At 52.2% G+C, this 57,671-nt stretch carries 55 protein-coding genes and 1 pseudogene (1 of these 56 cut by a window edge); 40 read left to right on the top strand and 16 right to left on the bottom strand.

All coding sequences use genetic code 11. The features are described 5' to 3' along the window. Nucleotides 1-32: 32 nt before the first annotated feature. The 15 genes from C1A10_RS14680 to C1A10_RS14750 all read left to right on the top strand — a co-directional run bounded on the left by C1A10_RS14680 (nt 33) and on the right by C1A10_RS14750 (nt 15,933). Nucleotides 33-239, top strand: a complete 207-nt coding sequence (locus C1A10_RS14680; RefSeq protein WP_145997747.1) for a polysaccharide deacetylase family protein — start codon at nt 33-35, stop codon at nt 237-239. Between the two features lie 101 nt (nt 240-340). Continuing rightward, a complete protein-coding gene (locus tag C1A10_RS14685; protein ID WP_101910965.1) occupies nt 341-1,630 on the top strand; it encodes a serpin family protein in 1,290 nt (429 codons plus the stop codon). 456 nt (nt 1,631-2,086) lie between these two features. Next, nucleotides 2,087-3,316, top strand: coding sequence for an ABC transporter substrate-binding protein (locus C1A10_RS14690; protein WP_101910966.1), 1,230 nt, complete (start codon nt 2,087-2,089; stop codon nt 3,314-3,316). A gap of 80 nt (nt 3,317-3,396) precedes the next feature. Then, nucleotides 3,397-4,269: a branched-chain amino acid ABC transporter permease gene (locus C1A10_RS14695; RefSeq protein ID WP_101911688.1), complete on the top strand. Its 873-nt coding sequence runs from the start codon at nt 3,397-3,399 to the stop codon at nt 4,267-4,269. Between the two features lie 12 nt (nt 4,270-4,281). Further along, a complete protein-coding gene (locus tag C1A10_RS14700) occupies nt 4,282-5,160 on the top strand; it encodes a branched-chain amino acid ABC transporter permease (protein WP_101910967.1) in 879 nt (292 codons plus the stop codon). Beyond that, nucleotides 5,160-5,924: an ABC transporter ATP-binding protein gene (locus C1A10_RS14705; protein ID WP_101910968.1), complete on the top strand. Its 765-nt coding sequence runs from the start codon at nt 5,160-5,162 to the stop codon at nt 5,922-5,924. Before C1A10_RS14700 ends, C1A10_RS14705 begins: the two co-directional genes overlap by 1 nt. 9 nt (nt 5,925-5,933) lie before the next feature. Beyond that, the gene (locus C1A10_RS14710; RefSeq protein ID WP_341456940.1) at nt 5,934-6,632 is read left to right on the top strand and encodes an ABC transporter ATP-binding protein; all 699 of its coding nucleotides are present in this window, start codon (nt 5,934-5,936) and stop codon (nt 6,630-6,632) included. Nucleotides 6,633-6,636: 4 nt separating this feature from the next. Next, nucleotides 6,637-7,020, top strand: coding sequence for a khg/kdpg family aldolase/carbohydrate kinase (locus C1A10_RS14715; protein ID WP_101910970.1), 384 nt, complete (start codon nt 6,637-6,639; stop codon nt 7,018-7,020). Nucleotides 7,021-7,024: 4 nt separating this feature from the next. Continuing rightward, on the top strand, nt 7,025-8,686 hold the full coding sequence (gene ilvD, locus C1A10_RS14720; protein WP_101910971.1) for a dihydroxy-acid dehydratase: 1,662 nt from the start codon (nt 7,025-7,027) through the stop codon (nt 8,684-8,686). A 71-nt stretch (nt 8,687-8,757) separates the two neighbouring features. Further along, nucleotides 8,758-9,765, top strand: a complete 1,008-nt coding sequence (locus C1A10_RS14725; protein WP_101910972.1) for a LacI family DNA-binding transcriptional regulator — start codon at nt 8,758-8,760, stop codon at nt 9,763-9,765. A gap of 10 nt (nt 9,766-9,775) precedes the next feature. Then, nucleotides 9,776-10,612, top strand: coding sequence for a sugar phosphate isomerase/epimerase family protein (locus tag C1A10_RS14730; protein ID WP_101910973.1), 837 nt, complete (start codon nt 9,776-9,778; stop codon nt 10,610-10,612). 108 nt (nt 10,613-10,720) lie between these two features. Further along, nucleotides 10,721-12,097: an oxidoreductase gene (locus tag C1A10_RS14735; RefSeq protein ID WP_101910974.1), complete on the top strand. Its 1,377-nt coding sequence runs from the start codon at nt 10,721-10,723 to the stop codon at nt 12,095-12,097. Nucleotides 12,098-12,114: 17 nt separating this feature from the next. Continuing rightward, the gene (locus C1A10_RS14740; protein WP_101910975.1) at nt 12,115-13,143 is read left to right on the top strand and encodes a zinc-dependent alcohol dehydrogenase; all 1,029 of its coding nucleotides are present in this window, start codon (nt 12,115-12,117) and stop codon (nt 13,141-13,143) included. Nucleotides 13,144-13,183: 40 nt separating this feature from the next. Beyond that, on the top strand, nt 13,184-13,951 hold the full coding sequence (locus C1A10_RS14745) for a 3-ketoacyl-ACP reductase (protein ID WP_101910976.1): 768 nt from the start codon (nt 13,184-13,186) through the stop codon (nt 13,949-13,951). A 17-nt stretch (nt 13,952-13,968) separates the two neighbouring features. Continuing rightward, the gene (locus C1A10_RS14750) at nt 13,969-15,933 is read left to right on the top strand and encodes an FAD-binding protein (RefSeq protein WP_101910977.1); all 1,965 of its coding nucleotides are present in this window, start codon (nt 13,969-13,971) and stop codon (nt 15,931-15,933) included. Nucleotides 15,934-15,975: 42 nt separating this feature from the next. Here the strand turns inward: C1A10_RS14750 and C1A10_RS14755 are convergent, their stop codons facing one another. From C1A10_RS14755 to C1A10_RS14765, 3 genes are all read right to left on the bottom strand, one after another. Beyond that, nucleotides 15,976-16,824 (bottom strand): class II fructose-bisphosphate aldolase, encoded by an 849-nt coding sequence (locus tag C1A10_RS14755; protein WP_101910978.1) that lies wholly within the window; start codon nt 16,822-16,824, stop codon nt 15,976-15,978. A gap of 35 nt (nt 16,825-16,859) precedes the next feature. Next, the gene (locus tag C1A10_RS14760) at nt 16,860-18,359 is read right to left on the bottom strand and encodes an FGGY-family carbohydrate kinase (RefSeq protein ID WP_101910979.1); all 1,500 of its coding nucleotides are present in this window, start codon (nt 18,357-18,359) and stop codon (nt 16,860-16,862) included. A 268-nt stretch (nt 18,360-18,627) separates the two neighbouring features. Beyond that, complete coding sequence (locus C1A10_RS14765; RefSeq protein WP_101909072.1) at nt 18,628-19,866, bottom strand: IS110 family RNA-guided transposase; 1,239 nt, start codon at nt 19,864-19,866, stop codon at nt 18,628-18,630. A gap of 284 nt (nt 19,867-20,150) precedes the next feature. Between C1A10_RS14765 and C1A10_RS14770 the strand changes: the two genes are divergently transcribed. From C1A10_RS14770 to C1A10_RS14790, 5 genes are all read left to right on the top strand, one after another. Further along, on the top strand, nt 20,151-21,176 hold the full coding sequence (locus C1A10_RS14770) for a sugar ABC transporter substrate-binding protein (protein ID WP_101910980.1): 1,026 nt from the start codon (nt 20,151-20,153) through the stop codon (nt 21,174-21,176). A 162-nt stretch (nt 21,177-21,338) separates the two neighbouring features. Then, complete coding sequence (locus C1A10_RS14775) at nt 21,339-22,820, top strand: sugar ABC transporter ATP-binding protein (RefSeq protein WP_423241425.1); 1,482 nt, start codon at nt 21,339-21,341, stop codon at nt 22,818-22,820. A gap of 29 nt (nt 22,821-22,849) precedes the next feature. Further along, nucleotides 22,850-23,848 carry an ABC transporter permease gene (locus C1A10_RS14780; protein WP_101910982.1) on the top strand — a complete coding sequence of 333 codons (999 nt, stop codon included), beginning with the start codon at nt 22,850-22,852 and terminating at the stop codon, nt 23,846-23,848. Nucleotides 23,849-23,881: 33 nt separating this feature from the next. Next, a complete protein-coding gene (locus C1A10_RS14785) occupies nt 23,882-24,427 on the top strand; it encodes a D-lyxose/D-mannose family sugar isomerase (RefSeq protein WP_101910983.1) in 546 nt (181 codons plus the stop codon). 75 nt (nt 24,428-24,502) lie between these two features. Continuing rightward, a complete protein-coding gene (locus C1A10_RS14790; RefSeq protein WP_101910984.1) occupies nt 24,503-25,498 on the top strand; it encodes an SPL family radical SAM protein in 996 nt (331 codons plus the stop codon). Between the two features lie 156 nt (nt 25,499-25,654). Here C1A10_RS14790 and C1A10_RS14795 read toward each other — a convergent pair whose 3' ends face one another. From C1A10_RS14795 to C1A10_RS14820, 6 genes are all read right to left on the bottom strand, one after another. Next, a complete protein-coding gene (locus tag C1A10_RS14795; RefSeq protein WP_101910985.1) occupies nt 25,655-26,344 on the bottom strand; it encodes an aspartate/glutamate racemase family protein in 690 nt (229 codons plus the stop codon). A gap of 103 nt (nt 26,345-26,447) precedes the next feature. After that, nucleotides 26,448-26,960 (bottom strand): HD domain-containing protein, encoded by a 513-nt coding sequence (locus tag C1A10_RS14800; protein WP_101910986.1) that lies wholly within the window; start codon nt 26,958-26,960, stop codon nt 26,448-26,450. A gap of 36 nt (nt 26,961-26,996) precedes the next feature. Continuing rightward, on the bottom strand, nt 26,997-28,061 hold the full coding sequence (locus C1A10_RS14805) for a Gfo/Idh/MocA family protein (RefSeq protein ID WP_101910987.1): 1,065 nt from the start codon (nt 28,059-28,061) through the stop codon (nt 26,997-26,999). Nucleotides 28,062-28,200: 139 nt separating this feature from the next. Then, nucleotides 28,201-30,057 carry an ABC transporter ATP-binding protein gene (locus tag C1A10_RS14810; protein WP_101910988.1) on the bottom strand — a complete coding sequence of 619 codons (1,857 nt, stop codon included), beginning with the start codon at nt 30,055-30,057 and terminating at the stop codon, nt 28,201-28,203. Next, nucleotides 30,057-31,784, bottom strand: coding sequence for an ABC transporter ATP-binding protein (locus C1A10_RS14815; protein WP_101910989.1), 1,728 nt, complete (start codon nt 31,782-31,784; stop codon nt 30,057-30,059). Before C1A10_RS14815 ends, C1A10_RS14810 begins: the two co-directional genes overlap by 1 nt. Further along, the gene (locus C1A10_RS14820) at nt 31,781-32,242 is read right to left on the bottom strand and encodes a MarR family winged helix-turn-helix transcriptional regulator (RefSeq protein ID WP_101910990.1); all 462 of its coding nucleotides are present in this window, start codon (nt 32,240-32,242) and stop codon (nt 31,781-31,783) included. Before C1A10_RS14820 ends, C1A10_RS14815 begins: the two co-directional genes overlap by 4 nt. Before the next feature lie 246 nt (nt 32,243-32,488). Here C1A10_RS14820 and C1A10_RS14825 point away from each other — a divergent pair, with 246 nt between their 5' ends. From C1A10_RS14825 to C1A10_RS14835, 3 genes are read left to right on the top strand one after another with little or no spacing between them, the layout of a single operon-like run. Next, entirely contained in the window at nt 32,489-34,228 is a 1,740-nt protein-coding gene (locus C1A10_RS14825) for a bifunctional homocysteine S-methyltransferase/methylenetetrahydrofolate reductase (RefSeq protein WP_180951163.1), read from the top strand. Then, nucleotides 34,225-35,016 (top strand): dihydropteroate synthase, encoded by a 792-nt coding sequence (locus tag C1A10_RS14830; protein WP_101910992.1) that lies wholly within the window; start codon nt 34,225-34,227, stop codon nt 35,014-35,016. Before C1A10_RS14825 ends, C1A10_RS14830 begins: the two co-directional genes overlap by 4 nt. Nucleotides 35,017-35,027: 11 nt before the next feature. Then, nucleotides 35,028-35,393: a VOC family protein gene (locus tag C1A10_RS14835; protein ID WP_101910993.1), complete on the top strand. Its 366-nt coding sequence runs from the start codon at nt 35,028-35,030 to the stop codon at nt 35,391-35,393. 70 nt (nt 35,394-35,463) lie between these two features. Here the strand turns inward: C1A10_RS14835 and C1A10_RS14840 are convergent, their stop codons facing one another. After that, nucleotides 35,464-36,354: a CAP domain-containing protein gene (locus C1A10_RS14840; protein ID WP_101910994.1), complete on the bottom strand. Its 891-nt coding sequence runs from the start codon at nt 36,352-36,354 to the stop codon at nt 35,464-35,466. A gap of 181 nt (nt 36,355-36,535) precedes the next feature. Between C1A10_RS14840 and C1A10_RS14845 the strand changes: the two genes are divergently transcribed. Continuing rightward, nucleotides 36,536-36,772: a YdbC family protein gene (locus tag C1A10_RS14845; RefSeq protein ID WP_101910995.1), complete on the top strand. Its 237-nt coding sequence runs from the start codon at nt 36,536-36,538 to the stop codon at nt 36,770-36,772. Beyond that, complete coding sequence (locus tag C1A10_RS14850) at nt 36,772-37,776, top strand: asparaginase (RefSeq protein ID WP_101910996.1); 1,005 nt, start codon at nt 36,772-36,774, stop codon at nt 37,774-37,776. Before C1A10_RS14845 ends, C1A10_RS14850 begins: the two co-directional genes overlap by 1 nt. Before the next feature lie 49 nt (nt 37,777-37,825). Here the strand turns inward: C1A10_RS14850 and C1A10_RS14855 are convergent, their stop codons facing one another. Continuing rightward, nucleotides 37,826-38,479: a DUF4867 family protein gene (locus C1A10_RS14855; protein WP_101910997.1), complete on the bottom strand. Its 654-nt coding sequence runs from the start codon at nt 38,477-38,479 to the stop codon at nt 37,826-37,828. A 241-nt stretch (nt 38,480-38,720) separates the two neighbouring features. Here C1A10_RS14855 and mnmA point away from each other — a divergent pair, with 241 nt between their 5' ends. From mnmA to C1A10_RS14900, 9 genes and pseudogenes are all read left to right on the top strand, one after another. Continuing rightward, nucleotides 38,721-39,779 (top strand): tRNA 2-thiouridine(34) synthase MnmA, encoded by a 1,059-nt coding sequence (mnmA, locus tag C1A10_RS14860; RefSeq protein WP_242968945.1) that lies wholly within the window; start codon nt 38,721-38,723, stop codon nt 39,777-39,779. Nucleotides 39,780-40,058: 279 nt separating this feature from the next. Further along, complete coding sequence (locus C1A10_RS14865) at nt 40,059-41,108, top strand: AI-2E family transporter (RefSeq protein ID WP_242968946.1); 1,050 nt, start codon at nt 40,059-40,061, stop codon at nt 41,106-41,108. Between the two features lie 40 nt (nt 41,109-41,148). Then, a complete protein-coding gene (locus C1A10_RS14870; protein WP_180951164.1) occupies nt 41,149-41,958 on the top strand; it encodes an alpha/beta hydrolase in 810 nt (269 codons plus the stop codon). A gap of 77 nt (nt 41,959-42,035) precedes the next feature. Next, nucleotides 42,036-42,410, top strand: a complete 375-nt coding sequence (locus tag C1A10_RS18870; RefSeq protein WP_101911000.1) for a spore germination protein — start codon at nt 42,036-42,038, stop codon at nt 42,408-42,410. Beyond that, complete coding sequence (locus C1A10_RS14880) at nt 42,368-43,663, top strand: spore germination protein (RefSeq protein ID WP_101911001.1); 1,296 nt, start codon at nt 42,368-42,370, stop codon at nt 43,661-43,663. Before C1A10_RS18870 ends, C1A10_RS14880 begins: the two co-directional genes overlap by 43 nt. Beyond that, a complete protein-coding gene (locus C1A10_RS14885; protein ID WP_101911002.1) occupies nt 43,660-44,829 on the top strand; it encodes a Ger(x)C family spore germination protein in 1,170 nt (389 codons plus the stop codon). The genes C1A10_RS14880 and C1A10_RS14885 overlap by 4 nt, the downstream gene beginning before the upstream one ends. A gap of 5 nt (nt 44,830-44,834) precedes the next feature. After that, nucleotides 44,835-45,023, top strand: a complete 189-nt coding sequence (locus C1A10_RS14890; protein WP_101911003.1) for a hypothetical protein — start codon at nt 44,835-44,837, stop codon at nt 45,021-45,023. A 12-nt stretch (nt 45,024-45,035) separates the two neighbouring features. Next, nucleotides 45,036-45,944, top strand: a pseudogene (locus tag C1A10_RS14895) (GerAB/ArcD/ProY family transporter); the annotation flags it as partial. Then, the gene (locus C1A10_RS14900) at nt 45,941-46,159 is read left to right on the top strand and encodes a hypothetical protein (RefSeq protein ID WP_101911005.1); all 219 of its coding nucleotides are present in this window, start codon (nt 45,941-45,943) and stop codon (nt 46,157-46,159) included. The pseudogene C1A10_RS14895 and the gene C1A10_RS14900, both read left to right, overlap by 4 nt. A 68-nt stretch (nt 46,160-46,227) precedes the next feature. On the opposite strand, the gene C1A10_RS14905 is transcribed toward C1A10_RS14900, so the two are convergent. The 5 genes from C1A10_RS14905 to C1A10_RS14925 are packed head-to-tail and all read right to left on the bottom strand — an operon-like array spanning nt 46,228 to nt 50,937. Continuing rightward, complete coding sequence (locus C1A10_RS14905) at nt 46,228-47,196, bottom strand: hypothetical protein (RefSeq protein WP_101911006.1); 969 nt, start codon at nt 47,194-47,196, stop codon at nt 46,228-46,230. Continuing rightward, complete coding sequence (locus C1A10_RS14910; RefSeq protein WP_180951165.1) at nt 47,193-47,738, bottom strand: sigma-70 family RNA polymerase sigma factor; 546 nt, start codon at nt 47,736-47,738, stop codon at nt 47,193-47,195. Before C1A10_RS14910 ends, C1A10_RS14905 begins: the two co-directional genes overlap by 4 nt. Nucleotides 47,739-47,772: 34 nt before the next feature. Continuing rightward, nucleotides 47,773-48,810, bottom strand: coding sequence for an ABC transporter permease (locus C1A10_RS14915; RefSeq protein WP_242968947.1), 1,038 nt, complete (start codon nt 48,808-48,810; stop codon nt 47,773-47,775). Between the two features lies 1 nt (nt 48,811). After that, on the bottom strand, nt 48,812-49,750 hold the full coding sequence (locus tag C1A10_RS14920; protein ID WP_101911008.1) for an ABC transporter ATP-binding protein: 939 nt from the start codon (nt 49,748-49,750) through the stop codon (nt 48,812-48,814). Between the two features lie 2 nt (nt 49,751-49,752). Continuing rightward, the gene (locus C1A10_RS14925) at nt 49,753-50,937 is read right to left on the bottom strand and encodes a COG1470 family protein (RefSeq protein WP_180951166.1); all 1,185 of its coding nucleotides are present in this window, start codon (nt 50,935-50,937) and stop codon (nt 49,753-49,755) included. 355 nt (nt 50,938-51,292) lie between these two features. On the opposite strand from C1A10_RS14925, the gene C1A10_RS14930 reads away from it, so the two are divergent. The 6 genes from C1A10_RS14930 to C1A10_RS14955 all read left to right on the top strand — a co-directional run. After that, nucleotides 51,293-52,687, top strand: coding sequence for an undecaprenyl-phosphate glucose phosphotransferase (locus C1A10_RS14930; protein ID WP_101911010.1), 1,395 nt, complete (start codon nt 51,293-51,295; stop codon nt 52,685-52,687). 185 nt (nt 52,688-52,872) lie between these two features. After that, entirely contained in the window at nt 52,873-54,207 is a 1,335-nt protein-coding gene (locus C1A10_RS14935; RefSeq protein ID WP_101911011.1) for an LCP family protein, read from the top strand. Nucleotides 54,208-54,365: 158 nt separating this feature from the next. Beyond that, the gene (locus C1A10_RS14940) at nt 54,366-55,421 is read left to right on the top strand and encodes a glycosyltransferase family 4 protein (protein WP_242968984.1); all 1,056 of its coding nucleotides are present in this window, start codon (nt 54,366-54,368) and stop codon (nt 55,419-55,421) included. 15 nt (nt 55,422-55,436) lie between these two features. Continuing rightward, nucleotides 55,437-56,234, top strand: a complete 798-nt coding sequence (locus C1A10_RS14945) for a glycosyltransferase (RefSeq protein ID WP_145997748.1) — start codon at nt 55,437-55,439, stop codon at nt 56,232-56,234. 20 nt (nt 56,235-56,254) lie between these two features. Next, nucleotides 56,255-57,268 carry a glycosyltransferase family 2 protein gene (locus C1A10_RS14950; protein ID WP_101911014.1) on the top strand — a complete coding sequence of 338 codons (1,014 nt, stop codon included), beginning with the start codon at nt 56,255-56,257 and terminating at the stop codon, nt 57,266-57,268. A gap of 33 nt (nt 57,269-57,301) precedes the next feature. Further along, nucleotides 57,302-57,671, top strand: the 5' end (the start) of a protein-coding gene (locus C1A10_RS14955) for an ABC transporter permease (RefSeq protein ID WP_242968985.1). It continues 407 nt past the right edge of the window; 370 of the gene's 777 nt are visible here — the first part of the coding sequence; the start codon lies at nt 57,302-57,304; its stop codon lies beyond the right edge, outside the window.

The raw sequence follows: 57,671 nt of genomic DNA on the forward strand, positions 1-57,671 counted from the left end.
CCGTTGACTGGAAGGAGCCTGCTGTCGACGAGATGGTTGACCGCGTACTGAAAAAAGCGGCGCCGGGCGATATCCTGCTGTTTCATGCGGGAAAGAAAAATACTCCCGCCGCTCTGGAAATGATTCTCGACCGGCTTCTGGAGGAGGGGTATCGTTTTGTAACGGTTGGGGAGCTGATTTATCCCGCACCTTATACCATCGACCATGCCGGCAGACAGTCTGCCTTATCATCAAAATAATATGATGAACGGTAATTTTCGCATTTCTATCAGTTTCATGAATCAAAACAGGAAAATTCATCCACCAATGAATTAGAAGATAAAAGTGAAGGAGGATTTTTATGAAGCGTTTTTTCCTGTTTTTCATGTCTATGTTAACGATTGCAGGTTTTGGGCTGAATGTTGCGGCGGCGAACACGCCGCTGGTCAAGCCTGTCTATCCGAAAGCCGCTGCCTATGATGATTATGACACACGGCGCAAAACGGAAGAGGACAATCCGGTTGACGCCGCATTCCTGGCTTCCGTCAATTCGTTTTCCTATGCTTCAGCGTCCAGCATCCTAAGCAAGCAGAGTGAAAACCTGATGTATTCCCCAACCAGCCTCTATATGGCGCTGTCGCTTGCGGCGGCCGGGGCAAAGGGGGCTACGCAGTTGGAACTGCTGAAAACGCTTCAATTCCAAGGTAAGACCACGAGCGAACTTGCAAAACAAAACGGCAACCTGTTCCGGCTGCTTTACAGTGACAATGAAGCCGGAAAATTAAAGATTGCAAATTCGATCTGGCTGCAGCAGGGTGTGGAATTCCGAAAGAACTACCTCAATACCGCCGCAAAGCAATTTTACGCATCCGCTTTTACAGTTGATTTTACCAAAAAGTCGGCCAGGCAGGCGATGGGCAAATGGGTCGCTGACCAGACCAATGGGGTGCTTTCGCCTGATATTCCGGTCGAAAAAGATCAGCTGATGGCAATTATGAATACAGTCTATTTTAAAGACGCGTGGTTATACCATTTTAGCAAAGCAGATACGAAACCGGATGTTTTCCATCTAAAGGATGGAACAACGGTCAATACTGATTTTATGCATACTGCCAATACCGGCAATGCTTTCTGGAAGGGTGAAGGCTATACCGCCGCAGAGATGGACTTTTGCAATGCGGGCAAAATGGTGCTGATTCTACCGAACCGGGGAATTCCGCTGGAAAGTATGGTTTCTGATCCCCAAAAAGTCGCCGCAATGATTCACCCGGAAGGGGTGGAATACCGGGAGGTTCATTTTCCTCTCCCCAAGTTCTCGTTTGGAAGCAGCATGAAGCTGGAAGATCTGCTCCAGACGATGGGAATTCAGACCGCATTTACCGATTCCGCTGATTTTTCCGGTATGCTTTCCAAAGAGAAAGCGAAAATCTCCAAAGTCATACAGGAAACCCACATTTCCATAGATGAGGACGGCGCGGAAGCCGCCGCCTATACAGTCATTATAATGCCGGCGACTGGCGGCGGTGCGTTTAATGACCAAGACCCGATTGAGATGAAGCTTGACCGCCCTTTCCTGTTTGCAATTATTTCAGACAGGCAGACGGATGTCCCGCTGTTTATCGGCGTTGTCAGCAATCCGGCAGAGACCTGACAGCACCCCTAAAGCCGGTTGCCCCCGTTGGTTGACGGATTGCCGTCCACCAACGGGGGTTTTGTAATTTTTGACGGGTTTGGTTTTTCAAACCAGTGCGCAAACTATATGCAAAGGTTTTCATACACTGAAACGGTTCTTTTGTCATCAAATATCACAAAACAGATGATTCAAAAATGTGCATTATCACACATACTATCGGCATTATGCAAACCTTTGCATAAAAATATTTATGTAAAACGGGGAAAAAATGATTTTAGATTGACAAATTAGAAACGAAAATGATAATATGTACTCAAAGAATCATGATTAAACATAAAAATCTTTGCAAATTGCATAGATTTTTTTTAAAATTATTTCTACAAACGATTTCATAACTCTATTTTTTTCGATCGTATATGATTGCCTGCAGCAATGCGGGCAGTATATAAAATGTAATTTTAGGAGGAAAACTCAATGAAAAAAGCACTTGCACTTCTTGTAGCTGCCGCTTTAGGGCTGAGCATGACTGCTTGCGGCGGCGCAGCTTCATCTTCCGGCGCGGCTTCGTCTTCAGGAGCAGCTTCTTCTGCTGGCGGAGCAAGTTCTGCGGCGTCTTCCCAGGCTGCAGGAGAGGGCGGCGAAATCCTGATTGGATGTCTGCAGGATGTCACCGGCGCCACTTCGTCTCTCGGACAGATGGTTCAGGCGGGCGCCCAGTGGGCGGTTGATGAGATCAACGCAAACGGCGGAATCGGCGGCAAGACCATTAAAATGAACACTTATGATACAAAAGGTGATGTAACCGAAGCTGTCAACGCATTTACCAAAGCCGTCACAGTCGATAAGGTCAGCATCATCGTCGGCCCGCCGGTTGCAAACATTGCGCTTGCAATCAAAGAGACCAGCGAACAGTATGATGTGCCTGTTATGGGCTTGGCGCTCGATAGCAATGCCCAACTGAAAACAGACGGGACTCCCTATAAGAATATGTTCAGCTTCCAGCCGAACGCCGATCAGCAGGGCGCGATCATGGCGAAGTACGCAATCAAGAACAATTTTAAAACCTTCGGCGCGATCTATAACGAAAGCAATGCGTACTCCACATCTCTGCTGACACCTTTTGTTGAGACGGTGGAAGGCGCAGGCGGCACGCTGCCGAAAGAACTGCAGGTTGCCTATAATGCAAACGATACCGACTTCAAGACCCTGCTCGCTCCGATCGTAAACGCGAAAGTAGATGCGATCTTCGTTCCGAACTACACCAAAGACCTTGTCAACATCACAACAGCTGCCCGCGCAATCGGGTATGAAGGCGCGCTGGTCTGCGGCCTGGATGCCTGCCCGCCGTTCAATACGATGCTGGGCGGAAGCTGCGATGGCGTTTATTACATCAACAACATCGACGATACCCAGACAGTTCTGCAGGAAATGATCAAGGCAGTCAAAGACAAGACCGGCATCGATGCGACAAACAAATTCTTCCTCGGCTATGATATTGTCCAGGTTGCCGCTCAGGTTTTGAACGAAACAGGCACGGAGGATCCCGAAGCGATCCGCACCGCGATTGAAAATGTCACCGATTTTGAAGGCTTCACCGGCAACATCACCATCGACCCGAAGACCCACATGACAACCGGAATGGAAATGGTTATGTTCACTTATGAAGGCACTACGCCGAAGCTCCTCGAAAAATTCGCAGCATAATTTTCGCACAATATCATTGATCAAAGACGATAGGGATTCCTCTTTTGCGGAGGAATCCCTATATGAAAGGAGGACATACCGTGTCACTGCAGATCGTTGTCAACGGTTTGGCGACAGGTTCGGTTTATGCCCTGATTGCCACCGGATTTTCTCTGATTTTCAACGTCCTGAAGTTTTCCAACTTTTCTCACGGCGCACTGATGACGCTCAGCGCTTTCGCGGGGTATTTTATCGCGGCTCAAAGGGGGTTGGGCCTGATACCCACAGTTCTGGTGGCTATGGTAACCGGCGCATTGGTTGCGCTGGCGGGGGAGTTTATTGCGTTTCGCCGTATCACCTTGCATAACACGTCTCCAGTCTATTTCTTTGTTTCCTCGATCACACTGGGCACGATGTTTGAAGGAATTGTAACCGTCAAGGTCGGTGCAAACTTCTATAACTATCCGCAGTTTTTTCAGAATGCGACGATTAAATTAGGAAATGTCGTTATTTCCACATCGGATTTGCTGATGTTTTGCTGCAGTGCGGTTGCGCTGTTGGTTCTTGCTTATATCATTCAGAAAACACGGGTTGGACGTGGCCTGCGCAGCGTAAGCTTTGACAGGGACACCGCCAGCCTCATGGGAATAGATGTGACGCGCACCATTCAGTTCACCTTTCTTGTTTCGGGTGCGCTGGCCGGACTGGCGGGAGTGTTCCTTGGCATCAATTATACGCTGTATCCCACCCTGGGCAGCCTTGTAGTCAAAGGATTTATCGCGTCGGTGATCGGAGGGCTTGGATCCCTTTCCGGCGCTATTATCGGTGCAGTCCTGCTCGGCCTCATTGAAACGCTGTCGATCAGCATGGTTGGATCCGGATATACGCCTGTCATTACATTTTTACTGATGCTGGTATTCCTGCTTGTACGCCCCAGCGGCATTGCAGGCTCTAATATCCAGGAAAAAGCTTAAGGAGGATCTGAAATGGCCTTATATCTTTCAATATTCACCCAGATCCTGATTACCATTGTGGCGGTTTCCGGTGTTTATGTCCTGACCGGCCTGACCGGGATGTTCAGCCTTGGGCAGGCGGCCTTTATGGCGGTCGGCTCCTATGCATCCGGTATTCTGGTGGTCAAACTCGGTGTTCCGTTTCCGCTGGCCTGCGTGTTGGCGGTTATCATTGCCGTTGCAATTGGCTATGTTGTTGGCTTTCCGACCGTTCGCCTGCGCCGCGACTACATTTCGCTGGTCACGCTCGGCTTCGGTGAGGCGATTACCGCGCTGCTGAACCGGGCAACAAAACTGACGGGCGGCGCTTCCGGATTTATCGGAATCCCGAAAAAAACCACCTTTTTGATGGCGCTGCTGTCTGCAATTGCCGCGATTGCGCTCGTAAGCTGGTTTAAGACCAGCAAATACGGCCGCCAGTGCATTGCTGTGCGCAGCGACGAGCTGGCCGCAAAAGCAATGGGAATCAATGTACCGAAAGTTAAAATGACAGCGTTTTTGTTCAGCGTCGCGGTTACGGCGTTCAGCGGCTGTCTTTACGCGTTTTATATTACTTATGTGGACCCGACCATTTTCGGCTGGAAGAAAAGCGCCGACTGGGTCATCATGGTATTCTTCGGCGGCGTCAACAGCCTGACCGGCTCTGTGGCGGGTGCGTTTATCCTCAGTGGGCTTCCGGAGCTGCTGCGCTCTCTCGATCAGTACCGCAGCATCATCTACGCGATTCTTGTTCTTCTCATCATCAACTTTAAGCCTTCCGGAATTTTCGGAGAGTGGGAACTGACTTTTGGTAATCTTAAAAAACTGGGGAGCAGACGCTCCAGGAAAGCTCTGAAGGAGGGGAAAAACTGATGGCACTGCTTGAAGTCAAAAACATTCATAAAAGCTTTGGCGGCGTAAAAGCCATTCAGGATTTTTCCCTCGAAGCGAATCCCGGGGAAATTCACGGAATCATCGGGCCTAACGGCGCGGGAAAAACAACGATATTCAATGTCATTTCCGGCGTTTATGCGGCAGACCAGGGCTCTGTTACACTTGATAGCAAAAATATCACCAAAATGGAGCAGCACATGATTACCCGCGAGGGCATGGGCCGCACATTCCAGAACATCCGCCTGTTTAAGGGTCTGAATGTGCTGGAAAATGTTCTGTGCGCGTTTGACCCGCAGTCAAAGTACAGTATTGTGGGAGGATTGCTGCCCACGCCGAAGCGTCGCTCGGAGGAAAAACGCGGCCGGGAAATCTGCGAGCATTTTCTGGAGATGGTGGGCATGACGGCGTTCCTAAACGAACGGCCTGAGAATCTGGCCTACGGCATGCAGCGCCGGGTAGAGATCGCGCGTGCGCTGACCTGTAATCCAAAGGTTCTGCTGCTGGATGAACCGGCTGCCGGTTTGAATCCCACCGAGGTCGCGGAACTGACGGAGCTTATACAGCGCCTTTCCAAAGAGATCGGCTTTGCGATTCTGTTGATCGAACATCGTCTGGAACTGGTCATGAGTATTTCTCATCAGATTCACGTACAGAACTTCGGGAAAACCATCGCGGTCGGCACGCCCGCGGAGGTACAGCATAATCCGGAAGTAATTGAAGCCTATCTGGGGAAGGAGGAATAAGCGGTGGCAATGCTGGAAGTTACAGATTTGAGCGTCAGCTATGGCTATGTAAAAGCGCTCAAGCGTGTCAGTGTTGAGGCAAACGAGGGAGAGATCGTCAGCATCATCGGTTCAAACGGAGCCGGGAAAACATCTTTGCTGCGTACCATCTCCGGACTGAAAAAGCCTACCGAAGGTTCGGTGCGGTTTCAGGGAGAAGCACTGCCGCATAAGCCGAATAAAATTGTGGCAAAAGGGATTGTGCACGTGCCGGAAGGCCGGAAGACATTCTCGGGCCTCACAATCCGCGACAATCTTCTGGTGGGCGGTTACCTGTTTAAAGGAAAGGATCTGGAAGAGGAACTGCAGGAGCAGTATAAACTGTTTCCGATTCTCAAGGAGCGGCAAAACCAGTTTGCGGGAACCCTTTCCGGCGGCGAGCAGCAGATGCTTGCCATCAGCCGCGGCCTGATGTCCCGGCCGAAAATCATCCTTCTGGATGAGCCGAGCCTTGGGCTTGCACCCATCATCGTCAACCAAGTGTATGACCTGATCAGACAGATTCGGGATTCCGGCATTACGGTGCTGCTTGTGGAACAAAACGCCCGCAAAGCTCTTTCGATCTGTGATAAGGCTTATGTGCTGGAGAACGGCTTCATCCATATCAGCGGCACAGGGGAAGAACTGCTGCACAGTGATACGGTGAGAAAAGCCTATCTCGGGGGCTGACGCCATGGAAGAACAGCAGAATGATCTTGGTTTCGAAGTGGTGCATTTCGGCGTCAACTGTTCCGGCAGGGAGGAGGCCATGCGGCAGGCGGGACTGTTCCTGCGTCTGTTTGAGATTCTGCCCGCCGAGGGGAAAGATTCCGTTTATGCCGGCCCGCTGGTGGAACTGATGAAGGGAAATGGCCGCGGCACGCACGGACATATTGCGGTGGCGGCAAACAACATCCATGCCGCCCGCGCCTATTTGGAAAGTCTGGGCTGTACCTTTGACGAAGCCAGCGCGAAGTTTAACGACCGCGGCGGATTGATCGTAATTTATCTCAAAGAGGAAATCGCCGGATTTGCAGTGCATCTGTTACAAAAGGAAACGATAGATTGTGAGGCGTAACATTATGATTCGTGAGTGGAACGAAGAATCTTTAGACCATCGGAACACACTTTTATATGCGATGGGAATTTCCGAGGAGGATGCCAAACGCCCGGTGATTGGTCTGGTTAACTCCTGGAATGAAATGAATCCCGGGCACTTTCCGTTTAAAGACGTCATTGCCGAGATGAAGGAAGAAATCTATCAGGCGGGCGGTATTGCGCTGGAACTGCCTGTCAGCGGTATCTGTGACGGCATCTGCTCCAACACCCCCGGAGACCGCTACACCCTGCCCGCGCGCGATCTGGTTTCCAGCGAGGTGGAAACGGTAGCCGAACTGAATATGCTTGAGGGCATGATCGTCATGGCAACCTGCGACAAGGTTGTCCCGGGCATGGTAATGGGCGCACTCCGCGTGAATATTCCCACGGTGATGTTTACAGGCGGTTTTATGGCCGCCGGGCATTACAACGGGAAAATGCTGACACTGACACATACAAAGCAGGCCTATGCAGCCTATATAGCCGGCGACATCAGCCGCGAGGATTACAAGGGAATTGTAAAAAACGCCTGTCCGACGCCGGGGGCATGCCCGTTCATGGGTACCGCCAACACCATGTGCGCGATGGCGGAAGTGCTGGGGCTCACGCCGCATGGAAATGCCAGCGTCCGCAGCCAGAGCCCCGAATGGCATGAAATGGCCCGTTCGGCTGCCAGAAAAGTCATGGAGGCGGTCCATCAGGAACTTCGTCCGCGGGACTTCATCAATCAGGAGAGCTTTGAAAATGTGGTGCGCTACATGATGGCGACCGGCGGCTCCACCAACAGCCTGCTGCACATCCCTGCGATTGCCCGCCAGATCGGCTGCGACATCACACCGGAAACATTTGATCAGATCAGCCGTGAAGTCCCGGTGATCAGCGCAATCTATCCGAACCACCCGACCTATACTATGGAGGAATTTTCCGCCGCGGGAGGGCTCGGCGCGGTCGTGAAGGAACTGGCGGGCGCCGGAAGGATTGCCGGTGATGCGAAAGGCCTGTTCGGCACAATTGAAGAAAAGGCAAAGCTCGCGGAAAACAAAGACCATAACGTCATCCATCCGGTTGCCAGCCCCATTCATGAGCAGGGAGGCCTTGCGGTTCTGCACGGCAATATCGGCAGCGAGAGCGCGATTGTGAAATTCAGCGCGGTGGACCCGGATGCCTGGAAGTTCGAAGGGCCCGCGAAGTGCTATGACTCTCAGGACAGCGCGTGGAACGCCATTCTGAAGGACGAAATTGTAGCGGGAGACGTGGTTATCATCCGCTATGAGGGTCCGAAAGGAAGCCCGGGTATGCCGCATATGGAAACATTTATGGCTGCGGTGCTCGGCAAAGGCATGGGTAAGGACATCGCTTTGGTGTCTGACGGCCGGTTTTCCGGTGCCACTGGCGGCCTTGCCATTGGGCATGTGAGCCCGGAGGCGTATGAAGGCGGAAACCTTGCCTTCATTCAGGATGGTGACAGGATTCATATTGATATTGAAGCAAGAACGCTTACGGTAGATGTCAGTGAAGAAGAGTTCGCCCGCCGCCGTGCATCATGGAAGCCAATTATCAAGCCCGCAACCGGATGGCTTCGGCTGTACCGCAAAAACTGCACATCCGCGCACCGAGGAGCGACCGTCTACTGGGATAAAGATTAACCAGTTCCTTTTTCAAACATGGTTGCAGGCTCTGGAAAAGAATGGTATGATTCATTTTGAGGTGATTGGTTTTGACAAACATTAAAGATGTCGCAGCGATGGCCGGGGTCTCAGCAAGCACCGTATCGCGGGTACTCAGCGGAAAGAGCTATGTAAACGCGCAGACCCGTCAGCGGGTGCTGGAAGCGGTCAAACAGATGGATTACAGCCCCAATGTGCTGGCCAAAAGCCTTAAAATGGGACGCAGCAATACAATTGCGCTCATGGTTCCGAGCATTCAGAACCTGATTTTTCCCGATATCACCCGGGGTGTGGAGGATACGGCGCGTAAAAACGGTTTTACGGTTGTCCTCTGCAATACCGACGAGGATGTCGAAATCGAAAAATCTTATATCAATAAATTAAAAAAGCGCTGGATCGACGGCTTCATCGTCTGCTCGATGATGCCCGGTTCCGACCATATCCGCGTCCTGAGGGACGAAGGGTTTCCGCTGGTGGTTGTCAGCCGCTGCAGCAAGGAAGATCATCTTGACGCGGTCATCGTTGACAACTATCAGGCGGCGTACAATGCAGTTAACTATTTGATCCGCACCGGCCACCGCCGGATCGCGCTGGCCCTCGGCCGCGAGGAGGTGATCCTCTATCGGGAACGCTGTGAGGGATATCTTGCGGCCCTGCGCGACAACCATATCCCGGTGGAGGAAAACCTCATCATGCGGGAGACCAACGGAAATAACAGTTTTTATTATTTAACAAAAAGCATGCTGGCGGGTGATTCCTGGCCGGACGCGATCTTCGCGACAAGCGACCCGAAAGCGATTGTAATTCTGCATGCGCTTCATGATATGGGCGTCCGCATCCCGGAGGACATTTCCGTGCTCGGATTCGATAACGTCTATATGTCCGCGCTGGTGGAGCCGCCGCTTTCCACAGTGGCCCAGCCGCTGTATGAGATGGGCGTTGTGGCGGCTACCAAGCTGATTAACCAAATTAAATTCAAGGATCAGACCGGCCTTCTGCCTGCGCCGGCTGTTGATATCCTGAATACGGATCTTGTGATCCGGAAATCTACCCGCTGAGAGGTTTAAAATGAACTGCTTTGGCATCAATTTATGGAACTGGACAAACGGCCTCGGGCCGGACTGCCTGGGGCTTCCCGCCAAAATTGCGGGAATGGGGTTCGACGCGGTCGAACTGCCGATGACGCAGCCCGCAGTTGATGAGCGGCTGGCGCATGAAATCTGCGCAAACGGCCTCAAGGTGACCCTTTGCGCCGCAATGTCGCCGGGGAGGGACCTTTCCAACTTTGACCCTCAAATCCGCGCGGACACGATGGACTACCTGCTGCGGTGCCTTGATACGGCGCAGCAGCTCGGAGCCGGGGTGTTTGCGGGCCCGCTGTATACGGGCGGGGGAAAACGGCATCTTCTGCCGCCGGAGCAGGCTGCCCGGGAATGGGAGCTGGCGGTGACCGGTCTGCGCACGCTTTCCGCCCGCGCGAAGGAATGCGGCGTGAAGCTTGCCATCGAGCCGCTGAACCGCTACCGGACGAGTGTGGTCAATACGGCGGAGCAGGGGCTTCGTATGGTGCGGGATGTAGGCGAGGAAAATGTCGGAATTCATTTTGATACATTCCACGCCGGTATTGAGGAGTCCGACCTTTGCGGCGCATTGGAAAGTGTGCTCGCAGCGGGCAAGCTTTTTCATCTGCATGCCTGCGCCAATAACAGGGGCGCGCCGGGGCAGGGATTTTTCCCATGGGACCGTATTTTCGGCCTCACCCGCAGTTATGGCTATCAGGGACATATTACAATGGAAACTTTTGCGCCGGGCGGCCTGGACAGCGGCTGGACACAGCTTGGGGAAAGCCCTGACGAGTTGGCGCTTTCCGGGCTGCGTTATCTGCGCAGTATATTTTCTGAATAACTGCCTCAAACGGAGAAGCGTTTGCGGGCATCTTCTGCAAAAATGATTGCAAACGATTGCAGAATTTTCCTTTTGCGTTTTAATTGGTAAGGAAGGTATGGTGATTTTATGGCTTCGCATGAAAAATTTGGGTTTAAGACCTTGGATGAGGTCAGAGATAAAATAACTTCGCTCAAAGCGGATATCCGCCTGAGCGAAGACTTCGCACCTCTGCATAAGCAGGTGAAGGTGGGCAGCAAAACAGCCCCGAACGCAATTGCTGTTTTGCCGATGGAAGGCTGCGACTCCGATCCGGACGGTTCTCCCTCCGAATTGGTGGAGCGGCGCTATCTGCGTTTTGCGGAAGGCGGCGCCGGGCTGCTGTGGTGGGAGGCATGCGCCGTCGTCCGTGAGGGCCGCGCCAATCCGCTTCAGATGATGCTTACAACAGAGAATGTCGGCAAGTTTGCGGCACTGCTGCAAAAAACAAATGCCGCGGCGGAAGCGGCGAACGGTGCGGGTCACCGTCCCCTAAATGTGCTTCAGCTGACGCATTCCGGCAGATATTCGAGGCCGGACGGCCATAAAGGCGCGCCGATCGTGCCGCAGCATGACCCGCTTCTTGACCCCCGCGTGGGGCTTGACCCGGATGCTCCTGTCGTGACGGATGAGTATCTGGATGCGCTGACGGAAAAATACGTCCAATCCGCCCTTCTGGCAAAAGAAGCCGGGTTCGACGGCGTGGATATTAAAAGCTGCCACAGATACCTGCTCAGCGAACTGCTGGCTTCCCATACGCGTGAAGGCAAGTATGGCGGCAGTTTTGAAAACCGGACCCGGTTCCTGCGCGAAACCGTCCGGGCAGTGCGCAAAGCGGTCGGGCAGGATTTTATCATTGCCTGCCGCTTTAATGTGTTCGACGCGCATCCCTATCCTTACGGGTTCGGCGTGGACAAAGAAGACCTGTGGAAGGTCGATTTCACAGAGCCGATGCAGCTGGTGAAAATGCTGGTGGAGGAAGGGGTCGACCTTCTGAGCAATTCGGCGGGGAACCCTTATTACATCTATCCGCAGGTTACGCGCCCCTTTGACCTGTCCAGTATGGGAATCCCGGTCCCGAACGAGCATCCGCTGGAGAGCATGGCGCGGCTGTTTGACTTTACCCGCCGGATTCAGGAAGCCGCCGGGGACGTCCCGGTGGTGGGCAACGGATATACCTGGCTACGGCAGTTCCTGCCTTATGCGGGGGCCGCAAATCTGGCGGACCGCAGCTGCAGCTTTGTGGGGCTTGGCCGTTCCAGCTTTGCCTATCCGGAAGCGCCGCGCGATATTCTGAAAAATGGCAGGATGGAGCCCGGAAGATGCTGCGTTACCTGTTCCAAGTGCACACAGATCATGCGCGATCATGGCCGAACCGGCTGTGTTATCAAGGACAGCGCACTTTATGCGCCCCTGTATAAGCAGGCGCGTGAAGAAACTGACCAGCGTGAACACAGCTTTCAGTGAAAGGAAGGAAAATCGAAATGGGCGAATGGATGAGCCGGGTCGGTCGTGTGGCCGAGCCGATGAAGGTAGATTTTCTGAACAGAAGTGTACCCGCTCCCGCTGAGGGGCAGGTAGTCATAAAAGTAGTTTCCAGCGCCATCTGCGGCAGTGACCTGCATATTTTTAAAGGGAAGCATCCGGCGGTGCCGCTGCCTGTGACCATCGGGCACGAGTTCTCCGGCGACGTCGCGGCGGTCGGAGCCGGCGTGACGGAGGTTCAGGTCGGCGACCGGGTGACGGTGGAACCGTGCCTGGTCTGCGGGAAATGCGAAGCCTGCCGTCATGGAAATTACGGTTATTGCGAACAAATCAGCTTTACTTACCGGCAGGGAGACGGCGCGATGGCCGACTATGTAACGGTGCAGGCACCCTATGTCTACCGCCTGCCGGATGACCTGAGCTATGACGCCGGGGCGCTGATCGAACCGCTTTCGGTTGCAACCCATGCTGTTCGCCGCGCCGATATCAAGCTGGGCGAAACCGTTCTGGTCATTGGGGCGGGCGCAATCGGGATGCTGATTGCCGCAATCTGCAAAAAGAGCGGGGCGGCGAAAGTAATCATAGCCGACCATTCGGATGTCCGGCTGAAAATGGCTCTGGAATTGGGCGCGACAGACGCTGTGAATTCCAAAGAAGAGCCGCTGGAGGCCGCGCTGGCCAGACTGACCGGCGGAAAAGGCGTGGATAAGAGCTTTGAATGCGTAGGGCTGGAAGCCACTTTTGTGCAGGCGATGATGGCCTTGAAGCAGAATGGCCTTGCAACGATTGTGGGAATCTTTGAGAACCCGAACATTGTGATCCCTGCAAGCAGGTTTGTTTCCGGGGAAATCCGGGTGCAGGGGGCACAGGGTTATTGCTGGGACTTCCCGATTGCGCTGAAACTGAGCAGGGAGCTGAACCTGGAAAAGCTGATTACGCATGTTTTTCCTTTGGATGACTTGCAAAAAGCGCTTGAGACCTGCCTGGACCGCAACGCCGGCAGCGTTAAGGTGCTTTTGAAACCGTAGCGGCAGTGCAAGCTTACAAAAAGGAACAGGAGAAAACTATATGAAAAAAACCGCAATTGTCACAGGGGGAAGCCGGGGGATCGGATTTGCGATTGCCCGTCGGCTTGGTCTGGACGGTTTTGCCGTTGTCATTTTTGCAACAACACCCGAGGAAAAAAACAAAGAGAACCTGAAACTGCTTGAAGCTGACGGGACAGAATATCACTATGTACAAGGAAATATCGGCAGCACGGAGGACCGGCGGAGGCTGGTGGACGAAGCGGTATCCAGATTCGGCGGCATCCATGTGCTGGTGAACAATGCGGGCGTGGCGCCGAAAGTGCGTGGCGACCTGCTGGAAATGACGGAAGAAAGCTTTGACTATGTCATCGGCATCAACACAAAAGGAACGATGTTTTTGACGCAGGCGGTTGCCAATCAGATGCTCAAACAGCCGATGGTGGGGAAAAAGCGCGGAACGATTGTCAATGTTTCCTCCTGCTCGGCGGAGGTGTCTTCGGTGAACCGCGGGGAATACTGCGTTTCCAAAGCCGGGGTATCCATGCTGACGACCCTGTATGCGGATCGGCTGGCGCGGGAGGATATTCTGGTGCACGAGGTGCGGCCGGGCGTCATTTCAACAGACATGACCGCCGGAGTACATGAAAAGTATGAATCCCTGATTGAACAGGGCATCTTCCCGATTGCCCGCTGGGGGACTCCGGAGGATGTGGCCGGGGCTGTGAGCGCATTCTGCGGCGACGCGTTCCTGTATACCACCGGCAATTATATTGACATAGACGGCGGTTTCCATATCAAACGCCTGTAATCATTCGGGAGGTGCCTATGAAAACGTCACTGATGCAAACCCCGCAGGGAACGGTCCGGGTTTATTCCATGAATACCGTGATTGTCGGCACGGGTGCGGCGGGCTATAACGCCGCCGACCGCCTGTGGAGTCTGGGCCAGCAGGATATTGCCATTGTAACCGAGCATATCAGGGCGGGAACGTCCCGCAATACCGGTTCTGACAAGCAGACCTACTATAAGCTGACGCTTTCCGGCGGCGAGCCGGACAGTGTGCGGGAAATGGCGGAAACGCTGTTTTCCGGCCAGTGCGTGGACGGCGACCTTGCGCTCTGCGAAGCGGCGCTTTCCGCGCAGGGATTCCTGCGGCTTGCGGAACTTGGTGTACCGTTTCCGCGCAGCCGTTACGGGGAGTATGTGGGCTATAAAACAGACCATGATCCCCGCCGCAGGGCGACCAGCGTGGGCCCGTATACCTCCAAAATCATGACCGAGTGTCTGGAAAAGGCGGTTATGGCAAAGAAGATTCCGATGTTTGACCATATGCAGGTTATTCAGATTCTGTCAAACGGTACAAAAGCATATGGGCTTCTTTGCCTGGATACGTCGTCGCCCGAAGACCTGGATCAACGCTTCGTCGTCTTCCACTGCAAAAATATTATTTATGCGACCGGCGGCCCCGCCGGAATGTATGCGAACAGCGTCTACCCGTTTGGGCATTACGGGGCCACCGGCATCGCTTTTGAAGCCGGGGTAAGAGGGAAAAATCTGACCGAATGGCAGTATGGGCTGGCTTCCGTCAAACCGCGCTGGAACGTGTCCGGCACCTATATGCAGGTCATGCCGCGGTTTATCTCCAAGGAAAAGGATGGTTCCGGCGAACGGGAATTTTTATGCGACTTCTTTCATGATAAAGGGGAGATGCTCACAAAAATATTCCTGAAAGGGTATCAGTGGCCGTTTGACGTGCGCAAGGTAGATAACGGCAGCTCGATCATTGACATTCTTGTCTATTTGGAAAGCTGCAAAGGCCGCAGGGTCTTTCTTGATTTTTGCTCCAATCCGGGAAAGGAAGAGGTCCCTTTCAAAGCGCTGGGAGAGGAAGCGCTCGACTATCTGGAAAAGGCCGATGCCTGCTTCGGTACCCCGTATCAACGCCTGCTGCACATGAATACCCCCGCTGTGGAGTTTTACCGCGGCAAAGGCGTCGATCTGTCACAGGAGCCTTTGGAAATTGCCCTTTGCGCGCAGCACAATAACGGTGGGCTGACGATTGACGCCTGGTGGCAGACGAATCTGGAGGGGTTCTTTGCTGTCGGGGAAGTCAGCGCAAGCCACGGCGTCTACCGCCCGGGCGGCAGCGCACTGAATGCCGGACAGGTCGGTTCCGCCCGCGCGGCCGAATATGTGGCGGCTTGCCGCGCAGGAGAGCCGGAGGAAGAACCGAGGTTTTTCGACCGCGCACAGTCCGGCGTGCGTATTGCGGCGGAGCTGGCGGCTGCTGCAGAACGAAATGTTGCCGGAACGGCTGTACAAAAGCTCTGGGACGCGGCCGCTGAACGCATGAGCCAGTTCGGTTCGGCAATCCGCAGCCGCGACGGGATTTTGACCGCGCTTCGAGAAGTTCAAACAGAGCTGACCACGTTTTCCGACCTTGTCGGCGTTGCTGCGCCCACAGAACTGAGCAGGCTGTTCCGTCTGCGCGATGTCCTGATCTGCCAGTACGTATACCTTTGCGCAATGAAGGATTATATGGAACAGGGCGGCAAGAGCAGAGGCAGCGCGCTCTACACTGATCCCAAAGGGGAAAAGCCTTACTCTGTCCTGCCGGATGCGTTCACCTTCTGTCTGGACGATGGCTCCAGAGGCAGCCTGATTCAGGAGGTAAGCTACCAAAACGGTGACTGCACCTTCCTGTGGAGGCCGGTACGGCCGATTCCGGACGACGACGATTTCTTTGAAAATGTCTGGCGTTCCTACCGTGAAAATAAGAACATCTATTAAAAAACCGGCGGCCCAATGAAATGGGCCGCCGGTTTTTGGCTGTCACCGCATGGAAAAGATACGCATAGCCTCCCGGACATTTGCTTTCATCGCGTCTGTTGCCCACAGGGAGATATCGTGGAAGAATACCGTATCATCCGGGCTTTTGCCCGATAGCTTTCGGATAACCTCCTGCCCGCCGGCAAGGGTCATATAGGTGTAGTAATTGATTTTGGTAATTCCGTTTTTGATCGCGGTTCGAAACTCTGTTTCGGATAAGCCGCTGCCGCCGTGCATGACGAACGGAATATCTACCGCTTCTTTGATTTTAAGGATACGGTCCAGATCGAGCACGGGTTTCACTTTGTAGATGCCGTGCGCGGTGCCGAACGCAATTGCGAGCGCATCCACGCCGGTTCTTTCCACGAAATCACGCGCGGACGAGGGGCTGGTGTAAATATCGTCCGGATTTTCAGGCTGTCCGCTGTTTTCAGATGTGAGAATATGGCCTAGCTCAGCTTCCACCGACACACCGCAGGCGTGCGCAATTCGAACCATCTCTTCTGTCTGCGCCACATTGGCTTCGTATTCGGCGCCGGAGGCGTCATACATGATCGAGGTGAAGCCAAGCCGGATTGCTTTGATACACATTTCAAAGGTGGTGCCATGGTCAAGGTGCACGCAGACGGGAACAGACGCTTTCTTTGCAAAATCCAGCATGACCGGTGCGATTGTTTCAATGGGAATCAGTGTGTTATGTACTTCCGCGTGGTTCAGGATCACCGGACATTGCAGTTCTTCCGCCGCCCCGATAATTGCCAGAACGGATTCCAGATTGGGGCAGTTGAAAGCGCCGACAGCATAGGATTTTTCTTTTGCGTCCGCCAAAAGTTCTTTTAAAGGTACCAGCATCGTAAACACTCCATTTCTATTATTTTCAGAATTGCTTACCCTTGAAAAATGGCTTTACCCGCCTGATACAGTCTTTGAAACTGCTCGTATTTTTCCATATAGCGCAGATGCATGCTTTCGTCAGGCTCAAAATATGCCCCGACATCCAGATAAACCGATGCCGCCTCCTCCAGATTCCGGAAAGCTCCGGTCGCAACGCCAGCAATCATGATGCATCCGGTGGTTCCGGCTTCGGCGTTTTTCAACTGCTGAATGGGCAGACGGTAAATATCGCTCTGCATTTGCAGCCATTCCCTTGAGTGAGCGCCGCCGCCGCAGGCCCGCAGAAAATCGATAGGGACGCCGGCCGATTTGAGGGTATCAAGCGAATGGCTCATTTCAAAAGAAATCCCTTCCAGAAACGCGCGATAGAGCTCCGGCAGGGTGGTGTCGAGCGAAAGGCCTGCAATCATGCCGCGGGAGGCGTCATCCATATAAGGCGCCGCGGCCCCGGTGAAATGGGGGAGTACCAGCAAGCTGCTTGGCTCTTTGCCGATCATGCCGTCAAGACGGCTGTAAACACTTTCCCCTCTTGAGACAGCTTCCTGGAATTCCCGCCTTGCGAGCGTATCCCGGAACCAGCGGATGATGGAGCCGCCGCTGAAGGTATAGGCATAGGTAGCGTACATTCCATCGGTCGCGTGCGGGCAGCAGGCATAACCGGAGCGGATGGTGGTTTCGTTGATGACCGGATGGTCAAAGACCGGCGTGATGCACTGGGTAGACCCCATGCTGTTCGCGGCCTGACCGGGCTTGAGAATCCCGCAGCCGACGGCGGCGCAGATCTGGTCCTGTGCGCCGACAACCACTTTCGTGGTGCTGGGGAGTCCCAGCTCTTTTGCAATCTTTGGCCTGACGGTGCCGACAATTGTGCCGGTGCTCCTTGGAGTGGAAAAAAGGTCAGGGGAAATACCGGCGGCATCAAGAATTCTTTGCGACCAGCATTTATGTACAACATCAAACGCCATCGTGCGGGAGGCCAGCGCGTAGCTGACTACGGTTTCTCCCGAGAGCATAAATGTGACAAAATCTTCAAACTGGAGAAATTTATAGACCTTGCTGAACAGTTCGGGCCTGTGGTCGCGCATCCACATCACCTTGGAAAGCGCAAACATCTTGTTCGGCGTTACGCCGGTGACCAGACCGATCTCGGTGCGCCCGACCTTTTCGCACAGGTCGTCCACATAGCAGGCGCCGCGGCTGTCGGTGTAAACCATCGCGTTTCCAAGAATCCGCCCGCTGCGGTCAACGGGAACGCAGGCTTCCCCCAGCGAGGAGCTGCAGACCGCTTCCACCGTCTGGCCGGGGGATTTTCGGATGGCGCTGCGGATGACCGTTTTGATGCTTTCCCACACCTGTGAGGAATCCAGCTCGTGATGCCCGCCCCGGCAAACGGCGCTGTATTCGCGGTAGTCGGTACCGTACAGGACGCCGTCTTCATCGTAAACGGAACATTTGCAGCCGCCTGTACCAATGTCAATTCCCATAAATGCCATATGCTCACCTCGCGCGGACGATTCATGTCGACAAGATTGCCTGAAAAAAAGACATGTTGTTGAGCATTTCTCTATATAATATATTGAATCATTCCTAAACAATTCCAAGAAAAAGAAAAAAGCCAGGCAAATTCTCTATGTTCGCAAAATCTTATATCAATTTAGCCTGCAAATAAAAAGTCAATAGGTTAAGAGAAAAAACAAGTTAAGGAAAATAAGCAACACAAAAAGGCCACCGCCGAAGCGCTGACCTGAAGTTGGCAGTACGCTACCGAGAAAGGCCGGTTGAATCCATATCCACAGGCTCGTTCACGGCGTTCAGATACTCTTTCACCTTGCCGTAGTAAATGCGTAGAAGCTTGTTGCATCCGGCGGTCATGTAAACGTAATAGGGCTTTCCCTCAGCACGCTTTTTGTCCAGAAATCGAAAGACCGGGTCGTCCGGCGGAGCCTTTTGCAAAAGAACTGTCATCACCATAAAGAGTGTTTTTCGTAGTTCCGGCGAACCGCGTTTTGAGGAACGAGTGCTTATGGCTTCGTATGTACCGGACTGGTTTGCACCTGGGTCCACTCCTGCAAAAGCGGTCAGAGAGCCCTTGTGGGCAAAACGGCGCACATCTCCAATCTCAGCCATGAGCTGTGGGCCAAGAGAGCTTCCAACGCCGTACATGCCCATCACAACAGGGTACTCGGGAAGCTGCTCGGCAAGCTGATTCATCTCGGAACGAAACACTTCGACCGTTTTGGAGATGGAGTTAAGCTGGTTAATGGCTTCCTGCACCATCACTTTAGATAGTGGATTTTTCGGCAGCATAGCAATCAATTCTTTGGAATCCGCATAAATTTCAGCTACCTTGGTGGCATTGAAGTTGTAGCCGTGCCTCTTGCACCATTTGTGGTATCGTTCCACAAATGCGCTTTCCCCTATGCTCCGTACACAATCAACATGCCAGAAGGACGCGGCGAAATCCACCCACTTTTGGCTCCCATCCGTACGGACAGGGCTGTCAAAAAGAGCGTTTACACCGGGGTAGGTCTGGTCAAGAAGCGCAATCAGATTGTTCTTAAAGGCAACCTTGTTTTTGGTGTACAGACAGTACTGCCGGTTCATGCTTTTCAGTTGGTAACGAATTGTATCCATAGAAGTATGCTCTCGCAGTTCAACCCAATTGTCAAGACCGTACCGTGCAATCTTTAAAGAATCAGCCTTATCTGTTTTGACTTTGCGCAGAGAATTGTTCCCGTATTCCTTGATGAGCAGTGGATTGACTGCGCTGACAAAAACTCCGGCATCATGGAGCATCTGCGCCACAGGCTCATAATAACGTCCGGTATGCTCCAAAACAACACGCGTTTCACCCTCCAGACTTTTTAGCGAGTTTGCCAGCTCCCTGAGTTCACTGGAGGTGTGGCGTACCTCGTAGGGCTTTACCACCAATTCTCCAAAGGGTCGGACAACAGCAACCATGCTTTTGCCCTTGGAAACATCAATTCCCACTGCGTTCATAAAAACACTTCCATCACAGATTTACAATTGGCGAACCACCCTTTCCTCATTACCGATTCTATCTGTTTGATGACACGAACGCACCGAATGGCGGCTCTACCTGCACAAATCGAACGCTGCGAACGAGAGGATGGCTAACTGACTAAATTACGGACGCAAAGTCCTTGGAGGTGCCCGTCAGACCCATTGTCCTCTCATTCTAACAGCTTAGGCAACAAGATGGAAAAAGACATGGCTGGATGCCATGTCATCAACCAATATCTATAGTAACAGGAGGAAATGAAATGAAAAAAATCTGCGCAATTTTGTCAGCTATTGCTTTGGCATTGTCGCTCTTTGCAGGATGCGGCGGTCAGGCCCCGTCGGCACCGGCAAGCTCCGCGCCTCCCGCAACCTCCGCAGCGCCGGAGGAAAACAAACCGGAAGCGGCGCCTGCGGAACCGGAAAAATCGGAAGGCCCGCACAAATTTGGCTATACCTGTATGACCATGAATAACCCGTTCTTTATTACGCTGGAGAAATCTATCCGTACAGAGGTTGAAAAAAACGGGGACATCCTGATCACGACCGACCCCGCGATGGATGTAGCCAAGCAGATCAATCAGATCGACGACATGATCACGCAGGGAATCGAGCTGATCTTCCTGAACCCCGTTGACTGGGAAGGTATCCGCCCGGCACTGGAGGCTCTGAAAGCTGCGAATGTTACCATTGTCAACTTTGACACGGAGGTCAAAGACATGGACTACGTGACCGCTTATGTCGGCTCGGACAACAAGAACGCCGGATTTGTCTGTGGCGAAGACCTTGTGAAGCGCTTCCCGGACGGCGGCCCGATCGTTGTCCTCGACTCTCCAACCATGAATTCCGTCAACGACAGGATCAGCGGCTTTATGGAGGCGATAGATGGAAAAGGCTTCGAGATTGTCGCCCAGCAGGACGCGAAAGGCGACCTCCCGACCGCGCAGGGGCTGATGGACGATATCCTGCAGGCCCATCCCGATATCATCGCGATCATGGGCGGAAATGACCCGACCGCGCTCGGCGCTCTGGCGGCCTGCAAGTCCGCGAACGCTACCAATATCCTGATCTACGGTGTCGACGGTTCTCCCGACATTAAAGCGGAAATTGCCGCCGGCAGCCAGGTGGCGGGTTCCGGCGCGCAGTCTCCGGTTCAGATCGGTGTGAAGTCGGTTGAAGTCGCCTATCAAATTCTGAAAGGGGAGCCGTTTGAAGCCAGAACGCCGGTTGAGACCTTCCTAATCAACGCGGATAACGTCGCGGAATACGGCACGACTGACTGGCAGTAAGCCTGAACCGGCACTTTCAGACAGAATAGAAACGGGGGGCTTTCTCTTTCTTGGCAAGGGCGAGCCCCCCTTCTGCATCAAAAATCCGGAAGGCAGAATCGTCCGTTTTCAATACTGAAAGGCAGGAAGGTGGTCCGTTTGTCAAATCCAAAGCTGCTTGTGATGCGGGGCATTCACAAGCGTTTTCCGGGTGTGTATGCGCTGAAGGATGTGCATCTGGAACTGGAATCCGGCGAGGTGCATGCGATTCTGGGCGAGAACGGCGCGGGAAAATCGACGCTGATTAAGGTCCTTGGCGGCATATACAGCATTGACCAGGGAGAAATCTATATTGATGGGGAACGGGTTTTTATCAACAATGTGCACGACGCACAGGCCAACGGAATCAGCATGATCCATCAGGAACTGGTGCTGGTGCCGTATATGACGGTGGCGGAAAATATCTTTCTGGGGCGCGAACCGCTCAAGGGCGGATTTGTCGACTACGGCAAAATGGAACAGGAAGCGCAGGAGCTGCTGGATGCCTATGAAATGCACATTGACGCCTGCGTGCAGGTGCGTTCACTTACCATTGCCCAGCAGCAGATGGTGGAAATCGTCAAAGCCATCTCGTTCCATTCCAAAATTCTGGTGATGGATGAGCCTACCTCCTCTCTTTCGGATAAGGAAGTCGCGTTTTTGTTTGATACTATCCGTACGCTGAAGTCAAGCGGTGTCGGTATTATTTATATCTCCCACAAGATGAGCGAGCTGCAGCAGATTTGTGATCGTGTGACGGTGATGCGGGACGGCGAATATATCGGCACCAGAATCGTCAGAGAAACCTCGAATGCCGAACTGATTGCCATGATGGTCGGCCGGGAACTCACCAGCTACTATACCCGCACCTATCAGGAACCGGGGGAGACGGTGCTTGAAGTAAAAAATCTTTCGGATGGCGGGATGGTGAAGGATGCCAGCTTTGCAGTCAGAAAAGGAGAGATCGTGGGGTTTGCCGGTCTGGTAGGCGCGGGGCGGAGCGAGGCAATGAAATGTGTTTTCGGGCTTTCTCCGCTGACTCACGGAGAAATTCTGGTGGACGGCAAACCGGCTCAGATCCGCCATCCGGATGATGCAATGCGGCACGGCATCGCGCTGGTGCCTGAAAACCGCAAGGAAGAGGCGCTGTTTGCGGTGCAGAGCGTGCAGTATAACCTGACCATTAAGGTGCTGGAATCGTTTATCAAGGGGATTTTTGTCAACCAGGCGTTGGAATCGGAGATCGCCGGGCGGTATATCCGGATGATGTCGATTAAAACCCCGTCCTTTCAGCAGCTGACAGGCAACCTGTCGGGCGGCAATCAGCAAAAGGTAGTGATCGGCCGGTGGCTCGCAACTAATCCGCAGATTCTGATTCTGGACGAACCTACACGCGGCGTGGATGTCGGCGCGAAAAGCGAAATTTATATCATCATGAATGAGCTGGTCAAAAACGGGGTTTCCATTGTTATGATCTCCTCCGAACTCCCGGAAATCATCAATATGAGTGACCGCGTTTATGTCATGTGCGAAGGAAGGGTAACCGGCTGTTTGGAACGCGGCCAGATGACGCAGGAGCAGATTATGCGGCTGGCGACTGCGGACAGCAATTCTGTAAAAATTTGATTTCTGCTGAATAGGGGAGGCGACAGTTTATGTCCCGGACAGAGTCTGCAAAAAAGGAACTTACGATTTTTCAAAGGCTGGCAAGGTTCTGCCAGAACTTCTTTAAGGAAAACATGGGGATTTTAATTGCCCTTTTCGTCATCTGTATTGCGCTGTCCTTTTTGAGCGATGTATTCTTAACGCAAAAGAACATCATGAATGTGCTTCGCCAGATGTCCACCAATCTGTATCTGGCCTGCGGTATGACCATGGTGATCATTCTCGGGGGCATTGACCTTTCGGTCGGCTCGATTATCGCGTTTTCGGGCGTTGTGACCGTGGGGCTGATTGCGAGAAACGGAATGCCGATTGCGGCGGCAGTCCTGGCCGGTATTTTCATCGGCGTTGTGGTGGGCGCTTTCAACGGCATGGTGATTGCCAAGACGACGATTCCACCGTTTATCGTGACGCTGGCTACGATGAACATCGCCCGCGGCGCGGCTTATATTTACACGGGCGGCCAGCCGATACGGGTGATGTCGGATGAGTTTAACTTTATCGGTTCCGGATATGTCGGGGATGTTCCGACGCCTGTCATCTATCTGGCCATCATCGTGTTTGCCTCTTTCCTGATTATGAATCAGACGAAATTCGGCCGCCATATTTACGCGGTCGGAGGCAACACGCAGGCCGCGAAATTTTCGGGCATCAACACCGCGCGGGTAAAATTTTATGTACATACCTTTTCCGGGCTGATGGCGGGCATAACCGGCGTCGTGCTGGCCTCCCGCATGTTTTCCGGGCAGCCCACCTCCGGCGACGGCGCGGAAATGGACGCGATCGCCGCGGTTGTGCTCGGCGGTACCAGCATGAGCGGCGGCTCGGGCAAAATCGGCGGCACGGTGATCGGCGGCTTTGTGATCGCCGTTTTAAATAACGGACTGAACCTCATGAATGTCAATTCCTTCTGGCAGTATGTGGTAAAAGGCGCGGTGATCCTGATTGCCGTCTACGTGGATTATATTAAGAAACTGCGCTCCAGGATATAACGATGATTGATACAAAAAGGAGATTTTAAAATCATGACCAGACAACAGTATGAACTCTACCGGAACCGGACGCTGGAGTATTTTGAGAAAGCCCGAATCGTCCTGACCGGTCAGGAAAAAAGACGGATCGAGGTGTCCGATTTCGGACTTCGGAATCAGGAGCAGATCGGACTGCAGCTGATTGAGTATGCCAACACCGAGCGCTGCTGCGCAAAGGATCTGGTACTGTTCCCGGGGCAGACCTGTCCGGAGCACCGCCATCCCTCCGCAAATGGAATCCCAGGCAAGGAAGAAACTTTCCGCTGCAGAATGGGGCGGGTTTTCCTTTATGTAGACGGAGAGCCGACCAAGGAGATACAGGCCGTGATTCCGGAGCAATACCGGGGCAAGGGGAAATTTACAGTCTTTCATGAAATTGTCCTGAATCCGGGCGAGCAATATACCATCTTCCCCGACACACTGCACTGGTTTCAGGGCGGGCCAGACGGCTGTATCGTTTCGGAATTCAGTACCTCCAGCCATGACGAGACCGACATTTTCACCGATTCGGACATCACACGCATTCCCATAATCGAATAGCGGCCGGTATAAGAAAACACATTTCTGCCGCATAGCGCCTTTGAGACTGTTTATACTAGCCTCGAAGGTGATAATATGAACCCGGAACAGATTTATTACGAACCGAAAACGCTGGATTATGAGCTCGGCAGAAAGCTGCGGGAAAAATTCGGCGATGCCGTCTGGATTCCGATTGAAAATCACAACAATATTGAAGAATTGCGCAGCAATCCCAACAGGGAATTTGGCAGAATGAAACGCCTGCTGATTATCGGAATTCGGAAAACCCATAAATATGTGGAAAACCACAAGGTATCGGATTTTCTGGTGCCGTATACTTCTTCGGGCTGCAGCGCCGCGTGCCTTTACTGCTATTTAGTCTGCAATTATAATAAGTGCTCTTATCTGCGGCTGTTTGTCAACCGGGAGCAGATGCTTGATAAGCTCTTAAAAACCTCCGCCGCTTCACAGCAGGAATTGACCTTTGAGATAGGGAGCAACAGCGATCTGGTGCTGGAAAATACCATCACGGATAATCTGGTTTGGACAATCGAACGCTTTGGGAAAATGGAAAAGGGGTTCATTACCTTCCCGACTAAATTTGATCTGGTGGACCCGCTGCTGCATCTGGAACACAAGGGCAGGACAATCTTCCGGATGAGCGTGAATCCGCAGGAGATTATCCAAAAAGCGGAGTTCGGAACCTCCCCGCTGAAAAGCCGGATTCAGGCACTGAACAGGATGTGCGATGCGGGCTACCGAATCGGGCTGCTGATTGCGCCGGTCATCCTGATGGAAAACTGGCCTGCGCTTTATGCGCAGCTGATCGGTCAGCTTGCAGACGAGCTTTCTTCCAAGGCAAAAAAGGGGCTGCTGATAGAAGTTATTTTTATGACATACAGCTATGTCCACCGTGCAATCAATAACGAAGCGTTTCCCAATGCGGTGGAGCTCTACGACCCGTCGATCATGACCGGAAGAGGGCGCGGGAGGTATTGCTACCGGGACGAACAGCGCGCGCAGGCCGAAGAGTTTTTGCTTTTGCAAATCCAGCAAAAACTGGGTGAAAGCTCGGTTTTATACGTGGTATAATAGCCACAAGCGGCTGTCATACATTCGTGGCAGAATGCAGAAAAACAAGGTGCCATGATCATGGCACCTTGTTTAAGAGTAAAAGACTATGAAGCCTGTATGTGACCTTCCGGGAAATTCTCGGCTATTCAAGCGGTATATCTGTTTACGGCGGTTTTATGCAATCGAATACAGAGCGGCGCTTTCAGCGTGGATCAGGGTAGTATCAAAAAGAGGGACATCGGTGTCCTTTTGTCCAACCAGCAACCCAATTTCTGTGCACCCAAGAATAGCACCCTGGGCGCCCTGGTCGGCCAGACCGTTCATGATAGAGAGAAACTTCTGACGCGATGCTTCCTGAATAACTCCTAAGCATAACTCATTATAGATAACAGAGTTAATTAATTCCCGGTCATTTTCATCGGGGACGACGACTGTTATTCCGTTTTGTGTCAACTTTGAGCGGTAGAAATCCTGCTCCATCGTATATTTCGTACCGAGCAATGCAACCTTGGAGATGTCGTTTGCTTTTAACTGGCGAGCGGTAACCTCGGCAATATGTAAAATAGGAATGGAAACCGCACTCTGGATCGTGTTTGCGACCTTATGCATGGTGTTGGTACAAATCACAATAAAGTCGGCCCCGGCTTTCTCCAAACGCTGTGCCGCATCCGAAAGAATTTCCGCGCTTTTTGCCCAGTCACCCTTGGATTGACATTCTTCAATTTCAAAAAAATCAACACTGTATAAAAGGCATTTTGCGGAATGCAGCCCTCCGAGCGTCCGTTTTATGGTCTGATTAATGATTTGATAATAGGTTACAGTACTTTCCCAGCTCATACCGCCGATGAGGCCAATCGTCTTCATTGAACGTATCCTTTCTTATGATTTTTGCAGTCCTGATCATACATCATTTTTTCTTCAAGTTCTGAACCGTGATAACGCCGTACCACTTCACCCTCCCGGCAAATTATTTGGATTCCGCGGCGATGCGGCCGCCATAAAGGGTGTTCAACAGCTGTGTTCCCGTGCCGGTGCGGAACAATTTGTCACGGACGCTTTGAATTGCCGGCCCTGAAAGCTGAGCTTCAAATGCGTTGACAAGAAAATCCGCTTCCACCAGAATCTGATAATCGATTTCCGTGATTGCATCGTAGATATGATGATGAGCGATCAGCCAGCAGACCCGCGCTATCAGCGGTTCATGGAATCCCAGGCGTTCCAGCAGCTTTCTGGCTTCCGGCGGCCCTTCCAGCTGCTGATAGGTTCCCTCGGCGCTCTGATATTTGATCTCGCTGTTTTTAATCCCGATATCATGCGTCAGCGCGGCAACCTCCAGAATTTTCTGCGTCTCCTGCTCCAGCCCTTCGGCTTCGCCGATCGCTTTTGCAAACCCGTAAACCTTCAGAAAGTGGTTCACGCGCCGCACATCCCCGGCATAATATTCAATCATGGCGTTTAAAACCTGTCCGATTGCTTCCATCCTACACCTCCGAGTTATTAAAAATAGTTCGCCCTATTATCGCACATCCGATGAATCCGTTGCATCGCTATAAGAAAAAAATTGTCTTCCCTGTACAAGATCAAACAGCCTTGCGGTTTCGAGGGTATCGGAAAGCGGCATCACCGGACTCTCGGGTTTTCCTTCCAGGACACAGGCGGCCGCATGTTCAATTTCAAACTCAAAACCGGATTGGACAGGATGCAGAAAGGTTTCAGCCGGTTCTGCTTTATAGTCCCGCGGGCCGGGCAGCGGTCCGGTGAACAGTTCCACTTTTTGCGCGCAGTGAAAATAAGGGGCGATGCGGATGTACCCTCTGTCGCCGTAAATCCATGCTTCGTTGCAGGCATGAAACTGAATGCTGCATTTGATTTCGCCCACCAGCCCGTCATCATATTGAAGATGCACAAAGGTGGACGCGTCAACGCCGGTGCCTGCGGGAACGCTGAGCGGAAACGCCTGTATGAGTTTTCGCCCTTTCGCAAGGTACTGTACCAGTGAAAAGGCGTAAACTCCAAGGTCATAAAAAGCGCCGCCGCCCATACCGGGGTCATAAAGCCGCTGGTAATCCCCGGGATCTCTTGCCGCGCAGAAGCTTGCGCTGATGCAGCGCAGGTTCCCGATATGCCCGTCCGCAGCCCACTGGGCGGCTTTCCGGGTTGCCGGCAGGAAACGGGACCACATCGCCTCCATCAGGAAAACACCTTTCGCCTTTGCGGCATAAATCAGTTCGGCGGCTTCCTGCCCGGTAAGCGCGAGGGGCTTTTCACACAGGACATGTTTTCCGGCGGCGATGGCATCCATACAGCATTGAAAATGCGCGTTGTTGGTGACTGCGACATAGACGAGATCTATCCCGGGGTCGCCGAGAAGCGCGGCATAGCTCCCGTAGCTTCTGGCGATACCATGGGAAGCGGCAAATTCGGCCGCCCGTTTTTCATCTGTGGAAGCAACCGCGGACAGGACGGAATTGCTTACCAGCCCTGAACGAAACGTATCCGCAAATTTTTGAGCGATGCGCCCGGCGCCAATCATTCCATATCTGCAAGGACCCGAAGCATCCCTTTGAGTCGCATTGATCATCGCTTTTCTCCTTTTAATGGAAATTACGGAAACATTATAACCTACTTTTCCAAAATAGGGAATGGGTTTATAAAAAACGCAGACAACAGCTACCAAATGGTAAGTGTTGTCTGCGTTTTTTTATGTCTGCGTGTCGAGGTTAATCGAGTTCGGCGGCTCCGGTATAAAGCTGGTAGTATCTTCCATGTGCCTTGAGCAGATCGTCATGGGTCCCACGCTCGATGATTTCACCCTGCTCCATGACCATGATGGCGTTGGAGTTACGCACGGTGGAAAGCCTGTGGGCGATGACAAAGGTGGTCCGCCCCTGCATCAGGCGGTCGAGCCCGTGCTCAATGTGCCGTTCTGTACGTGTATCCACCGAGCTGGTCGCCTCGTCGAGAATCAGGATCGGTGCGTCCGCCGCCGCGGCCCTTGCAATATTGAGCAGCTGGCGCTGCCCCTGCGAAAGGTTTGCGCCGTCTCCTTCGATAACCGTATCATACCCCTGCGGCAGACGGCTGATAAAGGAATGGGCACTGGCAAGCTTTGCCGCCGCTTCCACTTCCTCGTCGGTGGCGTGGGGATTTCCGTAGCGGATATTCTCCCGGACGGTTCCTGTAAACAGATGGGTATCCTGCAAAACCATGGAAAGCGAGCGGCGCAGGGCATCTTTTTTGATGGTGCGGATATCGATGCCGTCAATGGTGATTTTTCCCTGGCTGATATCATAGAAGCGGGTCAAAAGATTCGTAATCGTAGTCTTTCCGGCTCCGGTAGAACCTACAAAAGCGATCTTATGCCCCGGTTTCGCATAAAGCGAAATATGCTTCAGCACCGTTTTATCTTCCGCATACCCGAATGTGACATCTTCAAACCGGACATCGCCTCTTACCGGGATGCGGTCCGACGGTTTGCCGTCATGGTCATATGTCTGCCAATAAAATTCCCGTCCTTCTTCTACCAGGTCAGCGGCATTTTCAGGGTCGGGTTCTTCGGCAGGCTCCGCCATCACCTCACAGATTCGTTCCGCGCCTGCAATGGCGGTAATGACCGCGTTATACTGGCTGGATGCCTCGTTGATCGGGCGTCCGAACTGCCGGGCAAGCTGCAGGAATACGACCAGCGCGCCGACACTGAGGTTTCCGAAAACGGCGAGCAGTCCGCCGATCATGGCGACAAGGGCGTAATTGATCGTGTTGATATTCATCATGATCGGCATCATAAGGCCGGAATAGCTCTGCGCAGTGGTCGCGGAGTCACAAAGAGCCTCGTTCAGGCTGTCAAAGGAGGTCAGCGCTTCCTGTTCGCGGCAGAATACCTTGACGACCTTCTGCCCGGTGATGATTTCCTCAACATATCCGTTCACCTTGCCGAGATTCGCCTGCTGCGCAACAAAATACTTGCTGCTGCGCTTCATGATGTTTCCGGCAACCAGGAACATCAGGGGCGTCATTGCCAGAGTCAGCAGGGTCAGTGCCCAGCTTTTGCTGAGCATCAGGCCCAAGATGCCTGCCAGTGTGATCACGCTGGAGAACAGGGAAGTCAGGGAATTTGCGAGCGCGTCGTTCAGCGTATCCACATCGTTAGAAAAACGGCTCATCATTTCTCCGTGGGTATGGGTGTCATAGTAACGTACGGACAGCTCCTGCAGATGGCTGAACAGATCCCGGCGCAGGGTATTGATCGACCGCTGCGTCACATGTATCATAATGCGCATCTGGAAATAGCTTGCCGTAACCGCCACCAGATAGATGCAAAGCAGAACAATGATGCCTCTGCCCAGCCCCGCGAAACGCTCGGCGACAGTTAAATTGCCGCCGACCGGCTGTAAAAAGGTATCAATGATCGGCTGCAGATAGGCGGTTCCGGCAAGAGAAGCCCCGATCTGCAGAAATACCATCAAAATGGCCGCGATAAGCGCAAATTGTCTGTGCCTGAGATATCCCCAGAGGAAGCCAAGGGTCTTTTTAATATTTTTCGGCTTTTGATAAGCCTGCTGTTTTCCGCGTGGCATCAGGCATTGGCCTCCTTTCCAAGCTGGGATTCATAAATTTCCTGATATTCACCGCTTGTCGCAAGCAGCTCTTCGTGCGTACCCACGGCGGAAATCCTGCCGTCGGAAAGTACGATAATCCGGTCGGCATCCTTTACCGAACTGATGCGCTGGGCGATGATGAACGTTGTGGTATCCCGCAGGACGGTATGGAATGCCTGACGGATTTTTGCTTCTGTCGCGGTGTCCACCGCGCTGGTAGAGTCGTCAAGGATTAGGACGGGCGGTTTTTTCAAGATAGCCCGCGCGATGCAGAGACGCTGTTTCTGTCCTCCGGAGACATTGACGCCGCCCTGCTCCATCCAGGTATCATAGCCTTTCGGAAAGCTCATGATAAAGTCATGCGCCTGCGCGGCTTTTGCGGCTTCCACGATTTCTTCTTCCGCGGCGTGTTCGTTGCCCCACTTCAGGTTATCCCGAATGGTACCGGAGAACAGGGTGTTTTTCTGAAGAACCATACCGATTTGCCCGCGCAGGGACTCAATTGTATACTCCCGCACATCCACGCCGTCCAGCAGGACACGCCCGGCGGAAACGTCATACAGACGGGGAATCAGCTGGACAAGCGAAGTCTTTCCGGAACCAGTCCCTCCGACGATGGCGATCACTTCGCCGGCACGGGCGGTAAAGCTGATGTCTTTCAGCACGGGTTCGGGATTAGCGGGGTCATATTGAAACGATACATTTTCAAAGGAGACATTTCCACGAATCGGACGTTCCCCGGCGGATGAACTGTTTTCCAGATCAATTTCCGCATCCAGGACTTCAATAATGCGCTTGTAAGAAGCGGAAGCGCGGGAGAACATGACAAACATCATGGAAACCATCATCAGCGAAATCAGAATCTGAAAAATGTAATTGATGAAAGCGGTCATCTGCGCCACGTTGAGCTGCCCGGTGATGACCTGGCCGCCGCCGAACCATACCACCGCCACAGAAGACAGATTCATTGTGAGCATCATGAGCGGCATGCTGAGAATGACAGCGTTCATCGCTTTCAGCGATGCTGCCGTCAATCCGTTGTTCGCGTCTTTAAATTTCTCTTTCTCGTAATTCTGCCGCACAAAGGATTTAATGACGCGCACATTGGTGAGGTTTTCCTGCACGCTGCTGTTAAGCGCATCCATCCTTGTCTGCATGCCGCCGAAAAGCGGCATTGCCCTGCGGATGATCAGAAACATCGCAACGGCCAGCAGCGGAATGACTACCACCAGAATGATAGCAAGGCTGGCATTCATCCGGATTGCCATGATTAATGCGAAGACAAACATCATCGGGGCGCGCAGCATGATCCGAAGGCTCATAATCGCGGCGTTTTGCATCTGGGTCACGTCATTGGTCAGCCTTGTGGCGAGCGAAGCGGTGGAAAAGTGGTCAATATTATGAAAAGAAAACTCCTGAACCTTGGCGAAGAGCCCGCGGCGAAGCTTTGCCGCGAATCCGACTCCCGCGACGGCGGAACATCGCGCGTTTCCGAATCCGGCTAAAATAGCCAGAAATGCCACAAAAATCATCAGCAATCCGGTTCCTACGATATAGCCCGCGCTTTGGCTTTGAATTCCTTTTCCGACAATATTTGTCATCAAAGTCGGCTGTATCACTTCACAGATAACGTCCAGCAGCATAAAAATTACTGCCAGCGTTATCGGCTTTTTATAAGGGGCAATAAAGCCCGATAGCTGTTTCAAAGAGACTCCTCCAGTTCATCCAGCTCATTTTTAAAGTTTTTTAAGTTGTTGCACATCTGCTGATAAAGAGAGATAAATTGGTCATAGTCCTCATCGGAAAATCCTGAAAAGGCCCTCCCCATGATTTTTCGCATATTCAGCCGTGCCTGTTCGGCCGCGTACAGCCCGCGTTCAGTCAGTTCGACTCGGTTGGAGCGCAGGTCGTTTGGGTCCTGAACGCGGTTTACCAGCCCGGCCTTTTCCATCCGTTTCAGGGAAACCGCGATGGCCGCGGGCGAAACCTTCAGTTCCTTTGCCAGGTCGTTCTGATTACAGGTTCCGCCCTGCTGTTTCAGCGCAAAAAGCAGAGGCGGCTGCCCAAAATGGATGTTCTGATTGCAGAGCAGACGGGACATGCACTGCTTATGAAGCGAATGGATTTCCCAACTCAGCCGGATGGCCTCGTTGATATCGAGCATAGTGTTCCTCCCCTTGAAAAATGTAATTAACCGGCTAATAGTTAACTGTTTAACTATTTTAACTTTTGACCGATATAAAGTCAATGGAATTATTTGAAATTAACAAATTGTTCTTAAGTTCATTGTGAGTATATACAATTTATTTTTCTATATCGTGCAAAATGTTGCTGGCAATTTTATTAAAAATATGGTACACTAAAGCAATAAAAGGCAAAGATGATTCCTAGCCGCATAAGGAGGGACCCTATGCAGTTCGATTCAGACACACCGCTGTTTTTTGACGGTGCGTTCGGAACCTACTATTTTTCCATCACCGGAGACGAAGAGCCCTGCGAACTGGCAAATTTGAAAAACGCAGATGCCGTCTTAAACATTCATCGGGAATATATTGCGGCCGGTGTGCAGGCGATTAAAACCAATACGTTTGGGGCGAACCCCGTTTTGCTGCCGGAAAGGGATGAACTGCGCCGTGTGCTGTCCGCAGGATGGTCGGTTGCGCAGCAGGCGGTTTTCGGAACAGATGTGCGCGTATTTGCGGACATCGGCGGCAACGATTCCGACTCTGCCCCGGACGATTACTGTGCGGTTGCGGAGGAATTCCTGTCTTTAGGCGCGAAGAATTTTTTGTTTGAAACGCTGCCGGCCTATGAGACGCTGGAACCTGCTTTGGAACTGATTAAGCGTCAGTCTCCCGATGCGTTTATCATTGTATCGTTTGCGGTCTCTCAGGACGGATACAGCAAACGGGGGCTTTCCTATAAAAAGCTGCTGTCGGCGGCATCTCAAAATCCCAATGTGGATGCCACAGGGATCAACTGCGTGTGCGGGCCGAGCCACATGCTGGAGCTCATCCGCACCGCCGGACGGTTGGATAAACCGTTATCGGCGATGCCGAATGCGGGATATCCGTCTTCGCTGAACGGCAGAATGATTTTTGAGGATAATGCGGATTATTATGCCCAGCGTCTGGCGGATATGTATCTGGCGGGAGCGTCGATTCTTGGGGGATGCTGCGGTTCCACGCCGGAGCATATACGGCGCGGGATTGCGGCAGTGAAGCAGGTGATAGGGCAGCCTCTGCTCAGCGAGATCGGGAAGGACACCGGCAGAGAGCCTGCCCCCGAACAAAAGAGCAGAGCAGCCGCGTTTTCCCGCAAAATGATCTGCGTGGAACTTGACCCGCCGTTGGATGCGGACTGTTCTTACGTTCTGACCGCTGCCGCCCAACTGAAAACCGCGGGAGTAAACCTGCTGACTGTGGCGGATTCGCCGCTTTCCCGCACAAGGGCGGACAGCATTATGGTGGCCGCCAGAATCAGGCGGGAGGTTGATATAGAAGTAATGCCCCACCTTTGCTGCCGTGACCGGAACCGGATCGCTTTGAAAGGCTGTTTGCTGGGAGCCGCGTTTGAGCAGATCCATCACGTCCTCGCTATTACGGGAGACCCTCTTGAGGTGCAGCGCCGCCGGGAAGGCGTGTTTAATTTCAACTCGTTCGATCTGATTTCGTTTATCGACAGCCTGAATACCGACGTCCTGTCTGATAAACCGTTTTTGATTGCCGGGGCGCTGAATGTGAACGCGGCCAAATTTTCCGTGGAACTGGACCGCGCGAGAAAAAAACTGGACTGCGGAGCAAAGCTGCTGCTGACACAGCCGATTTTCAGCGAAGCTGCGGCAGAAAATTATCTAAAAGCAAAACAGGAGCTTCCATGCAGCATTCTGGCGGGGATTCTGCCTGTCGCGGGGTATAAAAACGCACTGTTTTTAACCAATGAAGTATCAGGCATCGAAATTCCGGAAGCGGTCATCGAGAGCCTGCGCGATCAACCCCCCGAAGAGGCTGCCCGCATTTCTGTCGAGTATAGCATGAGTATTGTCAGAAAGGTTTATGCGGCGGCTGACGGGTTCTATATTATGACGCCGCTGCGAAAAACCAACATCGTGTGCGGACTGATTGAACAGATAAGGAGACTGGAAGAATGATTCTGATTGGGGAAAAGTTAAACAGTTCGATCCCGAAAACATTGGAAACGCTCAATGCGAAGGACGAAACTGCAATTGTGAAGCTCATCAAAATGCAGGCGGAAGCCGGCGCGGCATTTTTGGACATCAATACAGCCATCTGCGGCGATGAGGAACTGGAAAAGATGCTGTGGGTGATTGATCTGGTTCAAAAACACTGCGACTGCGGAATCATGATCGATTCAACCGCCCCGGATGTCCTTGTCAAAGCCGCTGCCGCGGTGTCCGGCAGACCGCTGATGATGAACTCCACAACGATCACCGACCGGTTCGACACAGTCGTCCCGCTGGCCCTGCGCACGGGGGCGTCCGTGGTCGTCCTGCCGATTGACGATGACGGCATGCCGAGAACGCTGGAAGAAAAATGTGCGAAGATCGATCTACTGGTTGGTAAATTGCGCAAGGCAGGGATGCCCGACCAGAGGATCTTTGTAGACGTTCTGATAGAAACGCTGGCAACCGACGGTGAAAGCGCGAAAACTGCGCTCGCAGCAATTTCCTATGTGGCAAAAACTTATCCGGAGGTCCATACCACCTGCGGCCTGTCCAATATTTCTTTCGGGCTTCCGAAACGCGCGCTTATCAACTCTGCGTTTGTAGCGGCCGCGCTTGTTGCGGGACTTTCCAGCGCGATTCTTGATCCGTCAAGCCCCGCGATGCGTGCGGCGCTGGCTGCGGGGCAGGTAGTCGCCGGACAGGATGACTACTGCATGAACTATATCAGTTTTATCCGTGAAACGGAAGAATAAGGAGGAATCATATGCTCAAATTTAACCACTTTAATTTCAACGTCCTGAATTTGGAGCGCAGCATCACTTTCTATCAGGAGGCCCTTGGGCTGACCATAGTACGGGAAAAAAATGCAGCCGACGGTTCGTTTAAACTGGTTTTCATGGGGGACGGCAGCAGTGATTTTTCCCTGGAACTGACTTGGCTGCGCGACCGCAGTGAACCCTACAATCTTGGCGATTTGGAGTATCACCTTGCTTTTGTAACGGATGAGTATGACGCGCTTTATGAAAAACATAAGGCTATGGGCGCTGTCTGTTTCGAAAATCCGGCAATGGGCATCTATTTTATCCATGACCCCGACGGATACTGGATTGAAATTGTGCCTGTCAAATAGTCTTTTTTTGAACCAATCAAAACAGCCCGTGTCAGTTCAGTCAACCGACACGGGCTGTTTTTGGAATTTCTTATAATTTTGCAAAAATCATGGTTGCGTAGGCATAAACCATGCCGTTTTTCTCAATGTAATAAAGTCCGACACCCGCATGCGTGAATTCGGCCCTCATAATATTCTCATAATGCGGCGGGCTGTTCATCCATTGTTCCACCCAGAAAGAGGCGTCTCTGGCGGTGTCATTGTCAGGGTCGTTGTATTCAGTCATACAAAGGTTTTCACCTGCGGCAATATACTGGACGGGAACGTCCTTCTCCAGAACAGTCTGCCACTCGTCCCCGTTAGGGCGCTTATGTTCGAACTTATCCGCCTTGCACAATTCCCGGCTGCGGATGCGGGCGGCAGAACGAAGGTTTTCGTCATATGTCAATGCATCCAGACCTTCTGCTTCCCGCTCGGCATTAATCTTTGTCAGAATTGATTTTTCCACGCTGCTTAAAAAATTCTTGCCGGTAACAGAAACCGTCTCCGTTTTCGCCGCCGTAACAGAGGACTCGGATGCAGCAGCTTCGGACGCGGCTTTCACGGCGGCCTCGGATGCGGCAGCTTCAGACGCGGCTTTCGCGGCGGCCTCGGATGCGGCAGCATCAGACGCGGCTTTTGCGGCGGCCTCGGATGCGGCAGCTTCTGATGCGGCTTTCTCGGCGGCCTCGGATGCGGCAGCATCAGACGCGGCTTTCACGGCGGCCTCGGATGCGGCAGCTTCAGACGCGGCTTTCGCGGCGGCCTCAGACGCGGCAGCTTCTGATGATGAAGCGGCTTCGGAGGCTACTTCTGACGAATCGGAGATATCTTCTGATGCAGTCAGCTCGGAAGAAGCAGTTTCAGGCGAAACAGCAGGCTTTGCGAGATTGCAGCCGGATAAGGTTACTATGACAGCAAGTAAAATAATCGCTTTTTTCATTGCAGAAACCCCTTTGAAAGTTTCATTTTTTTCATCCTAGCACAAAATTGCCAATAGTTCAATGCAATAATTGTTAAAAAAGCAGGATAATGGCAGTCGTATAATTGCAATTCAATCGTGTGGTATGCTATAATCATCCAAGTATAGAAACCATTCAAACTATCGAAGAGAGGAAACTAAAATGGCCGAACTGAAATATGAGATTACCCAGGAAATCGCAATCCTGTCCGAAAGCAGCCGCGGATGGACAAAAGAGCTGAATTTAGTCAGCTGGAACGAACGCGAGCCCAAATACGATATCCGCGAATGGGCACCGGACCACGCGAAAATGGGGAAGGGGGTCACGCTTTCCGAAGAAGAAATGCAGACCCTGGTAAACGCTTATCTCCATAAGGACGAGGAGCCGACGTTTGACTGATGGAAACAACAAAGAAAAGAGTACTTCTGCTTGCCACAGGCGGGACAATCGCGTCCAGGCAGGGGGAAGAAGGGCTGGAGCCGGAACCGGCGCCGCCCGAATTACTTACGGCTCTCGAGGAACTTGGCCATTATTATAAAATTACTTATCGTTCCATCTTAAATCTGGACAGTTCCAATATTCAAGCGGAGGAGTGGCAGCTCATCGCCCGCAGCGTATACGAAGCGCTGCCTGTTTACGACGGGGTCGTCATTACCCACGGCACCGATACGATGGCCTACACAGCGTCGATGCTGAGCTTCATGCTCCAGAACCTGTCTAAAAGTGTCGTTTTGACTGGTTCGCAGCTTCCGATCGGGCTGCCGCTCAGTGATGCGCGCAGTAACCTTGCGACAGCGTTTGCCGCAGTGAATTATGGACTGCCGGGAGTCAGCATCGCGTTTCATCATAAGATTATCAGAGGCTGCCGCGCGGTAAAAGTACGGACCATGAGTTTCGACGCATTCGAGAGCGTGAACAGCCCAGACCGCGGCGAATTATTTGCCGACGGGATTCATGTCATCGGCAAACACGCGCCGGAGCCGAAAGGCCCGCTTACGCTGTGCGACCGGCTTTGTAACGACGTGTTTCTCCTCAAACTGATCCCGGGCACAAATCCGCGGATTTTTGATATGCTGCTTGAGATGAACTATCGTGGGGTGGTGCTTGAGGCGTTCGGCGCAGGGGGGCTGCATTTTATCCGCAGAGACCTGGCGGCGCAGGTAAAGCGACTAGTGGAAAACGGCGTCGCGGTTGTGGTCTGCAGCCAGTGCCTTTATGAAAAAAGCGATTTTTCCATTTATGAAGTAGGACGCAAAATCCTTTCCACCGGGGTGATCGAGGCAAGGGATATGACGACGGAAGCCGCGGTGACCAAGCTGATGTGGGCTTTGGGCCGGACGGATTCCATGGATGAGGTGCGCCGGATCTTTGCAACCAACTATGCCGGCGAAATTACATTGTGAGCATGAAAAAAGCCCTCTTGATTCACAGACGGAACAAGAGGGCCTTTTGTTATGTTTCCGGAAATTCTTTGGAAAGATCAAGATTGTTTCCTGTGAGCCCCATATAAGCGCCGTTCTTTGCCTGACTGGAATCGGGATGCGCCAGCAGCCATTTGTTGCGCGCGGCAAGCAGCCCGTCCTCAAAGCATTTCGGTTCAAAAACAGGCTTTTCCGTATTGGTACCGCGCGGAAGGACGATTGCTGTGCGGAAGCTCTTTTTGCCCGGAGCATTACAGGGGGCGTAATGCAGCGTTGTTGCATAAAGTTCCACAGCCGTTCCTGCGGGAACCAAAAACGCCTTGATCAGGGAAGTGTCCAGTTTACCGTCGGCGATTTCCTGCTGATGCGCAAGCAGCAGCACGATATCGTCTGCCGCGATATCCACTTCGCTGTCGCGGTGGTATTCAAGACAGTCCAGCCGGTGATTGCTGCCGTTGCAGTAACCCACCTGAATGGGCATCCCGCCGAAGAAACGGTCCCTGATCTCGATACATACCGGCATTTTTTCCATGTCCGGGTCGCCCGCAACATAGATCGTGCCTTTTGAGGGCTTCGGCGTCAGCATATTCAGACGCTCGATCAGCTGGTCTGTGTCATAACCCTGCAAAACCTGTCCATAAGGCTGAAACTGCGGGTCAGTAATAGGAAAAATGGTAAGCGACATAAAACACCCCTCCAATAAAAAATCATTCAACACCCCAGAATTATTATACACAATCATACAAAAACTGCAAGCAATTTCCATCCTGCGGCAATCAAATACAGCGGCAAAATGGTGTACCTGTAATTGGGCATCCTATTGACAAGCGCGGTTAAAAAGTATACGCTTATAACCTATACTTATTAAATGGGAAATTGGTGAATGTCGATTGAATTCCGAAGTTGAAAACAGAAAGAGACGGGCTATGGTTGCAATGAGCGGCGGGGTGGACAGTTCCGTGGCTGCTCTTTTGATGACGCGTCAGGGATATGACACCGCGGGGATTACGCTGCGGCTGTTTGCGAACGAGGATGTCGGCATCAGCCGGGAGAAAACCTGCTGCTCATTGGAAGATGTGGAGGATGCGCGCAGCGTAGCCTATCAGCTGGGCATCCCGTTTCATGTGTTTAATTTTTCAGATGCCTTTAAAACGCAGGTGATGGACCGGTTTGCGGCGGCATATCAGGCGGGCGCGACGCCGAACCCGTGTATTGACTGCAACCGGTTTATCAAGTTTGACAAGCTGATCTGGCGTGCAAGGCAGCTGGATTACGACTATGTTGTAACAGGGCACTATGCTGTCATTGAGTACGATTCCTCCGCGGGGCGGTATCTGCTGAAAAAAGGGCTGGATCCATCCAAAGATCAAAGCTATGTGCTCTATTCGCTCACGCAGGACCAGCTGTCCAGAACGCTTTTTCCGCTGGGGCATATGAAAAAATCCGAAGTGCGTAAGATGGCGGAGGAAAACGGGCTGGTGAACGCCCGCAAGCACGACAGTCAGGACATCTGTTTTGTCCCGGACGGGGATTATACCAAATTTTTGGAAACCTATTCGGGGAAACCGCTGCAGCCCGGCTGTTTCGTCGACCGGGACGGAAAGATCCTGGGCGTATGCAGGGACCCCGTCTGCTATACAATCGGACAGAGAAAGGGGCTTGGGATTTCTTTTCCGGAGCCTGTGTATGTTTGCGCGAAAAACACCGCGGAGCGTACCGTCACGCTTGGGCCGGAAAAGGAACTCTATTCCAAAACACTGACGGCGGCCGATATCAACCTGATCTCCTGCGCCGAGATCAAACAGCCGATTCGTGTGCAGGCAAAAGTCCGCTACCGCCAGGAAGCGCAGTGGGCGACCGTCGAGCAGACGGATGAAACACATTTCCGGTTGGACTTCGATTCTCCCCAGCGGGCAATTGCGGCGGGGCAGGCCGTCGTGCTTTACGACGGAGATGTCGTCGTCGGCGGCGGTACGATCGAATAATGACACAATCAAATATATAGCGGACCGGATGGTTTAAAAAACCATCCGGTCCGCTTTTTACTGCTATTTTTTCTGCAATCTTAATATTCATGTAATATTTGGCAGAATTGGAATTAATATAATAACAGATCGGAAGAACCATGGGAACCAGGGAGGTGAATAGCCATTTTTGAGCTGAATCATAAAAATATCAAAATCATTGCAGGGCTGACCGGCGGTGCCATTCTGTTTTCGTGGGCCTTACGAAACCTTCCGGAAGTGTTCCGCTTTGCGGGTATTTTGGTTGGAATCGCGGCGCCGTTTCTGGTGGGGCTCTGCATTGCGTTTATTTTGAATGTCCCCATGCGGGCGGTCGAAAGCGAGCTGTTTCCGGCAAAACTGCAAAAAAGGCATCCCAAACTATATGATGTGCGCCGCCCAATCAGCCTGGTTTTTACCATCCTGCTGGTGATTGCGGTGGTGTTTCTCGCACTTTTTATCGTGATTCCGGAGGTGGGGCGCACCTTTCAGACTTTGCGGGCCGGGATTCCGGGGTTTGTAAACCGCATCCGTTCATGGTGGGCTGTTCTTGCGCTTCAACTGCCGGAGCTGAACCGCTGGGATTCCGGCACCCAGCCGGAATGGGATAAGATTATCGAAACGACCTTCGGCTTTTTGCAAAACGGCGCCACCAGCATTTTTCAATCGACGATGGGGATTGCCACATCCGTGTTCAGCAGTATCCTGAATTTTTTGATCGGGTTCGTCTTTGCAATCTATGTGCTCCTGCGCAAGGATCTTCTTGCGCATCAGTGCAGAAAACTGCTCTACGCCTATCTGCCGGAGAAGCTGGCCGACGAAACGATACGGATCGGCAGGCTCGCAAACCGGACATTTTCAAAATTTATTTCCGGCCAGTGCCTGGAAGCGGCGATTTTGGGAATCTTGTTTTTCGCCGTCATGTCGATTTTCCGGTTCCCTTATGCCATGATGATTTCGGTATTGATCGCGTTTACCGCGCTGATTCCGGTTTTTGGGGCATTTATCGGCTGTGCGGTCGGAATATTGATGATCCTTGTGAACAGCCCGATTCAGGCGCTGTGGTTTCTGGTACTGTTTCTGGTTCTTCAGCAGCTGGAAAATAATTTTATCTATCCGCGTGTTGTGGGGAATTCCGTGGGACTTCCCGCGATGTGGGTGATGTTCGCGGTGCTGATCGGCGGCAGCACGTTTGGCGTTGTGGGAATGCTTTTTATGGTGCCTCTCTGCTCGGTGCTCTATGCACTGCTCCGGGAATCGGTCAACCGAAAGCTTCTCAAAAAACAAACACCGTTTCGCAAATTTGAATGACGGCATTTGAAAAACCTGACAGAATGACGGGGGGATGAAGGTGGCATTATTTACCTGCAGCTTTGATTCGAAAATTCTTTACACGACCGCAAAGGCGGAAGTGTTTTTGCCGACGCCGGACAGCAGCCAGTCGATGAGCATGAGCCTCGAGCAGCTTTACGCGTCCAGACCGCCCTATCCGGTCATTTATCTCCTGCACGGCATGTTCGGAGATGAAACCTCATGGCTGCGCAAAACACGGATTGAACTTTATGCGCAGGAATACGGCTTCGCGCTTGTTATGCCCTACGGGGAAAACGGATTTTACACTGACATGGCGCACGGACAGCGCTGGTTTACCTATCTGACTGAGGAACTGCCGCGTTTTGTACGCATGAATTTCCGGATATCCGGAAGGCGGCGGGATACGTTTATTGCGGGGCTTTCCATGGGAGGATACGGCGCCTGCAAAGCCGCCCTGACAAATAACTGGCAGTACGCCGCTTTTGCATCCCTTTCCGGGGCGGTCGATGTGGAGGAACTGGCACGCTTTGCGGTGGCGCAGGGCATCACACAAATTGCGGAGGATGTATTGGGGGATTTGTCCCGCATTAAAGACAGCCCGGCGGATTTGCTGGGCCTGGCCGGGCGGTTAAAGCGAAAGGGAGATAGAATGCCGCCCGCATACATTGCCTGCGGCATCGATGACACGCTGTGTTACCCGATGAATCTGCATCTGAAGGCGGGGCTGGAAAGGCTGCAATATCCAATGGTCTTTGTAGAGGGACCGGGTAAACACGAATGGCGGTTTTGGGATCGGCAGATTGAACAGGCAGTTAAATGGTTTGCAAGGCTTCCGGACCCACAGTGATTTGCAGTGTAGGAATAATTGCTCAAAAAATGAAAATACTACAAAAACAAATTCGATAATAAGTGGGTGCTGCTGCTTTGTTTAGATATTTTTTCAGAAAAATGCGCTATTCAGTTATAAAAAGTCAAAAAACACGACGGATCGATTCCGGCTCGCAGAACGGCCCGGACAAACCGGAAAAGAAATTGACCGGCAGCCTTTCAGAAAATCTGGAAACGCTGAAAGCCGCGTTTCACAACAGCAGTGACTTGGTTGTGCGGGAGTTTTCGTTTGATCATAACCGGATCAATGCCGCTGTTATTTATCTCGAAGGCCTTGTGAATTTAAGGATGATCAATGAGAGCATCATTGAACCGCTGATGTATCAATTCTCCTGTCGGATTTGCGCCTCAACAGCGAAAAATGCGACATGCAGGTCGTCAGGAGGGCAATGGTCGCCGCTTCCGATGTAAAAGATGACTGTGTTATCAGCCAACTTGTCCAAGGCTGCCTGACGGGAGAAGTTATCCTGCTGCTGGATCATTCGGACCAGGGACTTCTGGTTACATGCAGGGGCGGGGATAAGCGCAATGTTGAGGAACCGTCGTCTGAGTCGGTCATCCGGGGCCCACGCGAAGGATTCACGGAGTGCCTGCGCACAAATGTGTCACTGATTCGAAGAAAAATCAGAAACCCCGCGCTTACCTTCGATTCACGGGTCCTGGGGAAAAAGACCAGAACTTCGATTTGTGTGGCGTATTTAAAGGGAACCACCAACCAGAGCCTGATTGACAACATCCAAAAGCGGCTTGACAAAATCGACACGGATGCAATTCTGGAATCCGGATATATTGAACAATATATAGAGGACGCGCCGTTTTCGATTTTTTCCACCGTCGGATATACCGAAAAACCCGATACGGCGGCCGCAAGAATTCTGGAGGGACGCGTGGCAATTTTAATTGACGGCACCCCCTTCGTGCTGACCGCCCCCTTCCTGTTTGAAGAAAGCTTTCAGACCACGGAAGATTATTATTCCCGCCCCTATTTTATGTCAATGCTTCGTCTGGTCAGATATACGGCTTTTTTCGTTACGGTACTGTCCCCGGCATTATATGTCGCGGTCACAACCTTTCATCAGGAATTACTCCCGACAGAGTTGTTGTTTACCATGGTCGCGGCGAGGGAAGGAATCCCTTTCCCCGCTGTTTTGGAAGCGATGGTCATGCTGCTGGCTTTTGAAATTCTGCGGGAGGCGGGAGTCAGGCTGCCCAAACCGGTGGGTCAGGCGATGAGCATTGTCGGCGCGCTCATTATGGGCGATGCCGCGGTATCCGCCGGGCTGATCGGATCGCCGATGGTCATCGTGATTGCAATTACCGCGGTATCCGTCTTCGCAGTCCCTCTGCAGGCGGATTCTGCCGCGATACTGCGGCTTTTCTATTTAATCCTCGCCGGTACTATGGGCGGCTTTGGAATTACAATCGGAATCCTCGGGACGCTGGTGCATTTATCCTCACTAAAATCATTTGGATACGCGTATCTTTCTCCGATTGTTCCGCTCCAGGTACAAGATCTCAAGGATTCGCTGATCCGCGCTCCGCTGTGGATGATGATTACCCGTCCCCACAATATGGCGAACAGGGATCGGACAAGACAGCGTTTTTTTGTTCCGCCTCCTTTTGATGAGGCAGATGACTCAGAAAATCAGGATGATAAGCAATGAATAAGCAAGTAAAATCTGCGGGAATTATTCTTTTAGCTGTAACCCAGCTATTTATGCTGACCGGTTGCTGGAACCGCCGTGAACTGAATACGCTTGCCATTGTAATGGGCATTGGTATTGATAAGGCGCAAGCAGGGGATGAAATAGAGTTAACGACACAAATTATAAAAGCGGACAAACTCCATCCCGCGGAGGGGCAGGCGGGAAGCGACGAAAAAGCATATTTTAACCTGACCAATACGGGTACGGATGTTTTTTCTATTTTAAGACAAGACACGCATAAGGTCAGCCGAAAATTATACATTCCTTACACTCAGGTCGTTATTTTTGGCGAGGATCTGGCTGAGGAAGGCATCCAGGACTATTTGGACATTTTCATGCGGGACCACGAGGCGCGGCTGAACATGAATATTCTGATAGCGCCGGGCAAAGCGAGCGATACGCTTGACTTTGAACCTGATTTCGGGAAAGTTCCCGCTTCCAGTATTGCACAGCTGCTGGAAAACAGAAGTGCTACTTCTCAAACCGCAGATCTCGAACTGGTTGACTTTATGAAGTGCCTGACCAATGAAACGGCGGCGACTGTTGCCCCGCTCATCACAACTGAGGGAACAGGAAAAGAAAAGAGAGTCAAGGTGTCGGCCGGCGCCGTTTTAAAACAAGGGAAAATGATTGGAAAGCTCACGGAAACCGAAACGCGAGGGCTGTTGTGGGTGACCAATCGTATCAAAAGCGGTCTGCTGAATGTAAACGTAAACGGAATAGAAGCAACGATTGAAAATATAAAATCAAGCACAAAAGTAACCCCGGAAATGAAAGACGACGGTACGATCCAGATGAAGATCAAGATTAAACAGTCGGGATCGCTGGGAAGCCAAAAGGGAGAGGAAAACCTGGCAACGCCTGAAAAAATGCAGCAGCTGAATCAGGCAACCGCCCAGGTAATCAGGGAAGAAATACAGCAGTCTATCAAAAAAGCACGTGAACTGAATGCGGATATTTTCAAGTTCGGGGAAAGTATTCATAAAAAATACCCCAAGGAATGGAAGGCGCTTGAATCGAACTGGGATGACCTCTTTCAGAAGCTTGACATAGACTTGGAAATTACCGCACAAATAACCGGAGTCGGAAGACTCGGTAAGCCTACCAGCCCGGAGAAGGAGTAGACCGCATGAAGAGCACGAGAGAACAGATTTCGCCGTCGATGCTCATGTTTTCCATTATCTGTTTTATCCAGGCATCCACGTCCCTGAGCTCTTTTGTGTTCAGTGTATTGAAACAGGAAACATGGATTTGTGTGATTCTGGGTTATTTGCTCAGTTTGCCTGTCATCTGGGTATATGTCAAACTGGCTGAATAGTATCCGCAAAAGTCGTTGATTGAGATCAACGATCTGGCTCTGGGGAAAGTGGTCGGCAAACTGTTTTCTGTGCTGTATCTATGGTTCTTCTTTTCGCTGGTTTTTTTAAACACGATTACAATCGGCTCCTTTGTGGTCGGCTATATCATGCCGGAAACGCCGCTGATGGCAGTTATCATCCTGTTCATTCTAACCTGCGCCTACTCGGTACGGAAAGGCGTCGAGTCCATGACCCGGTACAGTGCGCTGTTTGTTATTATGGTGCTCTTGTTTATTGCAGCGAACGTTTCAATGCTGATAAAAGAAATGGATTTTTCAAGCTTTTTCCCCATTTTTTCTTTCCCGGTTACGAACTATATTCAGGCTTCTCACACAATGGCTGCTGTCCCGTTTTGTGATGTGATTGTTTTTATGATGATTTTTCCCCACGTAGAGAAGGGAAGGAGTTTAAGAAAACCGGTTTTTCTTGGTTTAACGTTTGGAGCAATCACGCTTCTGGTGACGATTGTCAGGGATACGGCCGTATTGGGAGTACTGGGAGCCTATCTGACCCTTCCCACCCTCGAAGTGCTCCGCCTGATCAATATCGGGAATACGCTGACCAAGGTGGAGGTGTTCTTTATCATCCTGCTGATTATCCTGCAGTTTTTCAAAACTTCCGTTGCGTTGTTTGCAACTGTAAAATCTGCTTCACAGATATTCGGTCTGTGCTCCTATAAGGCTCTGGCAGTCGTGATGGGTGCGCTGGCAGCAGGGTTTGCCGCCATGGCCTTTCCGTCTTCGGCTGAAATGGCCTATTGGGGGCGCAATATTGCTGCACATTATTCCACCTTTTTTGAAGCAGTCTTGCCCGTTATCACTTTAACAGTGGCTTTGATCCGGAAATCATACAAAGGTCAAAAGGAGGTTGGGGCATCATGATTTTTTTGACTTTAGTAGCCTTTTTGATGATTGCTTTTGCCGATGTTCCGGAGCTGATCGGAAAGAAACAGTGGCGGGAGCTGTCTGTTTATTCTCTGTTTTTTCTGGCCGCGCTCACAATGGGAATCCTTCTCTCGTTTGGCGTGGAAATTCCAAGTCCCATAGCGGGCGCGCAGTATATCATCAAGGAGATCCTGCATTTGAATTATCAGTAAAATGGGAGATATGGAAAAGAGCTTCCGCAAAAATTGCGGAAGCTCTTTTCATCGTTGTTTCAGAAGGCTCACTGTAAAATATCCAGCGTGAGATGCCCGGCCTCGGGACTTTTTTCTTTGGAAAGCGATAACAGGTCGCTGCCGGAACCAGATGCCACGAACGCAACCCCGCGTTCTTCCCCATATAGGTCACTCCCGTTTTCCACTCTCCGCATCATCCCGGTTTGCGCCGAGATATCAAACAGAGGCTCTTCGCTGTCGCCGACGAATATCACCAGATCGCCGACATGAAGCTGCAGGTGCTCTACCGGCAGGGAAACCGTAGCGGTATCCACAACATGGTAAGGCAGGATATAGGATACCTGCGTTTGCGTTTTGTCGGAAGAGCGCTGCTCGATCAGCATGTTGTCCTGAACGCCCAGCTTTCCATCCGGCACATAGTCCTGCGACCACAGAGTCGTTATAGTCCCCGCCGCGTAACCGATCAGACGGTAATGGATAAAACCCCTGGCGCTGTCTCCGGAGGTGAGCAGGACGAATCGGCTGCTGGCGCCGGGCAGCGCAATCGTGGAAACCGGATACAGCTCGTTGCAGCTTTCAAACAGGCTGGTATAGAGCATTTCGGACTGTCCGTCCAGATCCGTTGTCCATAGCACACTCATAATGCTGGGCTCGCTCTGCGGAATTTCCACCGGGAAGAAACTTACCTGATAGTCTTTTCCGCTGTCATCAAGCTGGATCGGCTGCTGGGTCATCCCGCTTACGGGGTTATCCGGACAATCGGGCTGGCGGTTCACAACTGTCAGCAGCAGCGTTGCACAGAGAAGCATTCCTGCTGCTGCGGCCCCCGCCCTGTACCAGAAAGAACGCCGCACCTTGCGCTTGGGAAGCAGAACGATGGAAGACTCGCTACTGTGTCCATTGGCAGCGCTTTGGAGGATCTTCTGTTTCAAAGCGTTCAGGTCGCTGTGTGAAAAGAACGCTTCCGATTCGGTTTTCCCTTTGTGCAGCCATTCTTCAAGCCTTTTTTCGTTCATATACTCATCCCTTTCGCACTTAATGCTTCTTTCAGCAGCTTTCTGCCCCGGCTCAGCCTTGCCCGCACATTACACTCCGATACCTTTAAAGCGTTTGCAATTTCTTTCACAGGCATTTCATCAAAATAGTACAATGCGATTACAGTGCGGTATTTTAACGGCAGTTCCATCACGGCGCTGAACACTTCGCCGCCTTCCGCGGCTTCGAACATCCGCTCCTGTTCGGGAAGGCTTTCGCCGCATGTGTCGCAAACCAGCGGCACCGTCTGCCTGCGCCCCTGCCGAAGCAGGTAATCCTTGCACAGGTTTACCGTGATCCGGTAGATCCAGGTGAAACAGGCGCTTTCCCCGCGAAAGGAGTGCATATTCTGATAGACCCGCAGAAAAACCTCCTGCATGATGTCCTCCGCGTCACTGTAATTACGGACATAATAGTAGGCCAGCTTTAAAACCCTGGAACCGTATTGGTCTATCATCTGTTCCAACAGAACGGTCTGCGGTGTATCCTTCAAAATACATCCGCACTGCGTTTCTTCTGCCAATACCATTCACCCTTTCCGCAGGAAATGGAGCCGCCTAACCGGCACGAACCTCCTGGCGCATGAAACTGATGTAAGAAATGGCGAAGCACAGGACGGTCAGTGCAAGCAATCCGATCAGGTGCGGCCAGACCAGCAGCACACTCTGCCCAAATGGCAGCGCTCCCGCCACCGCACCCTGAATCTGATCGGTTAAGAGGAAGGAACTCAGCGTTCTGGCGCTCGGGTCCAGGATTGTGCCGACCGCTTCGCTGTAAAGCACGGATGGGGAGAGGCGGCTGAGCGCCTGCTGCGTGTTGACATTGTGAATCATGGCCGCATAGTTCGCGGAGTCGCTGACCGGGAAAAGCGCATTTGCCACAATTCCGGCCACTAGCTGCATGAAGATCACAAAGAACAGCCATACCGCAATCACCGACAGCGCGGACGTCGCCGCATGGCGGAATAAAATGGAGAACAGCATCGACACCGCCAGCCACAGCGCCATATACACCACTGTAAACACCAAAAACAGCAGGATTCGGGCAAGTTCTTCGGCTGTCGGGGGGACTCCGATCAGGATAATTCCAAGCCCGCCGACAATCAGCCCGATGGAAAAAACCATAATGGCAATCACAGTCAGCCCGGCGAGGTACTTCCCATTGATGACAGCGTCGCGGTAGATCGGCTGCGCCATCAGCCGGCTGAGTGTTCCGCGGGACCTTTCGCCGTTGATTGCGTCAAAACCGAGCGCAAGCCCGACAATCGGTCCCGAAAACGCGATGAAGGTTAAAAAAGAGGGCAGGGAAGCTCCGCTGCTTGTAAAGAGCTTTAAAAATACAAAATCGGTGCCCTGTTTGCTGACCGCCGCATGGATTCCGGAGGCGGCGCTGTAGACGCTTGCCAGCCCGGTTACAAAGATCAGCCCGAGCACAATCAAAAACCGCTTGCTGCTGAACTGGTCCTCCAGCTCTTTATGATAGAGGACCATCAGGCCCGTATTTCCGCGGGCATCGCCCCGGCTGCCCTGAAAGCGGGAAGCCGTGTGCAGCCATTGCGTTCCCTGCCTGATAAAATCGGCTGCTGCTTTCATCATTCTACTCCCTCCTTGCAAAATAACTTCTGTAAATATCGTCGAGGTCTCCGCCGCGCTCGCGTACAAGACACAGCGCGTATCCGTCTTCCAGCGCCGCCTTTGCCAGGTCGGTTCGGAGATCCTGCGTGGAATCGATCAGGTAAAAGTCTTTTTCACGCCGGACATCCTGCGCGCCGTCCAGGGAACGAATGAGCCGGTTCAGGCTTTCATCGTCCGGCTGCGCGGCAAATTCCAGCGTCCGTACGCCACTTTTGTTTCTGCTCAGTTCTTCCAGATTGCCGCAGGCAATCAGCGAACCTTTTACAAAAATGCCCACACGGTCGCAGATCTGCTGCACCTGATACAGCTGATGGGAGGAAAGCAGAACCGTGCGCCCGTCCTCCTCCGCCAGCTGGCGGATCAGGGCCATCAGCTCATGGATGCCTTCCGGGTCGATGCCCAGCGTAGGTTCATCCAGAATGACGACCCTGGGGTCCTTCATCAGCACATCCGCAATGCCGAGCCGCTGCTTCATGCCGCGCGAATAGGTGTTGACCCGCCGGTCCGCGGCGTGCTGAAGGCCGACCCTTGCAATCAGGCTGTCGATCCGCTTTTCTGTTTCTTCTTTTGAAACGCCGTTCAGAGCCCCGGTGAAGCGCAGATTTTCCCGCCCGGTCATATCCCCGTAAAATCCGACGTTGTCCGGCATGTAACCGACAATCCGCTTGACGGCGATCGGTTCGCGGGTGCAGTTGAAACCGCTGATGGAGGCTTTCCCCCCGGTGGGCTCGGTCAGGCCGAGCAGCATGAGGATTGTGGTCGTTTTGCCGGCACCGTTGGGCCCCAGCAGGCCAAACACCTCTCCCTCCCGGATTTCCAGATTCAGCCCGTTTACCGCCGTCAGGCTGCCGTACCGTTTAGTCAGCCCTTCCGTTTTGATGATGCAGTTCTTATTTTCCATAGTTACCGTCTCCCGTATTTCCGGAATACACGGACAAGACCGTACGCCAGCGCGAGGATAATGACAATGCCGACGACGCCCCAGATGGTAGGTGTTTTCACAGCTACCCGGAAATCCGCCTGGCTCTTTGTCTCATTTGTGCTTGCGGAGATGGAGATTGCATAGTCCCCGGCAATCGCGCTGGTTCCGGGTTTTACATAAGCGATGACTTCCTGGGAGGCTCCGGCGGCAATGGTATCAATCGTGGGCTGTGCGAACCGTACCGCCCAGTTTGCGGGAGCGGAGGAGGAAAGCGTGACATTTTTCAGCTCCGCGCTGCCCTTGTTCTGAATCGTCAAGGTTACAGGCGTTTCCCTGCCGGCGTGGGCATCCAGACTCAGAAGGCCGGTAGGCGTGCTCAATTCCATATTATAAGTACCGGTGATCAGCACAGTCAAGTCGGTTGTCAAAGTTTCTGTGGCGGAAACCGCCGAACAGGTTACGGTGTATTTTCCGGCCGTTACATTCTGGGCGGGAACAATGTCGACATTCAGCCCCTGGCTTTCGCCGGGCTTCACGCTCAGGCTTGCAATCTGCTTGGCGTCATAGGAAGGCGAAAAGGTCACCTGCCAACCGTCCGGTGCCTTTGCGGACAGGCTGTAGGACTGGTCCTCGCCGCTGTTGTTCACCAGATCGACGCTGTATTTAAAGGCAGCGCTGCCCGGCCCCTGCAGTTCGGGATACTGGGATGTAAATTTTCCCTGCACGAATTCCACCGCGCCGACTTCCAGCTCCAGATTCAGCACGTCAGCGATTCCGCTGCCTGCGTCTGCTTTCAGGGCGATCTGATAGTTACCCTCCGCGGCATCCGCGGGGACTTGTACATTAAAATCAACATTAGCGGGCTTATCCGGATTCACGTAGGCGCGGCCCACCAGTTTGCCGGAGCCTTCAAAATAGCCCTTCCATCCGTCCGGAATCGATTCGACCGACAGTGCGACGTTTTGCCCGGCGCCGCTGTTGTTGGCAATTTCCAGAGAGAAATTTACATTTTCGCCGGCTTTGACCATAATACCGGGATAGGTTGTGGAAAGGGTCAGCCCGCCCGCCGCGAACGACACCCCGGGAAACGCCGACAGCAGGACAAGTGCGGCCGTCATAAGAAAGCTCAGAAATAGTTTCATGATTTTTGGAATTCTAAGAACCATAGAAAAAACCTCCTTTAATTTTGCTTGGCATAAATTAGACGATGAACACATGTAAAATGTGACAAAATTGAAAATTTTTTTATTCATCGGTATCGTGATAACTCAAAAAATTGGTTCGAAAATCCTGCTTTTTATTAGAAAAAAAGCACAATAAAACCGCATAGGAAACGTTTTCGGTTCCCATGCAGTTTTATTAAAAGTGAAAAAGTTGCCTGCCGGACAATATTTTCAGTGCTGTCGAAACTTGACAGAATTTTCGTTTAGACTATAATTGCAGAATTGGGGTTTCTATTATGGAAAACCTATTGATATATCATGTAAAACATCAACAAGCAAAATAAAAAGGAATTAGAATATGGTTAAGGAAAATCAACACAGTTTTGTGACGCTGCTGAAATGCGCGGATGTCATAATCGGCCTGATTTCCATTATCACGGCATTCGGAATACGTTTTTATGTGTTCCGCGGATTTTGGGAAGTTTTCGGCCTGGATTATTACATGCGGATGATGGTACTGATCCTTCCGGTTTACTTTTTGATTTATAGTGTGTTTGAACTGTATGATCTGCTCAGTTATAAACCGTTGTTGGCAGAGACAGAAAAAGTTATCAGTGCCAATCTGGTCGGATTGGTATTTATTTTTGTACTCAGCTTTTTTCTGCGGGTAGTGGACCTCTCCCGCATGGTGATTCTGTTGTTTGCGCTGATCAACACCGTGCTCTCCGCGGCCCTGCGTATTTTTATCCGGCTGTTCCTGCGCTCTCTCCGGCAGAAAGGCTATACCCTGAAGCGTCTGCTGATCGTCGGCTGGAACCATGCGTCAGGGGAATTATTTGACAAAATGATGGCGAACCGTAATTACGGCTACGATGTGATTGGGTATCTGAGCAACCTGAAAAGCCCGGAGGAAAAGCGCAAAATCAATTACATAGGCCAGATTTCCATGCTGGAATCGTTTTTAAAAACATGCCGGGTGGATGAGGTTGTTATCTCTCTGGACTATAGCGATTTGCCGCTGCTGGGGGAAATCATTGAAGTCTGCGAGCGCGAGGGCGTAAAATCCAGTCTGCTCCCCTTTTATTCAAAGTATATGCCGGCACACCCTCATGTGGATGAGATTGACGGAATTCCGCTGGTCAATGTGCGCAGAATTCCGCTGGACAATCTAATGAACAGCCTGATGAAGCGCAGCCTGGATATTTTTGGTTCGCTGTTTTTGCTGATCGTGCTTTCTCCGCTTATGCTGCTGACCGCAGTCTGTATCCGTATTTCTTCGCCGGGACCGGTCATCTATTGCCAGCAGAGGATCGGACGCAGCAGGAAAGAATTCACAATGTATAAATTCCGCTCCATGCAGGCCCAGAATCAAGGCGACATGACAACCTGGGGATGCCGGGGTGACTGCAGGCGCACAGGATTCGGTGCGTTTATCCGCAAATACAGCATTGATGAGCTGCCGCAGCTGGTGAACGTTCTCAAAGGGGAGATGAGCCTGGTGGGACCGCGGCCTGAGCGTCCGTTCTTTGTGGAAAAATTCAGAGACGAAGTCCCTTTATATATGCTCAAGCATCTTGTCCGGCCGGGTATTACGGGATGGGCACAGGTGAACGGCTGGAGAGGGGACACCTCGATCGTCGAACGTGTCAAGTGCGATCTGTTTTATATTGAAAACTGGTCCTTTATGCTGGACATTAAAATCCTCCTGATGACATTGGTAAAAGGATTTGTCAATGAGTCGGAGGAACTATAGCCGGATTGTGGTATTGTTATACAGAATTCGGGTGAAAAGCTGTATTTTATGAATTCTTTGATTGACAGGAATTGACAAAGCATATATAATCAGTACCGTTTTATTATAAAGAATATTATGGTGATAGTATGTGGATACAGTGAAAGACCTATCATAATTGTGTGCACAGTGAAAGGCGTATTATAATGGATCATGAAAATAAATTCGGACAGTTTAAAGCCACCAGATACACGGTGCTGATCGGTGTAGTGTCTTTGGTGCTGCTTATAGCGTTCGGCGCGTGGGAGTATTTGCAGTCCAAGCTGGATAAAATCAATTATGTGGATGATTCGGGGAATCGGACGGATCAGACGGAACCACAGAATACCGCTTCCGGATTTGGCGGGCAAAAGTATTTTAATATCCTGCTCCTCGGAACAGATGAGCGGTCGGAAAAATTCAGCGTAGACGCCCGTTCAGACTGTACAATGCTGTTAAGCCTCAACCTGAAAGACCATACCGCCCGTCTGGTGAGTCTGGAACGCGGAATCGGCGTTCCGATTGAAGGACAGGAAGATGACTGGCTGACCCATGTTTTCCGCTATGGTGGGGCAAACCTGATGCTGAAGACCGTCAGCAAGCAGTTTGATGTGGATGTTGACCGCTATGCCCGGGTGAATTTTCACGCTTTTGCGCAGCTCATTGACGCAATCGGCGGTGTGGATATTACATTGACGGAAACGGAAGCCGCAGCGCTGAACGGGGAGATTTATACCAACGCGACAACGAAGCACAAGGTGTACCCGGGACTTAACCATCTGGACGGCTACGATGCCCTGCAATACGCCCGCGAAAGATTTATTGATGATGACTGGCACCGCATGCAGCGCCAGCGTACGGTCCTGCAGGCGGCCCTGGAGCAGACCAAGCACCTGAATCTGCTGCAAATCAACGGCCTGCTGGATAAGATGCTCCCTCTTGTGCAGACAAACATGACGAAGAAAGAGATCAATTCGCTGCTCCCCAAGGCGCCGTTCTTTCTCGGCGTCAAGCTGGAACAGCTGTCACTGCCGCTTCCGGGAACTTTCGGCAACAAGCTGTCATCGGACGGGCGCAGCCTGATGTTGCTGGATTTTGAGGAAAACGCGAAAATTCTGCATGAGTTTTTATATGGCACCTTTGATCCGGATACCTATGTCGTGCCGGAGGAAGTCACGAACCGGATTGCGCAGGCGCAGCAGAAGGCGGCGCTGGAATGGGCGAAAGCCCATCCGCAGCCTTCCTCCTCTGAGGACGAAGAACTTGATGAGGAGGAAGACGAGGAAGAGCTTGACCCGGGGGATAAGCCCTCTTCCAAGGCGAAGAAAAAGAAATCTTCCTCCTCATCCAAATCAGCGTCCTCTAAATCGTCCGGTAAGGATAAGACGGACGAGGAGGAACCGGACGACCTGCTGCCGACCGTAAAGAGCACGTCAAAAAACGCTTCCTCATCGAAACAATCCTCCTCCAAAACCTCACGGGCAAGTGTTCAGGAGGATTGATCAGTCCGGCCGGTTTTGGCCTGTGAAAATGCAACGCCGGAAAGCGCGATCTACATAGAATTGGGAGACGCCGGTAATAAGTCATACAGGAGGCGGCAACAATTTATAAAAAGATCTTATTCTGCGCTTCAACCCTTTCCCACATCAGGAATTTCCATCTGCCGTATCTAAAGGCATTCCGGGAACAGGGCTATGAGGTATGGGTTGCGGCCGGTAGCTCCGGGGCGGTGCCGTATGCCGACCATGTGGTCGAGCTGCCCTTCCAAAAACGCTTTTTCAGTTTCCGCAACCTGGAAGCGATTATCAAAGCGCGCGCGCTGATGAAGCGCGAACAGTTTGAGATACTCAGCGCACATACAACACTGGCGGCGGCGGTAACCAGGGCGGCTGTGCTGCTGCTGCGCGACCGTCCGAAAGTGTTTTATACCTGCCATGGATATTTATTCTCCGAGGCTCAGGGACTGCGTAAATGGGCCTATCTGCTGCCTGAAAAGCTCTGCGCCCGGGTAACCGACCTGCTGATGACCATGAACGGGGAAGATTACGAGCTTGCCAGGCGGCACCGGCTTTCTCACGATAAGTTATGCGCCATCAACGGGATGGGCTTTGATATGGAACGGTTCTTGCCTGTTTCATCGGAAGAACGCGGGAAACGCCGTACGGAGGCCGGGTTTCGTGAGGAAGAAGTGCTGTTTGTCTATGCCGCGGAATTTTCAAAGCGGAAAAATCAGCGGCTTCTGATACAGGCTTTTGCAAAGGCGGCGCCCGAAATGCCGGATGCGCGCCTGCTGCTTGCCGGGTCCGGGGTCCTTCTGGAGGACTGCCGGGAGTTGGCCCGCTCTCTGCGGATGGAGAAACAGATCCGTTTTGAGGGGCAGGTGGCCGACATGGCGGCGCTTTATCCGCTGTGTGACGCGGCGGTAACGCCGAGCCTTTCAGAAGGATTGCCTTTCCACCTGATGGAGGCAATGGCCTGCGGTCTGCCCATAGTGGCAAGCGACGTGAAGGGCCATCGGGAACTGGTTGAGGACGGGGAGACAGGGTTGCTTTTCGGATCGGGACATGCCGGCGATCTGGCGGAAAAACTGCTGGCGCTTTACCGGCATCCGGAGCTGCGCGCGCAGTATGGCGCAGCGGCACGTCAAAAAGTCGGAAAATACGCACTGAGCGAGGTTCTCCCGACGATACTTGCATTATACGGAATCAGAGAATAAACAGGAGGCGGCATTTTGCCCAGTATATCCATATTAATGGGGGTCTATCAGCCCGGCCATGATACGCAGGACCTGCGGCGCGCGGTGGAATCCATTTTAACGCAGACTTACAGGGACTTCGAGTTCCTGATCTGCGATGACGGGTCATCCGGAGCGGTCTGCTATCTGCTGGACCTGTACGCGGAGCAGGACAGCCGCATCCGGCTGGTCCGCACCGGCGATGCGGTCACGCTGCCGGACAAGCTGAACGCCTGTATCCGCGTGGCGCGTGGCGACCTTTTCGCAAGGCAGGACGCGGACGACGTTTCCGCACCGAACCGTCTCGAAAAACAGGCCGCGTTTCTGAAAGCCCATCCGGAGATTGCGTTTGCCGGGTGCAATGTCTCCCTTTTTTGTGCGGGGAAACTGTGCGGGGAGCGCCGTTTTCCTGAATATCCTCAGAAAGAGGATTTTTTGTTTTCGATGCCATTTATCCATCCGACGCTTGTGTTCCGCAGAAGCGCGATAGAGGAAGTGGGTAATTACAGCCGCTCCAGATGGGTCATCCTCTGCGAGGATTACGATCTCCTTTTGAGGATGTACCAAAAGGGCCTGTATGGATATAACCTGCAGGAATCGCTGTTTTCTTACCAGATATCACCGGAGGACTATAAGAAGCGTAAATACCGCCACCGGGTGAATGAAGCGGTCACCCGGTTTTGCAGATTTCGCGCGCTCGGAATGCTGCCAAAGGGGTTTCCTTATGTGATCAAACCGCTGGCTGTTGGGCTTTTGCCGCATCGGCTGTTACAGGTTCTGAAAAAAGGCCGTTAAAACAAGAGGAGGAGTTCCGGATGGAAACGATCAGCGCATCCGCGCAGGAAAAAGTGCTTACGATTGCCGTTCCTTCCTATAATATGGAAAAGCACCTGCCCAAAAACCTGCCCACCTATGCCGACAGCCGGTTTGGAACCGCGTTGGAGGTTCTTATTTTGGACAACGCGTCTACCGACAGGACGGCGGAAATCGCTGAGGGCTTTGTAAACCGGTTCCCGCAGATTTTTCGCCTGCTCCGGCGGGACAGCCGGGGATACGGTTCCTCGATCAATGCTGCAATGGAGCAGGCATCCGGCCGCTATTTCCGAATTGTGGACGCGGACGATTGGGTCAATACGGAGGATCTGCTGCGTTTAGTGGAAGCCCTCAAAACCTGTGAAGCGGACGTGGTGCAGACCAACTACCGCAAGGTCCTGATGGCGACCGGCGAGGAGTTCCCCGTGCGGTTTCATGATGTGGAATATGGGCGCCTTTATACCGGGTTTTCCCGGTGCAGGCTGAACGCGCCCTGCATCCATTCCACAGCCTACCGCACGAGGGTGCTCCGTCAGAACGGCATCACCCTTCAGGACAAGATTTTCTTTGTGGATGAGGAATATGTCATTCTGCCTTTCCTTTACGCGCAGAGCGTAATCTATTACGATCTGGATATTTACCGCTATCTGGTGGGAAATCCTGCCCAAAGCACCTCGCCGCAGAACCGCGCGAAATATGCCGGTCACCGGGAGCAGATCGTCCGCCGGCTGATAAAGGTTTACAAATCCGCGCAGATGAACCCGGATGTGCGGGGATACTGTTTTTTCAGAATCTCGCAGGCGGCGGCGGATCACCTGACGACATTATACATGTACCTGCCCGACCGTGCCGAAGGCCGCAGGCGCGCGCTCGAATGGGAACGCTATGTGAGAGGCGAGGAGCGGGAGATCGGAGAGGCAGTCCGGAAAAAAGCGCTCCTGCTCCGGCAGTTAAACCGTCTGCACGTCGGGCTGGACTTCTATGAAAAGCTGAAAAAAGGTATTCTGTGCAAATAACCGTTCGGAATGGGGCGAAAACCATTGAATGAGATGAAAACCCAGTTTTTGAAGTGGAAAAAATATAAAACACTGCTTATGCGCCTTGTGCAGCGGGACCTCAAGGTCAAATACCGCCGATCGGTATTGGGCTATTTGTGGAGCCTGCTGAATCCGCTGCTGATGATGGTGGTCATGTCGGTTGTTTTTTCTTATATGTTCCGGTTTGACATCCCGAATTATCCGATCTATCTGATCACAGGGCAAATCATGTTCACTTTTTTTTCTGAATCCACCAACATGGCAATGGGCTCTATCATCGGGAATGTTTCCTTAATTAAAAAGGTCTATGTCCCTAAATATATTTTTCCGATTTCACGCGTGCTTTCCAGCTTTGTCACACTGCTGTTTTCTCTTGCGGCGG

This window comes from Marasmitruncus massiliensis (assembly GCF_900186535.1).
In the GTDB taxonomy this organism is placed as follows: domain Bacteria; phylum Bacillota; class Clostridia; order Oscillospirales; family Ruminococcaceae; genus Anaerotruncus; species Anaerotruncus massiliensis_A.

Coding starts and splice junctions, on each gene's coding strand:
- C1A10_RS14680 (WP_145997747.1), top strand. CDS start 33: ATGGTTGACCGCGTACTGAAAAAAGCGGCGCCGGGCGATATCCTGCTG.
- C1A10_RS14685 (WP_101910965.1), top strand. CDS start 341: ATGAAGCGTTTTTTCCTGTTTTTCATGTCTATGTTAACGATTGCAGGT.
- C1A10_RS14690 (WP_101910966.1), top strand. CDS start 2,087: ATGAAAAAAGCACTTGCACTTCTTGTAGCTGCCGCTTTAGGGCTGAGC.
- C1A10_RS14700 (WP_101910967.1), top strand. CDS start 4,282: ATGGCCTTATATCTTTCAATATTCACCCAGATCCTGATTACCATTGTG.
- C1A10_RS14705 (WP_101910968.1), top strand. CDS start 5,160: ATGGCACTGCTTGAAGTCAAAAACATTCATAAAAGCTTTGGCGGCGTA.
- C1A10_RS14710 (WP_341456940.1), top strand. CDS start 5,934: ATGCTGGAAGTTACAGATTTGAGCGTCAGCTATGGCTATGTAAAAGCG.
- C1A10_RS14715 (WP_101910970.1), top strand. CDS start 6,637: ATGGAAGAACAGCAGAATGATCTTGGTTTCGAAGTGGTGCATTTCGGC.
- ilvD (WP_101910971.1), top strand. CDS start 7,025: ATGATTCGTGAGTGGAACGAAGAATCTTTAGACCATCGGAACACACTT.
- C1A10_RS14730 (WP_101910973.1), top strand. CDS start 9,776: ATGAACTGCTTTGGCATCAATTTATGGAACTGGACAAACGGCCTCGGG.
- C1A10_RS14735 (WP_101910974.1), top strand. CDS start 10,721: ATGGCTTCGCATGAAAAATTTGGGTTTAAGACCTTGGATGAGGTCAGA.
- C1A10_RS14740 (WP_101910975.1), top strand. CDS start 12,115: ATGGGCGAATGGATGAGCCGGGTCGGTCGTGTGGCCGAGCCGATGAAG.
- C1A10_RS14745 (WP_101910976.1), top strand. CDS start 13,184: ATGAAAAAAACCGCAATTGTCACAGGGGGAAGCCGGGGGATCGGATTT.
- C1A10_RS14750 (WP_101910977.1), top strand. CDS start 13,969: ATGAAAACGTCACTGATGCAAACCCCGCAGGGAACGGTCCGGGTTTAT.
- C1A10_RS14755 (WP_101910978.1), bottom strand. CDS start 16,824: ATGCTGGTACCTTTAAAAGAACTTTTGGCGGACGCAAAAGAAAAATCC.
- C1A10_RS14760 (WP_101910979.1), bottom strand. CDS start 18,359: ATGGCATTTATGGGAATTGACATTGGTACAGGCGGCTGCAAATGTTCC.
- C1A10_RS14765 (WP_101909072.1), bottom strand. CDS start 19,866: ATGAACGCAGTGGGAATTGATGTTTCCAAGGGCAAAAGCATGGTTGCT.
- C1A10_RS14770 (WP_101910980.1), top strand. CDS start 20,151: ATGAAAAAAATCTGCGCAATTTTGTCAGCTATTGCTTTGGCATTGTCG.
- C1A10_RS14775 (WP_423241425.1), top strand. CDS start 21,339: ATGCGGGGCATTCACAAGCGTTTTCCGGGTGTGTATGCGCTGAAGGAT.
- C1A10_RS14780 (WP_101910982.1), top strand. CDS start 22,850: ATGTCCCGGACAGAGTCTGCAAAAAAGGAACTTACGATTTTTCAAAGG.
- C1A10_RS14785 (WP_101910983.1), top strand. CDS start 23,882: ATGACCAGACAACAGTATGAACTCTACCGGAACCGGACGCTGGAGTAT.
- C1A10_RS14790 (WP_101910984.1), top strand. CDS start 24,503: ATGAACCCGGAACAGATTTATTACGAACCGAAAACGCTGGATTATGAG.
- C1A10_RS14795 (WP_101910985.1), bottom strand. CDS start 26,344: ATGAAGACGATTGGCCTCATCGGCGGTATGAGCTGGGAAAGTACTGTA.
- C1A10_RS14800 (WP_101910986.1), bottom strand. CDS start 26,960: ATGGAAGCAATCGGACAGGTTTTAAACGCCATGATTGAATATTATGCC.
- C1A10_RS14805 (WP_101910987.1), bottom strand. CDS start 28,061: ATGATCAATGCGACTCAAAGGGATGCTTCGGGTCCTTGCAGATATGGA.
- C1A10_RS14810 (WP_101910988.1), bottom strand. CDS start 30,057: ATGCCACGCGGAAAACAGCAGGCTTATCAAAAGCCGAAAAATATTAAA.
- C1A10_RS14820 (WP_101910990.1), bottom strand. CDS start 32,242: ATGCTCGATATCAACGAGGCCATCCGGCTGAGTTGGGAAATCCATTCG.
- C1A10_RS14825 (WP_180951163.1), top strand. CDS start 32,489: ATGCAGTTCGATTCAGACACACCGCTGTTTTTTGACGGTGCGTTCGGA.
- C1A10_RS14830 (WP_101910992.1), top strand. CDS start 34,225: ATGATTCTGATTGGGGAAAAGTTAAACAGTTCGATCCCGAAAACATTG.
- C1A10_RS14835 (WP_101910993.1), top strand. CDS start 35,028: ATGCTCAAATTTAACCACTTTAATTTCAACGTCCTGAATTTGGAGCGC.
- C1A10_RS14840 (WP_101910994.1), bottom strand. CDS start 36,354: ATGAAAAAAGCGATTATTTTACTTGCTGTCATAGTAACCTTATCCGGC.
- C1A10_RS14845 (WP_101910995.1), top strand. CDS start 36,536: ATGGCCGAACTGAAATATGAGATTACCCAGGAAATCGCAATCCTGTCC.
- C1A10_RS14850 (WP_101910996.1), top strand. CDS start 36,772: ATGGAAACAACAAAGAAAAGAGTACTTCTGCTTGCCACAGGCGGGACA.
- C1A10_RS14855 (WP_101910997.1), bottom strand. CDS start 38,479: ATGTCGCTTACCATTTTTCCTATTACTGACCCGCAGTTTCAGCCTTAT.
- mnmA (WP_242968945.1), top strand. CDS start 38,721: ATGGTTGCAATGAGCGGCGGGGTGGACAGTTCCGTGGCTGCTCTTTTG.
- C1A10_RS14880 (WP_101911001.1), top strand. CDS start 42,368: ATGCAGGTCGTCAGGAGGGCAATGGTCGCCGCTTCCGATGTAAAAGAT.
- C1A10_RS14885 (WP_101911002.1), top strand. CDS start 43,660: ATGAATAAGCAAGTAAAATCTGCGGGAATTATTCTTTTAGCTGTAACC.
- C1A10_RS14890 (WP_101911003.1), top strand. CDS start 44,835: ATGAAGAGCACGAGAGAACAGATTTCGCCGTCGATGCTCATGTTTTCC.
- C1A10_RS14900 (WP_101911005.1), top strand. CDS start 45,941: ATGATTTTTTTGACTTTAGTAGCCTTTTTGATGATTGCTTTTGCCGAT.
- C1A10_RS14905 (WP_101911006.1), bottom strand. CDS start 47,196: ATGAACGAAAAAAGGCTTGAAGAATGGCTGCACAAAGGGAAAACCGAA.
- C1A10_RS14915 (WP_242968947.1), bottom strand. CDS start 48,810: ATGATGAAAGCAGCAGCCGATTTTATCAGGCAGGGAACGCAATGGCTG.
- C1A10_RS14920 (WP_101911008.1), bottom strand. CDS start 49,750: ATGGAAAATAAGAACTGCATCATCAAAACGGAAGGGCTGACTAAACGG.
- C1A10_RS14925 (WP_180951166.1), bottom strand. CDS start 50,937: ATGGTTCTTAGAATTCCAAAAATCATGAAACTATTTCTGAGCTTTCTT.
- C1A10_RS14930 (WP_101911010.1), top strand. CDS start 51,293: ATGGTTAAGGAAAATCAACACAGTTTTGTGACGCTGCTGAAATGCGCG.
- C1A10_RS14935 (WP_101911011.1), top strand. CDS start 52,873: ATGGATCATGAAAATAAATTCGGACAGTTTAAAGCCACCAGATACACG.
- C1A10_RS14950 (WP_101911014.1), top strand. CDS start 56,255: ATGGAAACGATCAGCGCATCCGCGCAGGAAAAAGTGCTTACGATTGCC.